Source organism: Jatrophihabitans endophyticus, assembly GCF_900129455.1.
Lineage (GTDB): Bacteria > Actinomycetota > Actinomycetes > Mycobacteriales > Jatrophihabitantaceae > Jatrophihabitans > Jatrophihabitans endophyticus.
In genome coordinates this window covers 1-57671 of sequence record NZ_FQVU01000003.1, presented here as the reverse complement: position 1 = coordinate 57671, position 57671 = coordinate 1, and the positions used below count along the sequence as shown (strand labels likewise).

51 protein-coding genes (1 of these 51 running past the window's edge) are annotated in these 57671 nt (G+C 72.8%); 16 read left to right on the top strand and 35 right to left on the bottom strand.

The genetic code is table 11. The features are described 5' to 3' along the window. From BUE29_RS10355 to BUE29_RS10310, 10 genes are all read right to left on the bottom strand, one after another. Positions 1–1275: the 5' portion of an Nramp family divalent metal transporter gene (locus BUE29_RS10355; protein WP_234971415.1), read on the bottom strand. The gene continues 63 nt to the left of window position 1, outside the view; only the first 1275 of its 1338 coding nucleotides appear in the window; its start codon is at positions 1273–1275; its stop codon lies off the left edge, out of view. Positions 1276–1280: 5 nt separating this feature from the next. After that, positions 1281–2972 (bottom strand): chaperonin GroEL, encoded by a 1692-nt coding sequence (gene groL / locus BUE29_RS10350; protein WP_073389765.1) that lies wholly within the window; start codon positions 2970–2972, stop codon positions 1281–1283. Positions 2973–3014: 42 nt separating this feature from the next. After that, complete coding sequence (locus tag BUE29_RS10345) at positions 3015–4043, bottom strand: NAD(P)-dependent alcohol dehydrogenase (protein WP_073389762.1); 1029 nt, start codon at positions 4041–4043, stop codon at positions 3015–3017. Positions 4044–4046: 3 nt separating this feature from the next. Further along, positions 4047–4769, bottom strand: a complete 723-nt coding sequence (locus tag BUE29_RS10340; RefSeq protein WP_073389759.1) for an iron-sulfur cluster assembly protein — start codon at positions 4767–4769, stop codon at positions 4047–4049. Continuing rightward, complete coding sequence (locus BUE29_RS10335; protein WP_073389756.1) at positions 4766–5821, bottom strand: amidohydrolase family protein; 1056 nt, start codon at positions 5819–5821, stop codon at positions 4766–4768. Before BUE29_RS10335 ends, BUE29_RS10340 begins: the two co-directional genes overlap by 4 nt. Before the next feature lie 37 nt (positions 5822–5858). Continuing rightward, the gene (gene mimD, locus BUE29_RS10330) at positions 5859–6242 is read right to left on the bottom strand and encodes a propane 2-monooxygenase effector subunit MimD (RefSeq protein WP_234971414.1); all 384 of its coding nucleotides are present in this window, start codon (positions 6240–6242) and stop codon (positions 5859–5861) included. Beyond that, positions 6239–7426 (bottom strand): ferritin family protein, encoded by a 1188-nt coding sequence (locus tag BUE29_RS10325; RefSeq protein ID WP_073389753.1) that lies wholly within the window; start codon positions 7424–7426, stop codon positions 6239–6241. Before BUE29_RS10325 ends, mimD begins: the two co-directional genes overlap by 4 nt. A gap of 2 nt (positions 7427–7428) precedes the next feature. Then, complete coding sequence (locus BUE29_RS10320) at positions 7429–8478, bottom strand: NADH:ubiquinone reductase (Na(+)-transporting) subunit F (protein WP_073389750.1); 1050 nt, start codon at positions 8476–8478, stop codon at positions 7429–7431. A 69-nt stretch (positions 8479–8547) separates the two neighbouring features. Then, positions 8548–10200, bottom strand: a complete 1653-nt coding sequence (locus BUE29_RS10315) for a ferritin family protein (protein ID WP_143168119.1) — start codon at positions 10198–10200, stop codon at positions 8548–8550. A gap of 91 nt (positions 10201–10291) precedes the next feature. Continuing rightward, a complete protein-coding gene (locus BUE29_RS10310) occupies positions 10292–10525 on the bottom strand; it encodes a hypothetical protein (RefSeq protein ID WP_073391038.1) in 234 nt (77 codons plus the stop codon). Positions 10526–10696: 171 nt separating this feature from the next. On the opposite strand from BUE29_RS10310, the gene BUE29_RS10305 reads away from it, so the two are divergent. Next, positions 10697–12523 (top strand): sigma-54-dependent Fis family transcriptional regulator, encoded by a 1827-nt coding sequence (locus tag BUE29_RS10305; RefSeq protein ID WP_073389745.1) that lies wholly within the window; start codon positions 10697–10699, stop codon positions 12521–12523. Positions 12524–12529: 6 nt separating this feature from the next. On the opposite strand, the gene BUE29_RS22805 is transcribed toward BUE29_RS10305, so the two are convergent. After that, on the bottom strand, positions 12530–12751 hold the full coding sequence (locus BUE29_RS22805) for a hypothetical protein (protein WP_073389742.1): 222 nt from the start codon (positions 12749–12751) through the stop codon (positions 12530–12532). A 78-nt stretch (positions 12752–12829) separates the two neighbouring features. On the opposite strand from BUE29_RS22805, the gene pip reads away from it, so the two are divergent. Further along, positions 12830–13783 carry a prolyl aminopeptidase gene (pip, locus tag BUE29_RS10295; RefSeq protein ID WP_073389739.1) on the top strand — a complete coding sequence of 318 codons (954 nt, stop codon included), beginning with the start codon at positions 12830–12832 and terminating at the stop codon, positions 13781–13783. A gap of 57 nt (positions 13784–13840) precedes the next feature. On the opposite strand, the gene BUE29_RS10290 is transcribed toward pip, so the two are convergent. Together BUE29_RS10290 and BUE29_RS10285 are read right to left on the bottom strand one after the other, a co-directional pair. After that, entirely contained in the window at positions 13841–15316 is a 1476-nt protein-coding gene (locus BUE29_RS10290; protein WP_200800145.1) for an MFS transporter, read from the bottom strand. A 43-nt stretch (positions 15317–15359) separates the two neighbouring features. After that, the gene (locus tag BUE29_RS10285) at positions 15360–16709 is read right to left on the bottom strand and encodes a L,D-transpeptidase (protein ID WP_159440861.1); all 1350 of its coding nucleotides are present in this window, start codon (positions 16707–16709) and stop codon (positions 15360–15362) included. 216 nt (positions 16710–16925) lie between these two features. Here BUE29_RS10285 and BUE29_RS10280 point away from each other — a divergent pair, with 216 nt between their 5' ends. The 5 genes from BUE29_RS10280 to BUE29_RS10265 all read left to right on the top strand — a co-directional run bounded on the left by BUE29_RS10280 (position 16926) and on the right by BUE29_RS10265 (position 19822). Next, on the top strand, positions 16926–17429 hold the full coding sequence (locus BUE29_RS10280; protein ID WP_073389733.1) for an NADPH-dependent FMN reductase: 504 nt from the start codon (positions 16926–16928) through the stop codon (positions 17427–17429). Then, on the top strand, positions 17426–17899 hold the full coding sequence (locus tag BUE29_RS10275; RefSeq protein ID WP_073389730.1) for a flavin reductase family protein: 474 nt from the start codon (positions 17426–17428) through the stop codon (positions 17897–17899). The genes BUE29_RS10280 and BUE29_RS10275 overlap by 4 nt, the downstream gene beginning before the upstream one ends. After that, a complete protein-coding gene (locus BUE29_RS10270; RefSeq protein WP_073389727.1) occupies positions 17896–18774 on the top strand; it encodes a glutathione S-transferase C-terminal domain-containing protein in 879 nt (292 codons plus the stop codon). Before BUE29_RS10275 ends, BUE29_RS10270 begins: the two co-directional genes overlap by 4 nt. Before the next feature lie 422 nt (positions 18775–19196). After that, positions 19197–19361: a hypothetical protein gene (locus BUE29_RS22480; protein ID WP_159440860.1), complete on the top strand. Its 165-nt coding sequence runs from the start codon at positions 19197–19199 to the stop codon at positions 19359–19361. A gap of 80 nt (positions 19362–19441) precedes the next feature. Further along, the gene (locus tag BUE29_RS10265) at positions 19442–19822 is read left to right on the top strand and encodes a hypothetical protein (RefSeq protein ID WP_073389724.1); all 381 of its coding nucleotides are present in this window, start codon (positions 19442–19444) and stop codon (positions 19820–19822) included. A gap of 28 nt (positions 19823–19850) precedes the next feature. On the opposite strand, the gene BUE29_RS10260 is transcribed toward BUE29_RS10265, so the two are convergent. From BUE29_RS10260 to BUE29_RS10235, 6 genes are all read right to left on the bottom strand, one after another. Beyond that, positions 19851–20285 (bottom strand): DUF5313 family protein, encoded by a 435-nt coding sequence (locus BUE29_RS10260; RefSeq protein ID WP_073389721.1) that lies wholly within the window; start codon positions 20283–20285, stop codon positions 19851–19853. After that, complete coding sequence (gene sppA, locus BUE29_RS10255; RefSeq protein WP_073391033.1) at positions 20282–21934, bottom strand: signal peptide peptidase SppA; 1653 nt, start codon at positions 21932–21934, stop codon at positions 20282–20284. Before sppA ends, BUE29_RS10260 begins: the two co-directional genes overlap by 4 nt. Before the next feature lie 40 nt (positions 21935–21974). Then, complete coding sequence (locus tag BUE29_RS22475) at positions 21975–23801, bottom strand: MinD/ParA family ATP-binding protein (RefSeq protein ID WP_073389718.1); 1827 nt, start codon at positions 23799–23801, stop codon at positions 21975–21977. Between the two features lie 92 nt (positions 23802–23893). Next, entirely contained in the window at positions 23894–25897 is a 2004-nt protein-coding gene (locus tag BUE29_RS10245) for an SDR family oxidoreductase (RefSeq protein WP_073389715.1), read from the bottom strand. A gap of 74 nt (positions 25898–25971) precedes the next feature. After that, positions 25972–27024: a prenyltransferase gene (locus BUE29_RS10240; protein ID WP_073389712.1), complete on the bottom strand. Its 1053-nt coding sequence runs from the start codon at positions 27022–27024 to the stop codon at positions 25972–25974. A gap of 9 nt (positions 27025–27033) precedes the next feature. Then, complete coding sequence (locus BUE29_RS10235; RefSeq protein ID WP_073391030.1) at positions 27034–27516, bottom strand: OsmC family protein; 483 nt, start codon at positions 27514–27516, stop codon at positions 27034–27036. Between the two features lie 45 nt (positions 27517–27561). On the opposite strand from BUE29_RS10235, the gene BUE29_RS10230 reads away from it, so the two are divergent. Then, positions 27562–28473 (top strand): hypothetical protein, encoded by a 912-nt coding sequence (locus BUE29_RS10230; RefSeq protein ID WP_073389709.1) that lies wholly within the window; start codon positions 27562–27564, stop codon positions 28471–28473. Here BUE29_RS10230 and BUE29_RS10225 read toward each other — a convergent pair. Then, entirely contained in the window at positions 28389–29372 is a 984-nt protein-coding gene (locus BUE29_RS10225; protein ID WP_073389706.1) for a sulfotransferase family protein, read from the bottom strand. The genes BUE29_RS10230 and BUE29_RS10225 overlap by 85 nt on opposite strands. Before the next feature lie 35 nt (positions 29373–29407). Continuing rightward, entirely contained in the window at positions 29408–29797 is a 390-nt protein-coding gene (locus tag BUE29_RS10220; protein WP_073389703.1) for a nuclear transport factor 2 family protein, read from the bottom strand. A gap of 89 nt (positions 29798–29886) precedes the next feature. Between BUE29_RS10220 and BUE29_RS10215 the strand changes: the two genes are divergently transcribed. Further along, the gene (locus BUE29_RS10215) at positions 29887–30717 is read left to right on the top strand and encodes a helix-turn-helix domain-containing protein (protein WP_073389700.1); all 831 of its coding nucleotides are present in this window, start codon (positions 29887–29889) and stop codon (positions 30715–30717) included. Here BUE29_RS10215 and BUE29_RS10210 read toward each other — a convergent pair. Continuing rightward, positions 30677–32119: an MFS transporter gene (locus tag BUE29_RS10210; RefSeq protein ID WP_073389697.1), complete on the bottom strand. Its 1443-nt coding sequence runs from the start codon at positions 32117–32119 to the stop codon at positions 30677–30679. The two genes, BUE29_RS10215 and BUE29_RS10210, sit on opposite strands and share 41 nt — an antisense overlap. Before the next feature lie 90 nt (positions 32120–32209). Here BUE29_RS10210 and BUE29_RS10205 point away from each other — a divergent pair, with 90 nt between their 5' ends. Further along, on the top strand, positions 32210–32782 hold the full coding sequence (locus BUE29_RS10205) for a TetR family transcriptional regulator (RefSeq protein ID WP_073389693.1): 573 nt from the start codon (positions 32210–32212) through the stop codon (positions 32780–32782). 42 nt (positions 32783–32824) lie between these two features. Here BUE29_RS10205 and BUE29_RS10200 read toward each other — a convergent pair whose 3' ends face one another. Next, a complete protein-coding gene (locus BUE29_RS10200) occupies positions 32825–33733 on the bottom strand; it encodes a LysR family transcriptional regulator (protein WP_073389691.1) in 909 nt (302 codons plus the stop codon). Between the two features lie 63 nt (positions 33734–33796). Between BUE29_RS10200 and BUE29_RS10195 the strand changes: the two genes are divergently transcribed. Further along, positions 33797–34999, top strand: a complete 1203-nt coding sequence (locus tag BUE29_RS10195; RefSeq protein ID WP_073389689.1) for an MFS transporter — start codon at positions 33797–33799, stop codon at positions 34997–34999. On the opposite strand, the gene BUE29_RS10190 is transcribed toward BUE29_RS10195, so the two are convergent. Then, positions 34987–36249 carry a glutamate-5-semialdehyde dehydrogenase gene (locus BUE29_RS10190; protein WP_073391029.1) on the bottom strand — a complete coding sequence of 421 codons (1263 nt, stop codon included), beginning with the start codon at positions 36247–36249 and terminating at the stop codon, positions 34987–34989. The genes BUE29_RS10195 and BUE29_RS10190 overlap by 13 nt on opposite strands. Positions 36250–36337: 88 nt before the next feature. Here BUE29_RS10190 and BUE29_RS10185 point away from each other — a divergent pair, with 88 nt between their 5' ends. Then, positions 36338–36997 carry a hypothetical protein gene (locus tag BUE29_RS10185; protein ID WP_143168116.1) on the top strand — a complete coding sequence of 220 codons (660 nt, stop codon included), beginning with the start codon at positions 36338–36340 and terminating at the stop codon, positions 36995–36997. A 34-nt stretch (positions 36998–37031) separates the two neighbouring features. Here BUE29_RS10185 and proB read toward each other — a convergent pair whose 3' ends face one another. The 6 genes from proB to BUE29_RS10155 all read right to left on the bottom strand — a co-directional run bounded on the left by proB (position 37032) and on the right by BUE29_RS10155 (position 44477). Beyond that, the gene (gene proB / locus BUE29_RS10180; RefSeq protein ID WP_073389684.1) at positions 37032–38123 is read right to left on the bottom strand and encodes a glutamate 5-kinase; all 1092 of its coding nucleotides are present in this window, start codon (positions 38121–38123) and stop codon (positions 37032–37034) included. Then, positions 38120–39571, bottom strand: coding sequence for a GTPase ObgE (gene obgE / locus BUE29_RS10175; RefSeq protein ID WP_073389681.1), 1452 nt, complete (start codon positions 39569–39571; stop codon positions 38120–38122). The genes proB and obgE overlap by 4 nt, the downstream gene beginning before the upstream one ends. 86 nt (positions 39572–39657) lie before the next feature. Continuing rightward, complete coding sequence (gene rpmA / locus BUE29_RS10170; protein WP_073389679.1) at positions 39658–39909, bottom strand: 50S ribosomal protein L27; 252 nt, start codon at positions 39907–39909, stop codon at positions 39658–39660. Positions 39910–39922: 13 nt separating this feature from the next. Next, a complete protein-coding gene (gene rplU, locus BUE29_RS10165; RefSeq protein WP_073389677.1) occupies positions 39923–40234 on the bottom strand; it encodes a 50S ribosomal protein L21 in 312 nt (103 codons plus the stop codon). Positions 40235–40342: 108 nt separating this feature from the next. Further along, positions 40343–43552, bottom strand: coding sequence for an Rne/Rng family ribonuclease (locus tag BUE29_RS10160; RefSeq protein ID WP_073389675.1), 3210 nt, complete (start codon positions 43550–43552; stop codon positions 40343–40345). Positions 43553–43712: 160 nt separating this feature from the next. After that, positions 43713–44477 carry a TIGR03936 family radical SAM-associated protein gene (locus tag BUE29_RS10155; RefSeq protein ID WP_073389673.1) on the bottom strand — a complete coding sequence of 255 codons (765 nt, stop codon included), beginning with the start codon at positions 44475–44477 and terminating at the stop codon, positions 43713–43715. A gap of 114 nt (positions 44478–44591) precedes the next feature. Here BUE29_RS10155 and BUE29_RS10150 point away from each other — a divergent pair, with 114 nt between their 5' ends. Continuing rightward, entirely contained in the window at positions 44592–45698 is a 1107-nt protein-coding gene (locus BUE29_RS10150) for a GGDEF domain-containing protein (protein ID WP_143168115.1), read from the top strand. On the opposite strand, the gene BUE29_RS10145 is transcribed toward BUE29_RS10150, so the two are convergent. Genes BUE29_RS10145 through BUE29_RS10130 form a run of 4 tightly spaced genes read right to left on the bottom strand, consistent with a single transcriptional unit; the run spans position 45669 to position 51391 of the window. Next, positions 45669–46541, bottom strand: a complete 873-nt coding sequence (locus BUE29_RS10145) for a lysozyme (RefSeq protein WP_084180943.1) — start codon at positions 46539–46541, stop codon at positions 45669–45671. The genes BUE29_RS10150 and BUE29_RS10145 overlap by 30 nt on opposite strands. A 51-nt stretch (positions 46542–46592) precedes the next feature. After that, positions 46593–48506 (bottom strand): TIGR03960 family B12-binding radical SAM protein, encoded by a 1914-nt coding sequence (locus tag BUE29_RS10140; protein ID WP_073389669.1) that lies wholly within the window; start codon positions 48504–48506, stop codon positions 46593–46595. Between the two features lie 18 nt (positions 48507–48524). Further along, entirely contained in the window at positions 48525–49928 is a 1404-nt protein-coding gene (locus BUE29_RS10135; RefSeq protein ID WP_073389667.1) for a M1 family metallopeptidase, read from the bottom strand. Positions 49929–49957: 29 nt separating this feature from the next. Further along, positions 49958–51391, bottom strand: a complete 1434-nt coding sequence (locus BUE29_RS10130) for a M1 family metallopeptidase (RefSeq protein WP_073389665.1) — start codon at positions 51389–51391, stop codon at positions 49958–49960. A gap of 63 nt (positions 51392–51454) precedes the next feature. Here BUE29_RS10130 and BUE29_RS10125 point away from each other — a divergent pair, with 63 nt between their 5' ends. Further along, positions 51455–52351 carry an EamA family transporter gene (locus BUE29_RS10125; RefSeq protein ID WP_073389663.1) on the top strand — a complete coding sequence of 299 codons (897 nt, stop codon included), beginning with the start codon at positions 51455–51457 and terminating at the stop codon, positions 52349–52351. A 2-nt stretch (positions 52352–52353) separates the two neighbouring features. Here the strand turns inward: BUE29_RS10125 and BUE29_RS10120 are convergent, their stop codons facing one another. Then, positions 52354–56097, bottom strand: coding sequence for a putative Ig domain-containing protein (locus tag BUE29_RS10120; protein WP_073389661.1), 3744 nt, complete (start codon positions 56095–56097; stop codon positions 52354–52356). A 148-nt stretch (positions 56098–56245) separates the two neighbouring features. Here BUE29_RS10120 and BUE29_RS10115 point away from each other — a divergent pair, with 148 nt between their 5' ends. Both BUE29_RS10115 and BUE29_RS10110 read left to right on the top strand, forming a co-directional pair. Continuing rightward, positions 56246–56896, top strand: a complete 651-nt coding sequence (locus BUE29_RS10115) for a TetR/AcrR family transcriptional regulator (RefSeq protein WP_159440859.1) — start codon at positions 56246–56248, stop codon at positions 56894–56896. A gap of 71 nt (positions 56897–56967) precedes the next feature. After that, positions 56968–57671, top strand: a 704-nt coding sequence (locus BUE29_RS10110) for a DUF222 domain-containing protein (protein ID WP_143168114.1), incomplete at its 3' end; no start/stop codon positions are given.

Sequence of the window (57671 nt, the reverse complement as noted above, 5' to 3'; positions counted from 1 at the left end):
GACCATGACGGCGGTGGTGCCGGCGCGATTGGCGAACGTGCCCATGACGTCACGCCGCGCGGCCAGCACCGTCAGGGGCACGAGCGCGAACGGGATGCCGAAGGAGAGCAGGACCTGCGACACCACCAGCGTCGTCGTCATCGGCAGCCCGAGCGCGAGGACGCCGAGTGCCGGCAGCATCGTCACGGCGCGGCGCGCGAACAGCGGCACCCGCCGGCGCAGGAAACCCTGCATGACGACCTGCCCGGCGTAGGTGCCGACGCTCGCGGAGGACAGCCCCGACGCAAGCAGGGCGGCGGCGAAGGCCAGGGCCGCCCCTCCCCCGGCCAGGTGGGCCAGTCCGGAGTGCGCCGCCTCGATCGAGTCACCGCTGCCGGGGTTCGTGCGGTGGAAGACCGAGGCCGCGACCACGATCATCGTGACGTTCACGAGGCCGGCCACGCCGAGCGCGAGCACCACGTCGACGCGCTGGAAGCGCAGCAGCTGCCGGCGCTCGGCGTCGTCGCGGCACCCCACCCGTCGCTTCGTCAGCGACGAGTGCAGGTAGACCACGTGCGGCATCACGGTCGCCCCGACGATCCCGGCCGCGAGCGCGACGCTGCCGGTGCCCGCGAAACCGGGCACGAGGCCACCGGCGAGATCGGGCGCGCTCGCGCCGACGGCCACCAGGTCGTAGGCGAAACCGAGCGAGACGATGCCGAGCAGGCCCGCGACCACGAGCTCGAAGCGGCGGTGGCCGCGCTGGTCGAGGGCGAGGATCACGAAGGCCACGACCGCGGTGAGCAGGCCCGCGGGCAGCAGCGGCACGCCGAAGATCAGGTATAGCCCGACGGCCGCCCCGACGAACTCGGCCACGTCCGTCGCCATCGCCACGACCTCGGCCTGCAGCCAGAGGCCGACCGACACGCCGCGCGGGAAGCTGTCACGGCAGAGCTCGGGCAGGTCGCGGCCGGTCGCCACGCCCACCTTCGCGGACTGGTACTGGACGAGCATCGCGACGAGATTCGCCGCGACGACGACCCACACCAGCGTGTAGCCGTAGTGGGCACCGGCCGAGAAGTTGGTCGCGAAGTTGCCCGGATCGATGTAGGCGACGGCGGCCACGAACGCCGGCCCGACGAACCCCAGCATGCCCCGCAACCGGCCCCGGGCACGTAGCGACGCGAACGTGCCGACGTCGCCGGTCGTCGCGGGCCCCGGGCCGCGGCCGGACGCGATGCCGTCCTGCCCGGGCGCAGGCACGTCGTCGCGCCGGGGCGCGGCCGGGGCGAACACGGGTCTCAGCCGATCGAGGGCCCGAGCCCGAGCGACTGCGGCGTGCTGGCGTCCGGCGAGGGCTGGTGCAGCCCCTCGTCGAGCTGGCCGTACTCGGTCATCAGCGCTCGGCTGCCGCCCCACGGCGTCTGCTCCTCGGCGATCAGCGTGTTCGTCGTCAGCAGCAGCCCGGCGACCGACGCGCCGTTCTGCAGCGCCGACCGGCACACCCGCAGCGGGTCGATGATCCCCAGCTCGACCATGTTCCCGAACTCGCCGCGCAACGCGTCGAACCCGTCGTCGACGCCCATCCCGCTCACCCGCTCCACGACCTCGTGGCCGCCGTACCCGGCGTTCGCGGCGATCAGGTAGGCCGGCTCGGTCAACGCGCGCCGCACGATCTCGACACCGATCGCGTAGTCCTTCTCGACGCCGAGCTCGTCGAGCACGGGGGCCGCGTGCACGAGCGCCGCGCCGCCACCGGCGACGATGCCCTCGGCCATCGCGGCGCGGGTGGCCGACAGCGCGTCCTCGACCCGGTGTTGCAGCTCGGTCAGCTCGGCGTTCGTCGGGGCACCGACCCGGATGACCGCGACCTTGCCCGACAGCGCCCCGATCCGCTCGCTGAGGACGTCCTCGTCGATGCCGAAGGTCGCCCGCTCCAGCTCGGCGCGCAGCTGACCGAGCCGGAACTCCACGTCCCCGGGCCGGCCGGCTCCGTCGATGATCGCGGTGCGGTCCGCGGTCACGCGGACCTGCCGGGCACGACCCAGGTGCTCGCGACGGATCGTGTCGAGCCCGACGCTCGAGGTCTTGCTGATCACCGTGCCACCCGTGATGGTCGCGATGTCCTCGAGCTTGCGCAGTCGCCGGTCGCCGAACCCCGGCGCCCTGGTCGCGACGCACCGGAAGATGCCGTTGACGTGGTTGTGCACGAGCATCGACAGCGCCGGGCCCTCGACGTTCTCGGCGATCAGCAGCAGGGGGCGGGGTTCCCGCATGACGTTCTCGAGGATCGGCATGAGCTGCTGCACCTGCGTGATCTTCTCGCTGCACAGCAGGATGTACGGGTCGTCGAGGATCGCTTCGAGGCTCGCCGGTTCGGTGACGAGGTAGGGCGACACGTAGCCGTTGTCGTATTCGAAACCCTCGACGAAGTCGACACTCATGCCGTGCGTCGCCGACTCCTCGACGGTGACGATGCCGGTGTCGCCGACGGTGTGCAGCGCGGTGGCGAGGACGTCGCCGACCGCGTCGTCGTCGTTGGCCGAGACGGCCGCGACCCTGGCGTAGTCGGCGTGGCTGGCGACCGGGTGCGCGACCTCGTGCAGCCGCTCGACGAGCCGCGCCACGGCAAGGTCGACCCCTCGCTTGACGAGGACGGGGTTGGCGCCGGAGTTGATGGCGAGCATGCCCTCGCGGATGATCGCCTGGGCGATCACCGTCGCGGTCGTCGTCCCGTCGCCGACGATGTCGTTGGTCTTGATCGCGGCTTCCTTGACCAGCTGCGCACCCATGTTCTCGAACTGGTCGGGCAGGTGGATCTCCCGCGCGATCGTCACCCCGTCGTTCGTCACGACCGGCGAGCCGGTGATCTTCTCGAGGATGACGTTGCGGCCCTTCGGGCCGAGCGTCGACTTCACGGCGTCGGCGAGCTGGTCGACGCCGGAGAGCAGCAGCGTGCGGGCGTCGCTGCCGAAACGCAGGTCCTTGGCCATGGTTCCTCCTCGGATTCGGGTCGAGCGGGTCGTCGGTGCGGGTCAGGGAACGAGAATCGCCCGGCCGCGGACCTCGCCCGCGTCGAGGTCGTGCAGCGCCTCCTGGGCGGCGTCGAGCGGGTAGGTCTTCGTGTGCAGCGTGACCTTGCCGGCCTGTGCGAGCACCATCAGCTCGGCGAGCTCGTTGTACGTGCCGACGATGTTGCCGACGACGTTGCGCTCGGTGCTGATGACGTCAAGGGTCGGGACGTGCAGCTCGCCGCCGTACCCGATCACGTAGTACGAGCCACCGGGACGCGTCATCGCCCAGCCGTCGCTCTCGGCGCCCTCCTCGGCGACGAAGTCGAACACCACGTCGGCGCCCGCGCCGTCGGTGAGCTCGGTGACGGTGTCGACGTGCCTGCCGTCGGCGACGACGGTCTGGTTCGCCCCCAGCGCCTCGGCCAGCTTCAGCGCGTCGGGGTTGCGGTCGACGACCACGATGTTCGTGGCGGTCAGCGCCGCCAGGCACTGCACGCCGATGTGGCCGAGCCCGCCGGCGCCGATCACGACTGCGGTGGTGCCGGGGTGGAGCAGCGGGACGGCCTTGCGGACGGCGTGGTACGCGGTGATGCCGGCGTCGGCGAGGGCGGCGACGTCCTTGGGCTGCGTCGACGGGTCGAGCTTGATACACGCACGGGCGGAGGTCAGCAGGTACTCGGCCATGCCGCCGTCGGTGCCGTCGAGGCCGGGGAAGGTGCTCGCGACGCAGTGCATGTCCTGCCCGGCGCGGCAGGCGCGGCACAGCCCGCACGTCGGCGTCGGATGCAGGATCACGGTGTCGCCGACGGCCACATTGGTGACGGCCGAGCCGACCTCGTGCACCCAGCCCGCGTTCTCGTGGCCGATCGTGTACGGCAGGGTCGGGCTCATCGCCTCGTCCCACTGCCCGAGGATGATGTGCAGGTCGGTGCGGCAGACCCCGGCGCCGCCGACCCTGACGACGACGTCCATCGGCCCCGTCACCGCGGGCTCGGCCACCTCGTCGATCGTGGGTTGCTGGTGGTAGGCGTGCAGACGGACGGCCTTCATCGCTCACTCCTCCTGGTCGGTGTGGGGCGCCGGGTCGGGCAGGCCGTAGCGGGCGGCGAGCATGCCCCGGCACACGCCGCCGTTGGCCTCGATGTTCACGCGGGTCAGTCGGGCCCGGCCGAGATGCAGGCGCAGGTCGTCACGGGCGACGCGGTCCCCCGTGACCGCGTCGACGAGCAGCGGCGCGGCGTCGTCCGCCGGTAGCCCCACCTCGCGCCGCCGTGCCCGCAACCGTTCGAGGTCCGCCGACGGCGCGACGTCGCCGAGGGTGAGGTCGGCCAGCTCGGCCGGCGTCGTTCCGCGCACCAGCAGGGGACGGCACACCCGGTCCGTCCCCGCGAGCACGGCCTTGCGGACGAAGTCGGCCCGCAGCGAGTCGAGCTCGTCGACGGCCTCGTCCCCGAACGTCGCGACGAAGCCGGCGCGCGCGGCGACGCCGGCGTTGATCTCGGCCGAGGCGAAGTGGTCGTCGAGGACGACCGTGGTGCGCCGGACGCCGGGCACGGCCGCCACCGCGTCGTGGGCGTCGGCCACCATCAGGTAGGCGAAGTTCGGCGCGCAGAAGTACGTCGGCAGCCGCAGGTGGACCTCGGCCGCGCCGTCACCCGTGACCTCGCACGACGCCACGAACCCGAGCGAGGTCACCGGCTCGTCGAGTTCCGGGTCGCGTACGGCGTCCAGCGCCTCGCGGACGTCGTACGCGACCCGGTCGCCGACCGCGGTCACGCCGACGACGACGCGTTCGTCACGAGCTCCGCGTCGTCGCGGGCCCCCGGCGTCGAGTCCGCGATCCGGCACTCGGCCGGGACCTCGATGTCGTACAGCTTCGCCGCGTTGAGCCCGAGGATCTTCTTCTTGGTGTCGACGTTGACCCGCGGGTAGTCGGAGAACTCGTCACTCGGGTAGTCCCAGTCGACGAACCCCTCGACCTGCCACTTCGGCTCCCAGATGCCGTAGTCGCTGCCGAAGGTCATCTTGTCCTCGCCGACCCAGAACAGCAGCTCCCCCATCACCTTGGCGAAGAACTTCGGTCGGGCGTGCATCAGCCCGCCGATGACGACCGACAGCCCCGCGTAGACGTTGGGCTCCTGCGTCGCCATGAAGCAGAAGTCCTCGATGCGCGGTAGGCCGACGTGCTCGACGATGAAGTTGAGCTCGGGGAAGTCGGTGGCGGCGTGGTCGACGTCGGAGACGTCGAACGCGTCCTTGTCCAGCGGCCAGATCGTCGGTCCCTTGTGGACGTGGACGTTCTTGATGCCCAGCTCCTGCGCCTTCTCCAGGTAGCGGTACGCCTCCGGGTCCTTCAGCGTCCAGCCTCGTGAATCACCCTTCCACTCGGCGGTGTAGAGCTTGAGACCCCGGGCCCCCCAGCGCTTGACGTTCTCCTCGAGCTCCGTGAGCCCGGCGTCGCCGTCCCGCGGGTCGAAGCGGGTGTTGACGATGAACCTGTCCGGGTGCTTCTCGGCCAGGGCGCCGTTCTTCTCCGTGGTGTTGAAGCCCTCCGCGTACCACTCCTTGAGGTAGGTCGGCTGGAACACCGCGACGTCGACGTGCCCCTTGTCGAACACGTCGCTCATCAGGTCGTCCTCGGAGTAACCCTCGAAGTGCTCGATCGACCAGTGCGTCTCCGGCGGCCCGAGGGACTGGTACGCGTGGAAGCACTCGATCCAGCCCTTGGCGTACTGCTCGTGGCCCTCGACCCAGTTCTCCGGCGTGGCGTCCCAGAAGTGCATGTGACTGTCCACGACGAAGTACTTCTCGCCATCCTTCTCGTACATCGTGGCTGCTCCTATCTCGCGCCGGGACGCGGGGCGATCAACGGGACTTGAGGTCGAAGCCGAGGTACTCCGCGGCCTCCTCCGGATTCGAGAACATGATCGTGCGGTCGTCCTCGTGCACCATCCGGCCGTAGTGGGTCGACATGTTGTTCTCGAACTCGGCGGCACTGAAGAAGCCCTGCTCCTCGCCGAGCGCGTCGTCCATGTCGTCGTAGACGACGTCGAACCGGCCGACCCCGTCGACGCGGATCATCGACGGCAGCGGGGTGACGGTCACGTTGCCCAGCTGCGCGAGCACCCTGGCCATCACCGCGCCCACCTGGTTGTTCATCAACGTGAAGCCGCACATGTTCGAGAAGGTCTTGTCGGACTTGTACGGGCTCTCGGCGGTCGTGAAGCGCGGCTCGCTCGCGGTGGTCACTGGGTCAGCTCCTTCGGGGTCGACAGCGAGAGGTCGGCGAGGATGCCCGCGAACCGGCTCTTGGCCCGGTCGAGCGCGTCCTCGAAGCGGGGCGGCTTGGCGTCGGGCTGCGACCAGATCGGCTGCAGCGTCCGGGCGGCGGCGAGGCAGCGAGCCGTCCACGTCGCAAGCCAGCCGTCGATGATCCCGATGTTGTGCGCGGCGAACTCCCGGTCGTCGGTCAACAGCTCGAACATCGCCCGCGTGTAGCGCAGGTCCCGCTCGGCGTAGTCCCATTCGCCGGCCCCCACGACGGTGGGCGTGACGAAGTCGCCGTTCTTGGGAGCCGCCTGCTGCACCAGGTTGCTGCGGAACAGCTCGCCGATCAGCGGCTCGAACACCACGTTCGTGGCGAACACCGCCTCGGCCCAGTCGTCGACGCAGGTGAGCTGCTCGCACGTCTCGCGCACGCCCTGCCAGGCGGCGTCCTCGTTCCAGGTCGCGACGTGCGCGGTGCCGTCGAAGGACTCGATCTCCTCCGAGAGGGTGAGGTTGTACAGCGCGAGGTCCTGCGCGAAGCGGATCCGGTGCATGCTGTTCACCGAGATCGCGTTGTTGTGCATGTTGGTCGGCGCCCGCCGGTTGGCGTTGGCGAAGACGTAGAGGCCCAGCCCGTGCTCGACGTGCATCCACGCACCGACGTTGCGCTCCACGAACGTCACCCAGTTCGGGTTCCACTGCTCGAACGCCTTGGTCTGCTTGGCCGTCTCCACGTTCTGGTTGATCTGGCGGACGACGTTGGAGTTGTAGCGGTAGAAGGTGAGCTCCCACTCCTCGTTGGGGTCGCGGAACTCGTGCCAACCGTGCGCCGGCCAGTCGTACCCCTTCCCACCGGACCCCGGGTAGCGCTCGGGCTCGGGACGGTCGCTGCCCCACGCCTTGAGGGCGGTCCAGTCCAGTGGGTAGCCACCACGGCCGTCGGCGAACCCGTACAGCCAGCCCTGGGACAGGTAGTGGCGCGGATCCGGCTGCACCTCGACGGTGACGTCCTCGTAGTGCGACTGCCGGCGCTTCTGCGGGGTGAAGTAGTTGTAGCTGCGCGCGGTGGAGTCCGGGAACTCCTTGGCGCCGGCCTCCGCGTCGGTGAAGACGGGCTTCGGCGCACTGCGCTCCGCTGGCGCGCGCCGTTCCTCGGTCTGGGTCATGGCTACTCTCTCTCGGGGTCGCCGGTCGTCGTGAACTTGTCGTAGTAGATGTGCTTCTCGTCGGCGCCGAGCTTCGTCAGCGCCTCCATCGCGGCCTCCACCATCGGCGGCGGCCCGCAGACGTAGCAGTCCGTCAGCGCCAGGTCGGTCTCGTGCCGGCTCATCACGTCGGTGATCAGCCCGGTCTCGCCGTCCCAGTCGTCCGCGTCGTCCGGCTCCGACAGCGCGGGCACGAAGGTGAAGTTCCCCAGCTGCTCGGCCAGCCCGGTCAGCTCGTCCGTGAAGCAGAGGTCCCGCTTGCCACGCGCGCCGTAGTAGTAGGTCGCCTTGCGGGTGCTGCCGCGCTCGGCGAGGGAGCGCAGCACCGAGAGGATCGGCGCCATGCCGGCGCCACCGCCGACGAAGACCATGTCCGCGTCGCGGCCGTCGCGCAGCGTGAACACCCCGAACGGGCCGGTGATGTCGAGGACGTCGCCGACCGCGAGCTCGTCGGCCAGGTGCGACGAGAACCGGCCGCCGGGATAGATGCGGATCACGAACTCGAGCTCGGTGCCGCCGCCGGCCGGCGTGTTCGCCATCGAGAACGAGCGGGTGTCCTCGCTGCCGGGGATGGTGAAGTCGAAGTACTGGCCGGCGAAGAACGCCACCTTGTCCGGCTCGACGATCTTCAGTCTCAGGTGGCGCATGTCGTGCGTGACGGGGTCGTTGGCGACCACCTCGGCCCTGGCCCGCTGGATCGGATGGCCGGAGCGGATCATCTCCTCGTCGTAGTTCAGCAGCTCGATCGTCACGTCCTCGTAGACGTGCGCCCGGCACAGCAGCGTGAAGCCCTCCTCCTTCTCGAAGTCGGGGAGGGCGAACGTCGAGTACTTCTCGAGGTCGATGTCGTCGCCGTCGAGGACGAAGGACTTGCAGGCCGCACACTGGCCTTCCTTGCACCCGTGCATCAGCATGATGCCCTGCTCGGCCGCGCCGCGCAGGACGGTCTGCTCCTCGTCGACCTCGATCTCGATGCCGACGGGCTCGAAACGCACCGTGTGCTTGTTGTCCATCGATCCGTCCGGTTCCGGAGCGGGCGCGGGGCCCGGCGACGTGCGCCGGGCCCCGAACCCGTTCGTCGGTCAGTTGGCCGCCGGAGCCGGCCTGCCGGCCGGTCCCTGCTTGACGTAGTCGGCGTGGTACGCCTGCTGCTCGGCCGCGCTCATCTCGTTCAGCAGCACGTTCGGGCTCTGCAGCGGCGGGCACCGGCGCAGGTGGTCGAGCGTCCACATCTTCTTCGGGTCGAGGTCCAGATGCGGCTGCGCGACCAGCGTCTTGCCGTCGTCCCGCACGTAACCCATGTCGGAGACGACGTCGGCCCAGTTCCAGCCGTGGTAGAGCGTCTCCCACTCGCGCTTGCCGATGAGCTGGCCCATGTTCGGCGTCTCGCGCCCCTCGTACGTCGGCCGGAAGGCCACCGTGTCGGTCCAGCGGCACGCCTCGTGGCAGTAGGTGCGCATCTGCCCGTCGACCTCGGCCATGACCATGTCCTCGCGGACGAGGCACGGCACCATGCACGTCCAGCACCGGGCCGGGTACACGTAGTCGACGTCCTCGAGCGCGATCGGGTTGTGCCCGTTCGCGACCGAGAGGCGCGCGTAGTTCTCCCACCACGCGCCGTACTTGTCGTACCAGCCCGGGTACTTGTACTCGAACCACTCGAAGTCCTTGTCGGTCATCGGGTCGATCCGCCAGTAGTTGGCGAGCCACCCGGTGGCGAAGAACTGCGCGACCTCGTGGACGTAGCCCTTGTTCCAGATCTGGTTCCAGGACTCCTCGATCAGGTCGTGCGGGATCTCCAGGCCGTACTTCTCGAGGGGCACGAGGTAGCTGCGGTAGTAGTCGTCGTAGATCCAGCGGCGCCACATCTCCGCGTAGCTCTCGCGGTCCCTGCGCCGGTCCTTCGTGCCGTACTCGATGAACGTGCCGATCGCGGCGTCGACGACGCGGTGGTTGTTCCACCACGCGTACCGCAGGTCGCGGGCCAGGAGCTGGTGGTTGCTCTCGTCCGACAGCGCCATCAGCAGCGTCGCGTAGCCGTTGCTGATGTGGCGCGACTCGTCGGACTGCACCGAGTGGAAGACCGTGGGCAGCAGGTAGTCGCCGTTGGCGGCGGCCTCGGCCGGCATCGCGACGAACAGCGTGTTGGTGAACGCCGTCTCGGCGACGATCGTCAGGTAGATGCTCGCGGCGGTGATGGCGTCGCCGGTGATGAAGCCCTCGGCGAACTGCCGCCCGATCGTCCCGCAGTAGTCGTTCTGGAAATTGCGCAGACTCGAGTTGAATCCCGCCGGGTCGATGTAGTTGTTCATGTAGAGCCGCTTGAGGTTCTGCTGGATCGTCGAGTGCCGGACCTCGTCGATCATCTGGATGGCCTGGCCGTTGTGCAGCTCCGGGTTGGGCACGGTGTTGAACAGCAGCGGCATGGCGCGGGCGGCGGAGATCTCGGGCAGCGGGATGATCGACAAGAACAGCTTCTGCCACTCCAGCCAGCGCTCCTGCACCTGCCGGAACATGTTGCCGCGGATCGCGCCGTCGGACGCCCCGTAGACGCGGTGGTCCTTCTCCTCCTGCATCGGGAAGTAGGACCGCAGCACCTGCTTGAGCGGATCCTTCTTCTTCGCCTTCTGGAACGTGTAGTCGGTGCCGTACTGGGAGACCGGCGTGTGGTACAGCGGGTCCCAGGACAGCTCCTGGATCTTCTCGTGGGCTTTCGCCACGCTCTGACGACTCATCGCCACACTCCTCGACTAGGCCGGTGCGTCGTGTCCCATCTGACCCGGCGCGGCGGCCCTCCCAGGTCTCAGAACGAGACAGTCCCCCGCGTCAGCGGTCGGCCTCGAACACGACGTTGCGGATCTCGGCCAGGTGGTCGTGCACCCGGCGCATCACCTCGCGGTTGCCCTCGGCCCGCGGCTCGATGCCCAGCGCGACCAGCAGGGCCGCGGCGGGCGCGGCGGGGTCACCGGTCTCGCCGAGCGCCGGGTGCAACCCCTGCTCGGCGAGATGCGTGAACACGAGATGGACGACCGTCCACGGGTTGTACGACTCCCCGGCCACGTCCGTCGCGTCGTCCACGCACTTCGGTCTAATGCCGTCGTCGCGGTGCCGCGTTCTCAATTTGAGACCGCGGTTCGACCTGGCCGGTGAATGATGACGCGTGATCGGCGTACCGGCAGGCCCGCGCCGAACCGCGGCCTCGACCCTGCCGCGGACGTAGGAGGTAGGGCGATGGCGCCTACTGCGCCCGGCCACCAGCTCGTCCTGCCCGACGGCGTCGACGTGGCGGTGCACCGGCTGCGCTTCCTCACCGCCGAGCGGGCCGACCCCGACCGGGTCCGGCGGACGATCCTCGCGTCGTGGCACCGCTCCAAGGCCGCGCACGTGGCGGCCGACCGGGTGCAGCCGACGTTCCAGCGCGACCCCGACGTCGACTCCGTCCTGTCCCGCAGCGCCGAGCCCATCCTGCGCCGGCTGCACGACGAGCTCGCCGAGCAGCCGGTCAGCATCGTGCTCACCGACCCCTCCGGACTCGTGTTGAGCCGGCGCACCGGCGACGCCGCGCTCGAACGCCGCCTGGATCGCGTGCTGCTCGCTCCCGGTTTCAGCTACGCCGAGGAGTTCGTGGGGACGAACGGCATCGGCACCGCGCTCGAGGTCGGCTGCGCCACCGAGGTGTTCGGGCACGAGCACTACGCCGAGGACCTCGAGACCCTGGCGTGCGCGGGGGCGCCCGTCCACGACCCGATCAACGGCCGGCTGCTGGGCGTCGTCGACCTGACGTGCTGGCGCCGGGACGCCCAGTCGCTGCTGCTGGCGCTGGCCAAGAGCACCGCGGCACAGATCCAGCAGGCCCTGCTCACGGCGTCCGGGTCCACCGAGGTCGAGGTGCTGCAGGCCTACCGGCAGACCTGCCGTCGCACCACCGGCGTCGTCTTCGCGGTCACGAGCGACGCCGTGCTGCTCAACGCGCAGGCCCGCGCGGAGCTGGAGCCGGTCGACCAGAACGCGCTCGTCGGTCACGCCGTCGAGACGGCGGCGCAGCTGCGCCCGGGCCGACGGCGGTCGCTCGCCGTCACGCTGCCGACCGGCGCCGAGGCCCGGATGTTCTGCCAGCAGATCGGCGTGGGCGACGAGTCGGTCGGCATCGTCGTCCACGTCAAGCTCCGCGCCGCGGCGGCCGACGGGTCGGATCGCGCCGGCGGCGACCGGGCGATGCTGCTGCCCGGACTGGTGGGCGGCGCGGCGCTGTGGCAACGCGCCTGCCGCCAGGTCGAGAGCGCCGCGGCGGGTTGGCTCGTCGTCGAGGGGGAGGCCGGCGTCGGCAAGTCGGCGCTGCTGCGCGCCGTGCAGCTACGCGAGCACCCCGCGCGCCGCACGGTCTCGCTCGACGCGCGCGACGCGCGGCGCGACCGACGCTGGCTCGCCGGCGTGCGCAGCGCGACGGTCGACGCCGAACGCCTCGTGCTCGCGCACGTGGACGAGCTCGACGCGCCCGGCACGAGGGCGCTGGCCGCGGTGCTGCAGGACGTCAAGGACGCCCGGCCGGACCTCGTGGTCGCGGCGACCATGCACGTCGGTTCCGGCAGCGGCCGCGCCCTCGGCCAGCTGCTCGCCCTGTTCCCGACGACCGTCCGCGTCCCTGCCCTCCGGCTGCGGCTGGAGGACGTCCCCGCGCTCGTGTCGTTCTTCCTCGGCAAGCTGGGCAAGGGCGCGCGCATCAGCTGCTCCCCCGAGGCCATGCGCGTGCTGCTGCGCTCGACGTGGCCGGGCAACGTCGCCCAGCTGCAGCAGCTGCTGCACGACGTCGTGCAGCGACGCCGGTCCGGCGTGATCACGCTCGACGACCTGCCGCCGGAGATGCACTCCATCACCCGGCGGGTGCTCTCGACCCTCGAGTCGATCGAGCGCGACGCGATCATCGAGAGCCTCGCCGACGCCAAGGGCAACAAGCTGCAGGCCGCGCAGGCGCTGGGGATGTCCCGCGCGACCATCTACCGAAAGATCCGCGAGTTCGGCATCGTCAGCCCGTCCTACCGGCACACCGACCCGCGGTGACCGGCCTCAGCCCGCGGTGGCCGCCACCTGCACGCCGACCGCGGCGGCGGCGAGCACGCCGGCGACCAGCTGCACCCGTCCGGAGTTGACGATCAGCCAGCGCACGCGGCGGCGGGCGTGCGCGGGCACGAGGTGCAGGTCGACATGGGCGGCGGCGCGCACGTAGAGCCACTGCCCGGCGGCGAGCAGGGCCGCCAGCGCGAGCAGGGCGACGGCCGGGCGGGTCATGGGACCACCCTGCGACGCCGGCCGGCCCCCGCCGGTCTCATCGTGAGACCGCGCCCCGTAGGGGTAGCGTCGCCGGCCGTGACCGATCGTCGACACCCACCGATCGAGCCCTACGAGACCGGCAGACTGGACGTCGGCGACGGCCACCTCCTCTACTGGGAGCAGTGCGGCAACCCCGACGGCTTGCCGGCGGTCGTGCTGCACGGCGGCCCCGGCTCGGGCTGCTCGCCGGGCATGCGGCGGCACTTCGACCCGGCTCGCTACCGGGTGGTGCTCTTCGACCAGCGCAACGCCGGCCGCAGCACGCCGTGGGCCGGCGAGCCGACCGTCGACCTGTCGACTAACACCACGCCCCACCTCCTGCGCGACGTGGAGCGACTGCGCGAGCACCTCGGCATCGACCGGTGGCTGGTGTGGGGCGCCTCGTGGGGTGTGACGCTCGGGCTCGCCTACGCCGAGACCCATCCGGATCGCGTCACCGAGTTGGCGCTGGCGGCGATCACGAGCCCCGACCGCTGGCTGCTGCGCTGGATCACCCGGGACATGGGGCGGGTGTTCCCGCGGGAGTGGGAGCGGTTCCGCGACGGCGTGCCCGCCGCCGAACGCGACGGCGATCTCGCGGCGGCCTACAGCCGGCTGCTGCACGACCCCGACCCGGCGGTCCGGGCCGCGGCCGCGCAGCGCTGGTGCGACTGGGAGGACACCCACGTCTCGCTCGCCCCGGACGCCGCGCCGTCGCTGTCGGTGGCCGACCCCGCCTCCCAGCTCGCGTTCGCCCGCGTGGTCACGCACTACTGGGGCCACGGCTGCTTCCTCGAGGACGGTCGGCTGCTGCGCGACGCGCACCGGTTGGCCGACATCCCGGGAGTCATGGTCCACGGGCGCTACGACGTCAGCGGCCCGTTGGACGTCGCCTGGCAGCTGGCGAAGGTCTGGCCGGCGGCCGAGCTCGTGGTCGTCGACGACGCCGGCCACTCCGGCGGGCTCACGTCCGTGCTGGTGGACTACCTGGACCGGATCGCCCACCGCTGACGACGAGCCCGCGCCGCCGGCGGCGTGACCCGGGCCAGCGTCGGGTCGGTGACGCCGTCAGCCGCGTCGCGCCCGACGGACCTCGCCGACGGCGAGCAGCAGGGCGGCCGCGGCCATGACGACGGTCACGAGCAACGCGGCCGCGTAGGCGTGCCCGTAGTGCGCGGCCCGGGTGCGCTCCCCCGTCGCCTCGGTGCCGGCGAGCTGGCCGTAGAAGACCGCGGTGAGGACGGCCGCGCCGACGGCGGCCCCCACCCGTTGCGCGGTCTGCAGCATCCCGCCCGCGGTGGAGCCGCCGGAGACGTCGATCTCGGCGAGCGACAGCGACTGGTTGGGCGTGATGACGCCCCCGCCGCCCAGGCCGGCGAGGAAGAGCGTCGGCGCCATGAGCAGCGCGACCTCGGCGTTGCCCAGGTGGCCCGCCGCGGCGCGCGTCGTGAGCAGCGTCCCGACAATGCCGGCGAGGAAGAGCACGAGCGCGACCACCAGCACGCTACGGCCCCGGCCGGCGACGAGGCGGCCGGCGATCGGCGCGCCGACGGCGAGCCCGGCCGCGAACGCCGACGCGGTGAGGCCGGCCTGGAGGGCGGAGAAGCCGAGGCCGTCCTGCAGGAAGAGCGACAGGACGAGCGACGTCCCGAAGAAGCCGGCGAAGTACAGCAGCGCCAGTCCGAGGCCACCGGCGTAGGACCGCACCCGGAACAGCGACGTGTCGATCAGCGGGTGCCCGCGGCGGCGCCCCGGCCCCCGCTCCCACCACACGAAGGCCCCCACCACGACGAGCGCGGGCGCCAGCAGCGCCAGCCGGGCGGCGTTGCGGTCGGCGTCGTACTCGACCACCGGGTAGAGCACGCCGCCGAGGCCGAGTGCGAGCAGGGCCGCCCCCGGCAGGTCGAGCCGGCGTGGCTGCTCCGACACCCGGTCGCGCGGCAGCAGCCGCCACGCGAGCACGAAGGCCAGGACGCCGACCGGGACGTTGACGAGGAACGTCAGCCGCCAGCCGAACTCCACGCCACCGACGGCGATGATGAGCCCCCCGAGCACCGGCCCGACGGCCTGCGCCAGGCCGACGTTCAGACCCAGCAGCCCGAAGGCCCGGCCGCGCTCGGGCACGGGGAACATCTGCTGCACCAGGCCGGACACCTGGGGGTTGACCAGCCCGCCGGCCAGGCCCTGCAGGATGCGAGCCACGAGCAGGATCTGCGGGGTGGGCGCCAGGCCGGCCAGCAGGCTGGTCAGCACGAACCCGCCGATGCCGAGCAGCAGCATGCGGCGCCGGCCGCGGTCGTCTCCGAGCCGGCCGGCGATGATCGGCACCATGCCGAAGGCGAGCGCGTAGCCGGACACGACCCACTGCAGCTCGGCGGCGTCGGCCGAGAGCGACTGCCCGATCGACGGCAGCGCGACGTTGACGATCGTCGCGTCCAGCAGCGTCATGAACAGCGCCGAGATGCAGACGCCGAGCACGAACCAGCGGCGTGGATCGAGATCGGCCGGCGCGCCCGGGTCGGCGGAGGTCGGGGCGCGGCTCACTCCATCCAGTGTGCCGCGCCGGCCGACCGACCCGCGGGGCGGATCAGGTCAGCGCGCTGCCCTTGGCCCACGTCGACCACGGCACGGACCACTGGCCGCCCTGGTCGAAGCTGATCTCGGGGTTGCCCAGCCCCTTGGTCACCTTGACGACGTCGCCGACCCGCGAGTGGCTGTAGAACCACTTCGCGTCGGCGGTGCGCAGGTTGAGGCAGCCGTGGGAGACGTTCTGGTGGCCCTGCGCCCAGATCGTGGTGTTGAGCTCGTGCAGGTAGATGCCGTCGGTGCTGATCTTGGTGGAGTAGTAGATCTTCTCCGGCGGGTAGTAGTTCGGCGAGCTCTTCGGCACGCCGTAGCTGCCCGAGGTCATGATCGCCGGGTTCTCGTGGGTGATGACGGTGTAGGTGCCGTGCATCGTCCAGTAGTTGATCGCCGAGTTCGACGGCTCGTAGCCGCCCTTGCCCATCGACGTGAGCATCGTGCGCTCGAGCTTGCCGTCGAAGTAGACCTTGACGTTGTGCTTGGTCGGACTCGCGACCGACACCCGCTTCTGACCGATCGTGAAGTCGGTGGCGCGGTCGGCCTGGCCGTAGAGGCCCTCGCCGAGCTTCTTGCCGTAGACCTTCGCGGCGATCGAGACCTTGGTGCCGGTCGGGTAGTAGTGCTTCGGACGCCAGTAGACGTTCTGGTCGTCGTTCCAGTACCAACCGCCGGTGACCTTCGGCGTCGTCGAGACGCTCAGGGTCTTCTCGGCCGCCTTGCGGTTCACCGCCTCGTCGAAGTGGACCCGGGCGACCATGCCCACGCCGTACGTGGCGCCGCCGGAGATCCCGGTGCCGTAGATGTCGGTGATGCTCGGCATCGTGTAGTTGTCGGGGGCGACCGTGGCGATCGACGACTTCTTGGTGACCGCGACGCCGTCGGCGTTCTTGCCGGTCGCGGTGAGCTTGTAGGTCTTGTCGTAGCCCAGCACCTCGGCGCTGCGCCACGACGTGCGGTCGGCGGCGAGCTTGCCCTTGACCTGCTTGCCGGCCGGGTTCAGCAGCGAGACCTTGCTGAGCTCGCCGTGCGCGATCGAGACCGTGACCGGCTCGGCCGGGCTGATCGCGTTCTCGGCCGAGACCGGCGAGGCGGTGATGACCGCCGCTGCGGCGGCGGCGCTGGTGGCGGCGGAGCTGGACGGGGCGGCGGAGGTGGCACCGGGGGTGCCGGAGTCGCCGGTGGCCCGCGAGGGCCCGGCGTCGCCGGACGAGGCGGATCCGGACGTGCACGCGGCCAGCAACGTCGCCGCGAGCGCCGCGGCCAGGGTGGCGGCCAGCGCGACGGGCCGCCGTCCGCGGGCCGGGCGCCCCAGGGGTCGCTGTGCCGGTCGTCGCGCCGAAGCCGTTCGCTGCACCTGTGTCCTCCACCGATCGCGTCCGTTTAACACGGTCCCATGCCCTACGACGTAATGACGGTTGAAAGGGCCGTTCCGTTGCCAAGCCGCGCAAACCGTGACTGTTGCGTTATCCGGCACACCGCCCACCTGCGGCGTCCGCCGCGCCCGTCCGCCGCCGGGCGTGGCAGACTTACTAAATCTCCACAGGCATAGTAGAGAAAGCACGGTGGACGAATGGGCGTCACGGTCCTGGTCGGCAACCCGAAACCGCATTCGCGCACGTGGCAGGCGGCGCACCTCGTGGCCCGGGAGCTCACCGGCCGGCCGGCCGACGTCGACCTCGATCTCGCGTCCTTCGGCCCGGCCCTGCTGGACTGGGGCTCCGAGGCGGTCGCCGACGCCGTCGCCCGGGTCCAGGACAGCTCGCTGCTCGTGGTGGCCAGCCCGACGTACAAGGCCACGTACACCGGGTTGCTCAAGCTGTTCTGCGACCGCATCGGCGGCGGCGCCCTCGGCGGCCTCCCGGCGGTGCCGCTCATGCTGGGCGGGCACTGGAAGCACGCGCTCGCCGCCGAGGTCCATCTCAAGCCGCTGCTGGCCGAGCTCGGCGCCGCGACCCCGACGGCCGCGCTCTACCTGCTCGACTCGGAGTGGGACTCGGGCGACACGCTCGCGGCGTGGCTGCCCACCGCGCGCCGCGCCCTCGGCCTGGCCGGCCCCGCGCAGGACGCCTCGTGACCGCGACCGAGCTCGACCTGCGCCGCGTCTTCGGCGCCTACCCGACCGGCGTCGCGGCGCTGGCCGGGGTCGTCGACGGGGCCCCGGTGGGCATGGCGGCCAGCTCGTTCACCACCGTCTCGCTCGACCCGGCCCTGGTGTCGGTGTGCGTCGCCCACTCGTCGGCCACCTGGCCGGTGCTGCGGCGATCCGCCCGGCTCGGCATCAACGTGCTCGGCTCGGACCAGGAGTGGGTCAGCCGGCAGTTCGCGGCGAAGGGCGTCGATCGCTTCGCCGGCATCGGCCGGCGCGAGACCGACGACGGCTGCGTGCTGCTCGCCGGCGCGGCGGCCTGGTTCGACTGCTCGATCGCCCAGGAGGTCCGGGCCGGCGACCACGACATCGTGGTGTTCGCCGTCCACGACCTCGACATCGCCGAGGGCGTGCCGCCGCTGGTGTTCCACGCGAGCACCTATCGGAGCCTCGCGTGACCGCCACCCCGACCCGGCCCGCTGCGTCGGAGGCGGCCTCGGGGTCGCACCGCTTCGCCTCCCCCGTCGACGCCGCCCGCTGGGGTGAGTACCGCCGCCCGGCGGCACCGGCCCACGCGTTCGCGGGCCGCGTCACCGACGCCGTCCCCGGCCGCTACCACGTGTACGGCGGCTGGTCGTGCCCCGCGTCGCACCGGCTCGCCGTCATCCGAGCGTGGGCCGGTCTCGAGGACGTCGTCTCGATGTCCTACATCGACGAGCTGCGCGACGCCCGGGGCTGGGCGTTCCGCGAGGCGACCGGCCCCGATCCGGTCAACGGATTCACCCTGCTGCGCGAGGTCTACCTCGCCGCCGACCCCGGGTACGCGGGGATCGTCTCGGTGCCGGTCCTGTGGGACCGGGTGGAGGCGACGGTCCGCAGCACCTCGCCGGTGGGCATCGGCATCGATCTCGCGACGGCCTTCGCGGGCCTCGGCCGCACCGACCGCCCCTCGTTGCGCCCGGCCGCGCTCGTCCCGGCGATCGACGCGATGTCGCGCCGGGTCGCCACCGAGATCGAGCGGCAGGTGGGGTGCGCGGTCTACCGGCGCCAGGTCGCGGCGGACCTGCGGACGGCCCTCGCCGGCTTCGACCGACTGCTCGCCGACCGTCCCCATCTCGTCGGCGAGCACGTCACCGACGCCGACGTGCGGCTGTGGGTGCAGCTGGTGCGCTACGACGCCGGGCCCAACGCCCACAAGGCCGTCGGGCCACGACTCGACGCCTTCCCGCACCTGTGGGCGTGGGCGCGACGGCTCTACGCCCTCGCCCCGTTCCGGACCACCACCGATTTCACCCGGTTCAGCGCGCCGCTCGCCGATCTGCCCCCGTGGTGACGGCGACCGGGGCCGGAGTCGCCGGGACCGGTCCGGGTGTGGCGCCGATCACGGCCGGTGTCGTCGCAGGAAGGCCGGACCTTCGGCCTTGATCACCGGGCGTGCCCGGGTTCGGCCGGCATGCCCCGCGCGATCTCGTTCACACGGCACGCGATGTCCGACCGCCCGAAACCCGCCATACCCGGGCGAACGCCGCGCCAGCCGGGTCGGAAGATCCGCTTTTCGCGCCGTAAAACGAGGGGAACCCACGAAATCCGGCAAACTCGTCAGCTTGTCGCCGGGCGCGTGTCGGACGTGAAAATCTGGTTTGATAGGGGTACCAGCACCACACAGCGCGTCCCCACCGCGCTGCCGCATCATCCGCACACCTGCCAGGACGCTCCCCACCGCCCCGGCAGGCCGTCTCACCCCCGGAGACACCAATGTCCAAGCGCGACCGAGCCCTCGAACAGCTCACCTCGGAGTTCCCCGGCATCTCCGCCCGCGTCATCGTCGCCATGTTCCTCGGCTACCTGCAGCGCACCGACACCCTGGCCGACGCCGTCGCCGCCACCCGCGAGCGCATCCTGGACGCCTGCCTCGTCTGAGCGCGTCCGCCCCGACCCCGCCCGCGAGCCGGGCATCGCGGTCCTGGCCGGTGTCGGACCGCCTTCGTAGACTCGACGGGGTGAGACCGCAGGGGTTCGAGAACGTCGCCACGGTGCTGGTCGACCCCGCCGTGCTCGCCGACTTCGAGCTGGACCTCATGTCGCGGGACCTGCGGGTCTGGCTGGTGCACACCGCGCCCACCTTCCCCGATCCGCGCCGGCTGGCCTTCCAGATCCGGCGCACGCTGCTCGACCACAAGAACGGCGCCTGGGCCGTCGCCGAGGACTGGACCGTCGTCTGGGTCACCTTCGGCGAGAGCTGGCTCGACGGCGACGAGCCCCTTCCCTGGCCCGCCCACGCGGCCCTCTGGGACAAGCTGGCCGAATACGGCGGCCGGGTCCGGTACAACCTCGGACTCGGCGGCGTGCCGCGGCTGTCGGTGCCCCGCGGGCTCGACTGACCGTCCGGCGGCCGGCCGCGGCGCGGTGTCATCGACCGCGGCGGCGCTGCTGACGCTCCCACCGCCGCACCCGCGCGTTGAACTCGTCGACCTCGGCCCGTTCGGCGCGCACCCGCTCCCCCGTGCCCCACGGGTAGCCGGCCTGCAGCAGGCGGTGGTCGGTGGCCTCGTTGATGTACATGGTCACGAACAGCGCCGCACACGCCCCGGCGACGAACGCGGTGAGCGCGCGGATCCCACCGTTCGCGGGCAGGAACACCGCCACCAGGGTCACCGGGACGGCGACCGCCACCAGCGTGCGGGCGATGTGGCGCAGCACCCAGGTCGAGCAGGTGGCGTCGTGGAGCACCCAGCGCCGGTACCGCTCGGGCAGCGGGACCCAGAACGCGTACAGCAGCCAGCGCAGCGGCCCCGGCCGGGGCCGCGGCGAGCCGTGCCCGGGGTCCGCGCCGCGATCGGTCACCGCAATCTGATGCCCGGCATGCGCAACGGGCCACCACCAGGCAGGCCGAGCTCCGCCGCCAGGGCGGCGAGATCACCCCACGGCGACAGCGTCACGCGCGCGAGCGCGCGCGGGTCCTCGCTCGAACGGGCGCGGCCCAGCCGGGCCAGCGGGGGGACGTGCAGCGCCGGGCGCAGCGGCGCGTCGGCGGGCAGGCCGGCCCGCTCCCGGGCCAGTCGCGCCGCGTCCCGCATGCCACCGAGGACGTCCACCAGGCCGTTGCCCGCGGCGTCGGCGCCCGACCAGACCCGGCCACGGGCGACCGCGTCCGCGGCGTCGCGGGTGAGCCCCCGGCCGTCGGCGACCTTCTGCACGAAGTCGGCGTAGATGCGGTCGAGCATCGCCGCCAACCGCTGCTGCTCGTCGTCGGTGAAACCACGGCGGGAGGAGAACATCCGGGCGGCGCCGCCGTGCTCGACCGCACCCGTGCCGAGCCCCAACCGGTCGAGCAGCCCGGTCACGACGATCTTGCCGCCGAGCACGCCGATCGACCCGGTGATGGTGGCCGGTTGCGCCACGATGACGTCGGCGGGGCACGCGATGTAATAGCCGCCGGACCCGGCCACGGCGCCCATCGACACGATCACCGGTTTGCCGGCGTCGCGGACGAGCGTCACCTCGCGCCAGATCGTGTCGGACGCCACCGCCGACCCACCCGGCGAGTCGACGCGGAACAGCACCGCCTTCGCGTGCTCGTCGTCGCGCGCCGCTCGCAGGGCTGCCGACACCGTGTCGCTGCCCAGCTGCCGGCCACGCGGGCCCTGCCGGGTACGACCGGGGACGATCTCGCCGTGACCGTCCACGACGGCGACGAAGTCACGCTGGCGGGCGAGCAGCGTGCCGACACTGCGCCGGGGAGTCCACTGGTCGGCGTACAGCAGCTGCGCATCGTCGCCGACCTGTTTGCGCATCTCCGCGTAAACCTCGTCGCGGTAGCCGATGCGGTCGACGAGACCGGCGTCGCGCGCCTCGGCCGCCGAGAGCGGCGCGCGTTCGGCGACGGAGCGGACGTCGTCGACGGACAACCCCCGCGCCGCCGCCACGGTCGTCACCGCACCCTCCCACGCCGACGCGGCCAACCGGTCGACCGCCTCGCGGTGCTCGGGGGTGAACTCGGTGCGCATGATGCGGTCGGCGGCGTTCTTGTACTCGTGACGCTTGTCGAGCTGCGGTTCGACCCCGAGCTTGTCGAGGGCACCGCGCAGGAACGTCGTCTCGGACGCGACGCCGACGAGCGCGAGCTCGGCCGACGGCTGCAGCCACACCTGCCCGCACGCGGTGGCGAGGACGTAGTCGGCGGTGCCGCTGCCCCCTTCCCCGAGCGTCTCGGCCCATGCCGTCGACGGCTTGCCGCTGCGGGCGAACGCGACGAGGCCCGATCGGATCTCCTGCACCGTCGCCCACGGCAACGCGCTCCCGCCCACCTTGACCAGCAGCCCGCGCACCGACGGGTCGTCGCCGGCCTCGTGCAGCGCGCGGAGCAGTGCCGTGAGGCGCGGACGGTGCCGGCTGCGCAACCGGCCGACGACGTCCTCGGGCTCGACCTCGATCGGGACGGTCGTGAGATCGAGCTCGAGCAGACGGCCACGACGGCGGGGCAGCGAGGGCATGTCGCCCACGCTACTGACCCGGCGGTTGCCGCGGTCGGCGTCAGGTACGCCGCTCCCGCAGCGTCCGCTCGTCCTGCTCGCCGAGGGCGTCGGCGATCTTGGCTCCGGCCTCGACCCAGGCCGTCCGGGTCGCCGGGGCCAGCTTCAGCCACCCGATCGGGCCGCCGTGCGCGAGCTCGGGGTCGTAGGGGATCTCGACGACGGCCCGCGTGCGGCGCGTGAAGTGTTCGAGCAGCTCGCCGCGCACCTGCTTGTCCGACGTGGGGTCGGCCGCGGTGAGGACGGTGACCGCGTTGCGGGCGAGCTCCTCGCGGCCGGTCTGCGCCAGGTGGTCGAGCACCCAGGAGGCGCTGAACCCGACGTCGCGCTGGTAGGTCGACACGACGACGACCAGGTCGGCGCTGTTGACGGCCGCCTGCCAGTTGGGCGAGCGCACGTTGTTGCCGGTGTCGACGACGATCATGCGGTAGAAGCGCTGCAGCACCTGGTGCAGCCGGCTGAACTCGTCGTCGCCGATCTGGGCCATGTTGCCCGGGTTGTCGTCGCTGACCAGGGCGTCGAAGTGCGCGTCGGGCTGGGCCCGCACGTAGAAGCTGAGATCGCCGACCCGGGCGTCGAAGCGCTCGAACGCCGGCAGGTCACTGAGCAGGTCCCACACCGTCGCCTGCTGGTTGTCGGGATTGCGCACCCGCACCGAGAGCGTGCCGCGCGTCTCGTTGTCGTCCCAGCCGACCACGTACCCGCCACGGTTGGCGCCGAACGCCGCCGAGAGGCAGATGGTGGTCGGCGTCTTGCCCGCCCCGCCCTTGGGCTGCACGACGACCACGGTCATCGGCCGGGAGAAGCTGCGCTGGATGCGCACGATCGCCTGCCGCGCGGCGACCTCGTCGGGGGCCGCCTTGGGCTTGAGCAGGCCGCCCGAGGCGCGGTTGACCCGACCGCGCCATCCCCAGCTGGCCGGGGTCGCCGCGACGTCGGACCGGTTCGGGACGAGCAGGTCCTCCGGTCGCGGCGCGGGGGTCGGCGCGGCGGGCGCGCCACCGTACCCGGCCGGCGCCCCGCCGGCGCCGTACGGCGTCGGCTGCGGGCCGCCACCGTGCTGCTGGTGCTGCGGCTGCGGCGGGGGTTGCGGCTGGTGTTGCGGCTGCGGCGGGAGGTCGCGCAGCGCCCCCGAGTGCTGGCCGGGCTGCGCGGCGAAGTGCGGGGGCTGCTCGCGATCCGCGGCGTGGTCGTCGCCGCGACCGTCCCCACCGCCCTGCGCGGCCCGCGCCTCGTCGTACGCCGCCGGCTCGACGTAGGACGGCGGGCGGGGGTAGGGGTGCGCGTCCCCGTACCCGGCATCGCCGGCGGGGCCGGGCTGCGGACGGTCGTCGGCGCCCCCGGCCGGGCTCGAGTCCTGGTGCGGCGGCCACTCCTGCGGGTACGCGGACGGTTCGCTGTAGGCCGGTGGCTGCTGGTACGCGGGCGGCTCGCTGTACGCCGGCGGCTCGCTGTACGCCGGCGGCTCGCTGTACGCCGGCGGCTCGCTGTACGCCGGCGGCTCGCTGTACGCCGGCGGCTCGCTGTACGCAGGAGGCTGTGACCAGGCCGGCGGCTCGGACCACGACGGCGACCCGGTCTGCGCGCCGGGCGAGGGGCGGGTCTCGTAGTCGGCCGGCGCGGCGTAGGTGGCGTCGCTGACCCCGCCGCCGTCTCCGGCGTCCCCCGCAGCACCGTCACCGGCCGCGGCACCCGCCGGGTCGGGGCCGGCGCCGTCCTCGTGCGCGTGCCTCGGCGGTCGCTCGTCGGACGCGTTCGGGCCGCTGCCGTCACCGTCGTCGTCGCGGCCGAAGATCGGGTGATCGTCGCGGGCCGGGTCGTAGGTCAACGCCAGCTCCCTCCGGGTTCTGCCTCACCGGCTCTGCGTGCCGGCTCCGCCTCGTTGACGTACCGATCACTGTGCCCGACGGCGGTGGGCCGCTACCAGTGCACCCCCCGCAGGATGTGCGCGAACGCGACGCTCTCGGTGCTGGGCTGGTCGTCCTTCTTCGCGCCGCCCCGCGCGGCGTGGGAGTCGGGGAACAGCTTGTAGCCGGCGTTCAGGACGACGTCGACGCCCTTCGGCGCCACCTGGTAGGCCAGCGCGCCGGCGTTGCCCATCGCCGTCCCCACCTTCTTCGGCTTGCGGATCATCGCCTTGCAGATGAGGTCCGCCGCCTCGGGCGGGGTCATGGTCGGGAACCGGTCGTACATCTTCGTCGGCGCGATCATCGGCGTGCGCACGAGCGGCATGTGGATCGTCGTGAGGTGCACGCCGTCGTCGATGACCTCGGACGCGATGCACCGGGAGAACGCGTCCAGCGCGGCCTTGGACGCCACGTAGGCCGAGAAGCGCGGAATGTTGGTCTGCACGCCGATGGAGCTGACGTTGATGATGTGCCCGCCCTTGCGTCCGTCCGGTGACGTCTGCCGCATGACCGGCAGCAACGAGAGCACGAGGCGCACCGGGCCGAAGTAGTTCAGCTGCATGGTGCGCTCGTAGTCGTGCATCCGGTCGTAGCTCAGCGCGATGGACCGGCGGATCGACCGGCCCGCGTTGTTGACCAGCACGTCGACGCGGCCGTGCTCCTGCAGGACCTCCTTGGCCATCCGCTCGATGTCGCTGAGGTCGGCGAGGTCGCAGCGGTGGACGAACGCGGTGCCGCCGAGGTCCTCGATCTCGATGCGGGTCTGCTCGAGCTTCTCGACACCGCGGGCGACGAGCACCACCCGAGCACCCGCGGCCCCGACCCGCAGCGCCGTCGCCCGACCGATGCCCGACGAGGCACCGGTGATCATCACCGTCTTGCCCTTGATGGCGCGGGCGAGCTGCTTGTCCTTGCGCCGGTCGGGGCTGTACGTGCGCTCCCAGTACTCCCAGAGATGCTGCGCGTACAGCGCGAACGGCGGGCACTCGATGCCGGCCTCGGCGAGCAGGTCACGGGTCTTGGTCGAGTCGAAGTGCGTCGGGTAGGTGAGGTAGGCGAACGACTCGCGCGGGATGCCGAGCTCGGCCAGCGCGAGATCGGTGAGCTGTCGGGCCCCGGGGAGCCGGGTGAGCGAGGACGTGAGGCGCGCCGGCAGCGCGTCGAGTGCGCGGGCGTCGATGTTGACCGACGGCTGCGGCGCCTTCGCCGCCTTGGTGAGCGCCTTGAGCAGCCCTCCGACGGTCATCGGCTCCGGGTCGGTGAGGTGGAAGGTCCGGCCGTCGAGGTCGGCGACGTGCGCGAGGTGGTCCATGGCCTTGGCGACGAAGTCGACCGGCACGAGGTTGATCTCGCCCCCCTCCAGCCCCACGCCGCGCAGCCAGGACGGCGTCAGCGACCGGACCCGCTGGATCGTCTTGAAGAAGTAGTAGGGGCCGTCGACCTTGTCGATCTCGCCGGTCTCGGAGTGACCGACGACGGCGCCGGGCCGGTACACCCGCCACGGCACCCGGGTCTCCCTGCGCACGACGGCCTCGGCCTCGTGCTTGGTGAGGTAGTAGGGGTTGTGCGCGACGTCCTGCGCCTCCTCGAACATGTCCTCGGTGAAGACGCCGCGGTAGAGCCCGGCCACCGCGATCGAGCTCGTCTGGTGGAAGTGCGCCGCCTCGACCGCCGCCGCGAGGTCGAGCGCGTGCCGGGTGCCCTCGACGTTCGCGACGCGCTGGGTGTCGGCGTCGGCGGTGATGTCGTAGATCGCGGCGAGGTGGAAGAAGTGCTCGACGTCGCCGGTCAGCTTCTCGATGTCCTCGGCCGTGACACCGAGCCGCTCGCGGGTGAGGTCGCCGACGACGGGCACGATCCGGTCGTGCTCGTCGCCGAGGCGGCTCTTGAGCTCGTCGATGCGATCGAGCGAGCCGGCGCGGCACAGGCAGTAGATCGGGCCCTCGCGGTGGTCGAGCAGCTCGGCGAGCAGGAACCGTCCGATGAAGCCGGTCGCGCCGGTGACGAAGTACCCCATGCTGCGAATCCTGGCTTACCGGGTGCCGATAAGCCACCCGGACGTCGTGGGGCGGGCGATGCGCGCGGGGCGGGTCAGCCGATCCGGACGTCCGGGAAGAACGCGCCGGCCGCCAGGCCGAGCACGAACAGCCAGCCGAAGGCACGGTTGTGGACGAGACAGACCCGGTGGTACCAGAGCGGCCAGCCGACGTAGCCCGCGGGCGGCTCGGCCGGTGCGGGGTCGTTCATGACCCGCAGCGCGCGCAGTGCCCGGGGCAGCGCCACCACGCTCACGAGCGCGAACGGGGTCAACGAGCCGAGCAGGATCGCCAGCACCGTCACCACGTACATCGCCGCGACCGACACCTGGTCGAACCGCCGGGCGACGGTGTCGCCGAGGATGAGCGGCAGCGTGCGCTGGTTGTGCACGGTGTCGAACTCGCGCTGGTCGATGTGCTTGCCGACCAGGATCGACATCACGCCGAGCCCCGGTGGCACCGAGGCCACGAACGCGGCGCCGGACCAGTGGCCGGTGACGACGTAGTAGCCGCCGCCGATCATCAACGGGCCCCACACCGCGAAGGCGGCGACCTCCCCGAGCCCGAGCTCCTTGAGGGCACGCGGCGCGGCGTCGTAGGCGTAGAGCAGGACCGCGCCGACGACGGCGAGCCAGCCGGCCGGCCAGCCGCGCAGCGCGACGAAGTAGGCGGCGATGGCGATCGCCACGACGCCGAGGACGACGAGCCCGGTGGCGAGCAGCCGCGGCGTCACCGCGCCGCTGGCGATCGGGTGCAGCGTGTAGCGTCGCCGCGGCGAGTCGTCGGTGTCGTGTCCCCGGCGGTACCCGAAGTAGTCGTTGGACAGGTTGCTGATCGCGTGCAGCACCAGGTAGCCGACGAAGACCAGGGCGAAGGGCAGCCAGGCCAAACGACGATCGGTGGCGGCCAGCAGACCGGCCATGAGGGCCGACTGCGCCGAGATCACCAGGATCACGCTGCGGGCGGCGTAGAGGAACCGGGTGACCGGGTCGAGGTGCGAGAACTCCGACGCCTGCGCGGGGTAGAAGCCGGTGAAGGCGCCGACCCACGCGAACGGCCCCCGCTGCCGTGCCGGGGGCTTGCCCAGGGCGGGCGCGGTACTACTCATGTGCTCAGGTTACGTCGCGGGCCGCGTCGTCCCGGCCTCGCGGACCGTGACCTCGACGACGACCTCGCTGCGCAGCGAGTTGGCGATGAAGCACTGTTCGTGGCCCCGGTGCGCGGCACGCTCGACCGCCTCGTGATTGGTCCCGGCCGCCACCGTGATCACCGGGCGCAGCTCGATGCGCGTGATGGCCATCGGGCCCCGCGTGACGGGCATGACCGCCGCCGCGTCGTCGGCGTAGTCGACGACCTCGATCCCGGCGCGCGCCGCCTCGGCGAGGAAGGACAGCAGCTGGCACGAGCTCGCCGCGGCGAGGACGAGCTGCTCGGGGTTGGCGTGGGTCTCGTCGCCGAGGAAGGCGGGAGCCGCGCTGACCTGCAGGGCTTGCGCCGCGGGCGGCGTCGTCACCGTGTGCGTGCGCTCGTACCCGCGATAACCGGCCGCCGTCGACCCGCTCCAGCGCAACCGTGAGGCGAAGTGGTGTTCCCGGGCCATGCCGTCACCGTAGGCCGGCGACGCGAGCCCATTAGGCTCGGCGCCGTGACCGACCCGTCCCACCTGCTCGAGCTCGTCGCCGATCCCGCCGCCACCACCGTGATCGAACCGCCCGGCGACGGCGTGGGTTTCTGGGCCGGCGGCCCGTCGGCGGTGTGGCAGGACGGCAGCTTCTACCTCGCCTACCGACTGCGTCGGCCGGTCACCGAGGGGCGCGGGTACGCCAACGTGGTCGCGAGGTCCGCCGACGGCGAGACGTTCGAGACCGTCGCGACGGTCACCAGCGAGCAGTTCGACTCCGCGTCGCTGGAGCGGCCCGCCCTCGTCCCGCTGGCCGACGGCGGGTGGCGCCTCTACGTCTCGTGCTCCACCGAGAACTCGAAGCACTGGTGGGTCGAGGCCATCGAGTCCGACGAGCTCGCGACGCTCGCCGACGGCAAGCGCACCGTCGTCCTGCCCGGCGACGACGCGACGGCCTGGAAGGACGTCGTCGTGCGCCGCAGCGGCCCGGAGTGGCAGATGTGGGCGTGCCGTCACCCGCTCGACGGCGGTGACGACCACGCCGACCGCATGACGAGCGTGTACCTCACGAGCGACGACGGGCTCCAGTGGCAGGAACGCGGCACGGCGCTCGGCCCCACCCCCGACACCTGGGACGCGCGCGGCACCCGCATCACGAGCGTCGTGCGCACCGGCGACGGCTGGCTCGCGTTCTACGACGGCCGGGCCTCGGCGGCCGAGAACTGGTTCGAGCGCACCGGGGTCGCGCTCGGCACCGGGCCGGACGCGTTCGCGACGAGTGCGGGGCCGACGCCGCACGGCCGGACCGTGCGCTACGTCAGCCTCGCCGAGTCCCCGCTGGGGACCCGGTTCTACTGGGAGGCGTCACGCTCGGACGGCGCCAACGACCTGCGCACCGCGTACGTGCCGCGGCCCGAGTCGCCCAGCCAGTCCTGATAGGAGTTGCCGAGCAGCTCCTCCAGCAGCGCGATGTCGTCGGCGAACCGGCCGACGAGCTCGCGCCGCACCGCGACGTCCAGCGACGGTCGCGCGCCCGGTCCGCGGTGCAACGCGGCGAGCAGCGGTCGCGAGGCCTGCCGCCACACGGCCGGCGGGGCGAGCGAGCCGAGCGCCGCGCCGGCGCGGACCGCTCGGCGCAGCCCCGCGTTCACGACGCCGTCCGCGGCCCAGCTCGACACGTTCGAGCCGGGGATGGCGGTGACCACCCCCCGGTCGACGCCGAGGAAGCCGGTCAACCGGTCCAGGGTCTCGGCCGGTGAGTCGATGAGTTCGCGGTACCGGACGACCGCGACCTGCTCGCGCGGGAAGTGCTCGAACAGGTGCGCCAGCTGCTCGCCGTAGCGGCCGAGGCCCTGGTACCGCCAGAACGGCGCCCAACCCCGCTCGGCCCGCTGGGCCTCCAGGTCGCACGCCCGCAGGAAGTCGGCCTCGGGCTCGAGACCGTCGGCGCGCAGGTGCGTCCAGTTCGAGTAGGCGCGGTCGACGGGATCGCGGATCACCGCGATGAGCCTGGCCGCCGGGACGAGCCGCGCCATGCGCCGGTGCGACTCGGCGTCCCAGAGGTAGAAGGGCGTGCTCTCGCCCGCCAGCGTCCCGGGTGGCGCCCCGGCGAACAACGCCTCGTAGCGGTCGCGCCGCCACACCCACTCCTGCGCGCTGTGCGCGTCGCCCGGTCCCCGCTGCTCGCTCCGCCGCGGCCGGCGCCCGTCGGTCAGGAAGAACTTGGGTTCCTTCGGGTCGGAGAGGTAGAGCTGCGGGTGCCCGACGAGCGCGGCGTGCAGCGCCGTCGACCCCGCCTTGGGGGCCCCGACGAGGAGGAAGTCCGGCAGCGCCATGCCGGCACTTTACCCATCGATTCGGTAGAGAAGACTCAGCCGGGTACCCGGTCGAGGAACCCCAGCACCTGCCGAATGCGCCCGGCCCCGTCGGTGACGAGGACGTCGAAGCCCTCGACCACCGCGTCGGCGCCCGCCGGGCCGAGCGCCCAGCGGAACCGCACCAGGCGCTGGTGGCCGTCGGCCTCGCCGAGCGCAGTGAAGACGAAGCCGGGGAACTGCGCCTGGACGGCGGCGATCGTCGCGTCGAGCTCGTCGGTTCCGGTGGCGGTGGCGAGCGGGTCGACGTAGGACGCGTCGGGAGCCCAGTGCCGTGCCAGCAGGGCGCGGCGCCCGGCCGGCTCGGTCGCGTTCCACGTGTCGAGGTAGGCGGCGCGCAGGTCGTGAGCGGTGCTGTCGGTGGTGTCGTTCGCTGTGGTGGTCATGGCGTCGAGCCTCGGGCCCGGACGTGCCCCGCGTCGATTCCCTCGCAGGTAATCGCGTGGCCGCACGGTGGTCGCTAGCGTCGGCGGCCATGACCTCCACGGTGGGACGACCGGTCGGCGTGCTGTTGCGCGAATGGCGCGAGCGGCGCCGGCTCAGCCAGCTGGAGCTCTCCTCGCGGGCCGAGGTCTCGACCCGCCACCTGAGCTTCGTCGAGACCGGCCGGTCGCGGCCGACCCCGGAACTGATCCTGCGCCTGACCGAGCAGCTCGACGTCCCGCTCCGCGAACGCAACCAGGTGCTGCTCGCCGGCGGGTACGCACCCGCCTACCCGCAACACGGCCTCGACGCCCCGGCGCTGGCCGGCGTGCGTGCCGCGCTGCGCCGCGTCCTCGACGGTCACCAGCCCTACCCCGCACTGGTCCTGAACCGCTGGTGGGAGGTGCAGGACGCGAACGCCGCCCTGGGGGTGATGACCGCGGGGTGCGCCGCGAGGCTGCTGGCGCCGCCGGTCAACGCGTTGCGACTCAGCCTGCACCCCGACGGCCTCGCGCCGCGGATCGCCAACCTGGCACAGTGGCGCGGCCGGCTGCTCGCGCAGCTGCAGCATCGCGTGGAACGCACCGGCGACCCGCGGCTGCGCGCCCTGCATGCGGAGCTGCTCGGTTACGCCGGCGACGACGTCCAGGCGCCGCCGCCGACCGCGCGGGCCGACGACGTCGTCGTCCCGCTGCGGCTGCGCGACGGCGCCGCGGAGCTGTCGTTGTTCTCGATCTCGGCGGCGGTCGAGACCGCCGCCGACGTCACCGTCGACGAGCTCGTGATCGAGTGCTTCTACCCGGCCGACGACGACACCGCGGCCCGGCTGCGCGCCCTGGCCGTCAGTCCCGGTGCGGCACCCGCGGGACCAGCAGCGCGATGACGGCACCGAGCAGCGCCGCGCCCGCGCAGAGGGCGAACAGGATGCGGTAGCCGGTGAGCGACGGCAGGGTGGCCGGCCCCAGCGTGATGACCTGCGCGGCGAGGATCGTGCCGCCGACGGCGCTCGCCAGCGAGCTGCCGAGGCTGCGGCACAGGGCGTTGAGGCTGTTCGCGGCGGCGAGGGCGGCCCGCGGCGTCGCCAGGTTGATCAACCCCGGCATGGCGGCGTAGGCGATACCGGTTCCGGCCCCGGCGATGCTCGTGCCCACGATGACCTCCCACAGCGCTCCCGTGCACACCATCCGCACCACGAAGCCGGCGGCGACGATCGCCGCCCCGAGCGCGAGCGTGATCTTGGGGCCGAAGCGGTCGGAGATGCGCGCCGACACCGGCGAGAGCAGCAGCATCGCCAGGCCGCTGGGCAGCAGGCACAGCCCCGCGACCAGGATCGACGAGCCGAACCCGTACCCGGACGCCTCGGGCGCCTGCACGTAGGACGCGGTGCCGATCAGGCTCGCGAACAGGGCGAAGCCGACGCAGATCGAGGCGATGTTGGTGAGCAGGATCGGCGCCTTGGCCGCACTGCGGACGTCCACCAGCGGCGAGCGCCGCCACAGCTCGAGCGAGACGAACGCGACGAACAGCACGGCGGCGGCGGCGAAGAGCGCCAGCGTGCGGGCGGAGCCCCACCCCCAGCTGCCGCCCTGGCTCAACGGCAGCAGCAGGCTGACGAGCGCGGCCGCGAGCAGCAGCGAGCCCGGGTAGTCCATCCGGCCGTGCTCGGCCCGGTCCGTCTCCGGCAGCGAGACGAGCGTGCCGGCGAAGGCCAGCGCCCCACCGACGACGCAGATCCAGAACAGCACGTGGTAGTCGGAGTGCTCGGCCACCAGGCCGGCCAACGGCAGGCCGAGCGCTCCACCGATGCCCAGCGTGGCACTCACGAGCGCGATGCCCGAGGACGCGAGGTGGCGCGGCAGGACGGTGCCGATGAGGCTGATGCCGACGGGGATGGCCACCGTCGAGACGCCGACGATCGCCCGGCCGACCAGCATCGGCGCCAGTGACGTGCTCAGCGCGGAGACCAGCGAGCCGACCGTGAGCGCGACCGAGGAGACGAGGAGCATCCGCTTCTTGCCGTACAGGTCGGCGAGCCGGCCGACGACGGGCACCGCCACCGCCGCGACGAGCAGCGTGGAGGTCAGCAGCCACTGGGTCGCGGTGGCCGAGCTGCCGAGATCGGCCTCGATCGTGGGCAGCACCGGCACCAGCAGGGACTGCGTCAGCGAGACGAGCAGGCCGCCCACGCCGACGACGGCGAGCGCTGCGATGCGTTGGGCCGTCCAGCCGTCGTGATCGTGCTCGGCGGGGGTGGTGCGAGCGGACCTATCGGTCGAGACCGTCATGCGGACATCCTTTAGTGAGAAAGTGGCACGCTGCGCCACGAGGCACAGCGTGCCACTTTGTTACGCTGGACCGCAACCGAGGAGGCGCACGTGACCGGACTGCGGGAGCGCAAGCGGACGGCGAGCCGCAGCGGCACGGTCGACGCCGCGTTCCGGCTCTTCTTGCGCGACGGCTACGACGACGTCACCGTGGCGCAGATCTGCGACGAGGCGGGCATCGGCCGGCGCACCTTCTTCCGCTACTTCGCGGCCAAGGAGGACGTCCTGCTCGAACCGATGCGCGAGATCGCGGCCAGCGTCGACCTCGCGATCGCCGCGGCGCCGGCCGAGCTCCCGGACGCCGAGGCGCTGCGGCACGCGCTGTCGGCCCTGGCCGACGACTCGCTGCACCGCCGGCGGCGGCTCGTGGAGATGCGCACGGTGCTGCGCGACAGCCGGCCCGAGCACGTGTCGGCCGCGACCGTGCTCTCCGACCACGAATGGCGCATCGCCGGCCTGCTCGCCGCCCGGCACGGCCACGACGAGCCCGACTGGCGCACCCGGCTGATGGTCGCACGCACCATCGCCGGGTTCCGGGTGTGGCTCGACGACGTCGTCACGGGCGCGGTCGCCGATCCCCGCGCGCACCTGCAGACGATCCTCGACGCCCCGCTCGCCGCGTGACCGGTCCGACGCGGCCAGGTCGACGCGGCTAGGCCGACGCGGCTAGGCCGACGCCAGGGCCGGCGGGCCGTGGGCGAGGAGGTGCCGCCGGAGCGCCGTGACCGGCGCGGTCGACGTTCGCCTCGCCGACCAGGCCAGCGAGATCACCCGCGCCGGCCCCGGCGCGCTCAACGCGATCTCGACGGCGCCCGAACCGCTCGCCGCGCCGCGCGGCAGCACCGCCACCCCGAGCCCGGCGGCCACGAGGCCCGCGACCGTCGTCATCTCGTCGCTCTCGAAGGCGTACGTCAGGGGCAGTCCCGCACGCCGCAGCAGCGCGTCGGTGAGCGAGCGAACGCCGTACCCCGGGCGCAACGTGATCACGGGCTCGCCGGCGAGATCGGCCGGCCGCACGCGACTGCGCGCCGCGAGCCGGTGCTTCGCCGGCACCACCGCCACCAACGGCTGCCGGGCAAGGGCCCGCCGGCGCAACTCCGGCCGGTCCGGGACCGGCGAAGCGAGGGCGAGGTCGATGCGTCCGGCGAGCACGCCGTCGAGCACGACGTCACTCGCCTCCTGCACCAACCCGATCGAGACTCCGGGATGCGCGTCGCGGAAGCCGCGCAGCAGCGACGGCACCGCCCGCGGCCCCATGCTGTGCAGGAAGCCGAGGACGACGTGGCCGGCATCGGCGTCGGCGTCCGCGCGCACGGTCGCCACGCCGGCACGCACCTCACGCAGGGCACGGGTCGCATGCTCGGCGAGCTGCTCTCCCTGCCGAGTCAACCGAACGCCCCGACCGTCGCGGACGACGAGCTCGGTGCCGAGCTCGCGCCCGAGCCGGGCGATCGCACGGCTCAGCGTCGGCTGCGGCGTGCCGAGGCGCACCGCGGCGGCGGTGATGCTGCCCGCCTCGACCACGGCGACCAGTTGCTCCAGGCCCGGCGCGAGGCCGGCCGTCTCATACGCCATTGCATGATTCTAGAGTCGACTTCGTCATGGATGCATGAGTGGCGACAGACGTAGCGTGGCTCGGTGAGCATCACCTGCGCCGTCCCGCCCCGCATCGAGGCCGGCAGTCGCGAGCTGCGCCGATTGAACCTGGCCATGCTCGCGGCCGGTCTGTCCGCGTTCGCGCTGCTGTACGCGACGCAGGCCCTGCTGCCCGAGATCGGCGTCGAGTTCGGCGTCGGGGCGACGACGGCCAGCCTCACCGTGTCGGTGACGACCGGCGTGCTGGCGCTGACCGTCCTGCCGATGTCCGCGATGGCCGAACGCCTCGGCCGGACGCGGGTCATGACCGCCGGTCTCGCCGTGGCGGCGGTGTCGGTCGTGGCCGGCGCCGCCGCCCCGGGCTTCGGGTCGTTCCTCGCGTTGCGCGCGCTGGACGGACTCGCGCTCGCCGCCGTCGTCGCGGTGGCGGTGGGGCACATCGGCGACGAGGTCGAGACCGGTGCGAGCGGAGCGGCGATCGGCGTCTACGTCTCGGGGACGACCGTCGGCGGTCTGCTCGGCCGGCTGGTGCCGGCCGGGGTGAGCGAGGTCGCGTCCTACCGGTGGTCGATGGCGGCGCTGGGGCTCGTCGGCGCCGTCGGCGCGGCGGTGTTCACCCTGCTCGCGGCACCGGCGCGCCACCGTCCGTCCCCTGACGGCGGCCGCGCCGCGATCGGTCGTCAGCTGGCCGACCCCGGCATCCGCCGGCTGTGTGGTGCCGCCGTGCTGCTCATGGGCGGCTTTGTGGGCACCTACAACTTCCTGACCTTCCGGCTGGGCCGTGCCCCGTTCGACTGGTCACCGGCGGTGGTGGGGCTCGTCTTCCTGGCCTATCTGGCCGGCACGGTGACCTCGACGGTCGCCGCGCGCCGCGCCGCCCGGCACGGCCCCCGCGCCGTCGTCCTGGCCGGCGCGGTGCTGGCCACGGCGGGCCTGGCCCTCACCGTCCCGGACACCCCGCTGACCGTGCTGCCGGGGCTGGTCGTGTTCACCGCCGGGTTCTTCGCCGCGCACTCGGTCGCGAGCGGCTGGGCTGCCACGCGCGCCGTCGACCATCGCTCGCAGGCCGCCGCGCTCTACCTCATGGCCTACTACGTGGGCTCGTGCGTCGGCGGCACCGCTCTCGGCCTCGCCTGGTCCGCGGGCGGCTGGCCGGCCACCGTCCTCGTCGTCGGCTGCTGCTACCTGGCCGCGGCCGTCCTCGTCACCGACGTGCCGGGCGGCCGCCGCGATCAGCGGGTGTGACCGTCGCCGGTGACGACCCACTTCGTCGAGGTGAGCTCGGTCAACCCCATCGGCCCGCGCGCGTGCAGCTTCTGGGTCGAGATCCCGATCTCGGCGCCGAAGCCGAACTCGCCGCCGTCGGTGAAGCGGGTCGACGCGTTGACCATCACCGCCGCGGAGTCCACCCGCGCGACGAAGTGGCGCGACGCGGCGAGGTCACCGGTGACGATCGCCTCGGTGTGCCCGGACGACCAGCGCCGGATGTGCGCGAGCGCCTCGTCGATGTCGTCGACGACGCGCGCCGCGATGTCGAGCGACAGGTACTCGCGCCCCCAGTCGTCGTCGCCCGCGGGCAGTACGCCGGCACACGCAGCGAAGGCGTCGTCGCCGTGCACCACGACGTCGGCGGCCTGCAGCGCCGCGACGATCCGCGGCACGAACGCGTCGGCGACCGCGCGGTGCACGAGCAGGGTCTCGGCGGCGTTGCACACGCTCACCCGCGACGCCTTGGCGTTGACGACGATCCGTTCGGCCACGTCGAGATCGGCCGCGGCGTCGACGTAGACGTGGACGTTGCCGACCCCGGTCTCGATCACCGGCACCGTGGCGTTCTGGACGACGTGGTCGATGAGCCCCGCTCCCCCGCGCGGGATAACGAGGTCGACCAGCCCCCGCGCCCGCAGCAGGTGCAGCACCGACGAGCGGTCGGTGCCCGGGACGAGCTGCACGGCGTCGCGCGGCAGGCCCGCCTTCTCGGCGGCGCGCGAGAGGACGTCGACGAGCGCGGTGTTCGACTCGCGGGCCGAGGCCGAGCCGCGCAGCAGCGCCGCGTTGCCGCTCTTGATCGCGAGGCCCGCGGCGTCGACGGTGACGTTGGGGCGGGCCTCGTAGATCATGGCGACGACGCCGAACGGCACCCGCACCTGCCGGATCTCGAGGCCGTTCGGCTGCGAATACCCGCGGACGACCTCACCCACCGGATCGGCTAATTGCGCGACGTCGCGCAAACCCTGCGCCATGGCGGCGACCCGGTCGACGGTGAGCGTGAGGCGGTCGAGCAGTCCGTCGCCCAGGCCGGCCTCGCGGCCGCGGGCGACGTCGCGCGCGTTCGCGGCGAGCACGTCGTCCGTGGCGCCGTCGAGGGCGTCGGCCATGGCCCGCAGTGCGGCGTCCTTCGCCGCGCGTGAGAGCGGGGCCAGCTCGGCCGCCGCGTCGCGGCCGCGGGCCGCGCACGCCCGGACGTCGGTCTCGGAGGCCGTCTGCTCGCTCACCACGCCAGGGTAGTGGCCGAACCGCCCCGCGGTGCCGGGCGACCGCGCATCGGGTGCGGCCGGGCCCCCCGTGCGGAACACTCGGGCCGTGCGCCGCCCTCTCGTTGCCTGCCTGCTCGCCGTGGTCGCGACCGGGAGTGCCTGCTCGCGCAGTGTCGACGGCGACGGGGCGCTCGCCGCCTCGACGTCGCGGACGACGTCGAGCGGCACCGCGGGCGCACAGACGACTGGCGCGGCGCCCCGAACCCACGCCACGACGGGCGAGACGACCGCGGCCGCACTGCGCTGCCCCGCCGGCGCGATCACCGCATCGGGTGCGCCGTTCTGCTACCGGCTGCCGAGCGGGTTCACCGACTTCTCCACCATCACCGGGTACGGCGAGGAGTGGAGGTACCGCACCCTCGTCTCGGTCGGTCGCCACGACCTCGTCGAGGTGCTGGCCTCGCCCATAGCCGACACCTCGACCCTCTCGCAGCGTGAGCTGCGCGCGCGCTTCGAGGACACCCTGGCGCTGCGGGTCGGCACGTACGGCTTCGTCCGCGTGGGCGCGGTCACCACGACGACGGTCGCCGGCGCCCGCGCCTTCCGGCAACCCGGGCGCTACCGCACGGGGGTGCGCACCGACAACACGACGATCTATCTCGGCCGGACCGTTGCCACCGTCGCGTGCCAGAGCCAGGACAGCCCGGCAACCGTGCGGATCGGCTGCGCGGAGGTCAAGGCCTCGCTGCAGCTCGTCGGGGGCTGACCCGCCGCGCCGACCGCGGTCGACGCGGTCGCCGTCAGAGCAGCACGAGGTCGTCGCGGTGGACGAGCTCGCGACGGAACTCGTCGGGCAGCTCGCTGGTGCGGCGGCCCAGCAGCGGCGGCAGGTCCGCGGCGTCGTAGCCGACGAGCCCGCGCGCGACCGCGTGGCCGGAGGCGTCGACGAGGTCGACGGGCTCGCCGGAGTAGAACTCGCCCGACACCCCCACCACCCCCGCCGGCAGCAGCGAGGTGCGGCGGTCGACCACGGCCGAGACGGCACCGTCGTCGAGCGTCAGCCGGCCGCGCGGGGTGGTGGCGTGCCGCAGCCAGAACAGCCGCGACGCGCTGCGGTCGCCGGCGGCGTGGAAGACGGTGCCGGTCGCGCCGACCAGGGCCGCGTCGATGCTCGCGGCGGCGGCGAGGACGACCGGGATGCCCTCGCTCGTCGCGATCGCGGCGGCGTCGATCTTGGTGACCATGCCGCCCGAGCCGACGTGGCTGCCGGCGCGTGACACGTCGACGTCGGCCAGCTCGGCCATCGAGACCACCTCGGGGATGAAGGTCGAGCCCGGCCGGCCGGGCTTGCCCGTGTAGAGGCCGTCCACGTCGCTGAGCAGGACGAGCGCGTCGGCGCGGACCACGTGCGCGACCAGCGCGGCCAGCCGGTCGTTGTCGCCGAAGCGGATCTCGTGCGTGGCGACCGTGTCGTTCTCGTTGACGACCGGCACGACGCCCAGACCGAGCAGGCGTTCCAGCGTCCGCTCGGCGTTGCGGTAGTGGCCGCGCCGGTGCAGGTCGTCGGCGGTCAGCAGCACCTGCCCCACCTGCAGCCCGTGCCGGGCGAACGATTGGGCGTACCGCTCGGCGAGCAACAGCTGGCCGACGCTCGCGGCGGCCTGCTGCGTCGCAAGGTCGCGGGGCCGCGAGGCGAGGCCGAGCGGCGCGATACCGGCGGCGATCGCCCCCGACGAGACGAGCACGACCTGCTGTCCCGCGCCGACGCGCCGCGCGATGGCGTCGACGATCGCGGCCAGGCGCGGCGGGTCGAGCCGGCCGTGCTCGGTGAGCGAGGAGGAGCCGACCTTGACCACCGTGCGCGCGGCGGCGGCGACGGCGGCGCGGGTCACTCGTCGTCCTGCCGGCCGCTGCCGTCGCGGCGCGCCCGCTTCTGCGCCAGCCGATCGTTCGCGCGCACCCGCGCGTCGGACTCGAGCCGGGCGTCGGTACCGCGCAACCCGGCGACGAAGTCGTCCGCGTCGTCGCCGTCGATGCCGGCGGTCGGTTCCCAGTCGAACTGGACGTCGCCGATCGTCACCGGCGCACCGCGCTGCGCCCCGAGCGCGGCGAGCTTCTTCTCCACGCCGAGGCGCGCGAGCCGGTCGGCCAGGTAACCCACCGCCTCGTCGTTGTCGAACGCGGTCTGCTTGATCCAGCGCTCGGGCTTGACCCCGCGCACGACGAACCCGCCGGGCTCGTGCGGATCGGGCACGACGGTGAAGTCCTGCTCGTCGACGGCGCGCGGCGTGATGACGATGCGGGTGGTGTCGGGCACGGCTCGCTGCGCGCGGTCGGCCTCGACGGTGGCGGCGAGGGCGAACGTCAGCTCGCGCAGCCCGGTATGGGCGACGGCGGAGATCTCGAAGACGGTGAGGCCACGGGCCTCGAGGTCGGGGCGGACGAGCTCGGCCAGCTCGCGGGCCTCGGGAACGTCGACCTTGTTCAGCGCGACGAGGCGCGGCTTGGCCAGCAGCTCACCGAAGGTGCCCTCGTAGCGGCCGAGCTCGGCCTCGAGGGCGTCGAGGTCGCTGAGCGGGTCACGGCCGGGTTCGAGGGTGGCGCAGTCGAGCACGTGCAGCAGCACCGCACAGCGCTCGATGTGCCGCAGGAAGTCCAGGCCCAGTCCCCTGCCCTCGGCCGCCCCCGGGATCAGGCCGGGAACGTCGGCGACGGTGAAGGTGGTGTCGCCGGAGTCGACGACGCCGAGGTTCGGTACGAGGGTGGTGAACGGGTAGTCGGCGATCTTGGGCCGCGCCGCCGACAGCGCCGCGATCAACGAGGACTTGCCCGCACTCGGGTAGCCGACGAGCCCGACGTCGGCCACGCTCTTGAGCTCCAGCACGAGGTCGTGGGTCTCCCCCGGCTCGCCGAGCAGGGCGAAACCGGGCGCCTTGCGTCGGGCGGTGGCGAGCGCCGCGTTGCCCAGCCCGCCGCGACCGCCGCGGGCGGCCACGAACGAGCTGCCGACGCCGGCCAGGTCGGCCAGCACCTCGCCGTCCGGGTCGAGGACGACGGTGCCCTCGGGCACCCGCAACGTGAGGTCGGTGCCGTTGGCGCCGGCTCGGTGCCCACCCGCCCCCTGCGCACCGTTGCCGGCCTTCTGGTGGGGGTGGTGGTGGAAGTCGAGCAGGGTGTGGACGTTGTTGTCGACGACGAGCACGACGTCACCGCCGTGCCCGCCGTTCCCGCCGTCCGGGCCGCCGAGCGGCTTGAACTTCTCGCGGTGGATGGAGGCCACGCCGTGCGCGCCGTTGCCCGCGGTGACGTGCAGCGTCACGCGATCGACGAACTTGGCCATGGCGCTATCCCGCCTCTCCGAACTCTGCTGCTCTCGTCACGTTCCAGCAGAGACGTCCGGTCCGCGGTTGCTGGTAACTCCCAGCGTCAGGCTGGGGTTACGTTCACCGTCTTGCGGCCGCGCGAGGTGCCGAACTGCACGCTGCCGGGGGCGAGGGCGAACAGCGTGTCGTCCTTGCCGCGGCCGACGCCGGCGCCCGGGTGGAACTTGGTGCCGCGCTGCCGGACGATGATCTCGCCGACCTTCACGGTCTGGCCGCCGAAGCGCTTGACCCCGAGGTACTGCGGGTTCGAGTCCCGGCCGTTGCGCGAGCTGGACGCGCCCTTCTTGTGAGCCATGGCGGTGTCTCCTCTACTTCGCGCTGACGCCGGTGATGCGCAGCTGGGTCAGCTTCTGACGGTGACCCTGCCGCTTGTGGTAGCCGGTCTTGTTCTTGAACTTGTGGATGCGGATCTTCGGGCCCAGGTTCAGCCCGAGCACCTCGGCGGTGATCTTGGCGCTCGAGAGCGCGGCCGCCTCGTGGGTGACGGTCTCGCCGTCGACGAGCAGGATCGCTGCCAGCGAGACCTCGGCGCCGTTCTCGGCGTCCAGCTTCTCGACCTCGATCACATCGCCCTCGGCGACCTTGTACTGCTTGCCGCCGGTCTTGACGATGGCGTACATCGCGGATCCACTCCTCGTTTCACATGCACACTGGCAAAGCACGGGCCCACCGCACGATGGGCCGTCGTTCAGATTACGGCACGGCCGTCGACCGAGGCAAAACGCCTGTCAGGACGGTCCGCCGGGCGGCCCGGCCGGGCGGCTCGCGGCCCGGCGACGCCGCCGACCGCTGCCCGCCGGCGCGGCGGCCGGCTGCTCGTCGACGACCGGCTGCCCGTCGACGACCGGCTGCTCGTCGGGGACGGGCCGCGCCGGGGCCGACCCGTTCGACGTAGGTGGGGTCGAGGCGGCCGGCTCGATGCGCATGACGGCCTGCACCAGCCCGGACGCCAGCTCGGCGACCTCGCCGCCGCTGCCCGCGTCGTCCGCGTCCGCGGCGTCGTCCTCGCTGCCCGCGGCACGGTGGATCGCGGCGATGGCGGCAGACGCGGCCTTGCGCTGCTCGTCGGAGGCCGCGGGCGGCAGCTCGACGGTGTCGGGGGCGGCGCCGTTGCCCGCGCCCGCCGAGCCGCCCGAGCCGCCCGAGCCACGCCCGCGTCGCCGCTTGCCCTTGGGGCGGTCGTCGTCCGCGGTGGACGACGCGGCGCCCCCGGCCGGCTCGTCGACCGGCTCGGCGTGGACGATCACGCCGCGGCCGCGGCAGTGCTCGCACGGTTCGCTGAAGGCTTCGAGCAGGCCCTCACCCACGCGCTTGCGGGTCATCTGGACGAGCCCCAGCGACGTGACCTCGGCGACCTGGTGCTTGGTGCGGTCCCGACCGAGGCACTCGGTGAGCCGACGCAGCACCAGCTCGCGGTTCGACTCGAGCACCATGTCGATGAAGTCGATGACGACGATGCCGCCGACGTCGCGCAGCCGCAGCTGGCGCACGATCTCCTCGGCCGCCTCCAGGTTGTTGCGGGTGACGGTCTGCTCGAGGTTGCCGCCGGAGCCGACGAACTTGCCGGTGTTGACGTCCACGACCGTCATCGCCTCGGTGCGGTCGATGACCAGCGAGCCGCCTGACGGCAGCCAGACCTTGCGGTCGAGGGCCTTCATCAGCTGCTCGTCGACGCGCAGGTCGTGGAACAGATCGGTGTCCTTGGTGTGGCGCGAGACGCGCTCGGCCAGGTCGGGGGCGACGCCGCCGACGTACTCCGACACCGTCTGCCAGGCCTCGTCGCCCTCGACCACCAGCGACTGGAAGTCCTCGTTGAAGACGTCGCGGACCACGCGGATCGCGAGGTCCGGTTCGCCGTGGACGAGCACCGGGGCCGACTTCCGCTGCTCCGACTTGCTCCGGATGGCCTCCCACTGCGCCTGCAGCCGCTCGACGTCGCGGGTGAGGTCGTCCTCGCTCGCGCCCTCCGCGGCCGTGCGGACGATCACCCCGGCGTCCTCGGGGACGATCTTCTTGAGGATGGCCTTGAGCCGGTGCCGCTCGGTGTCGGGCAGCCGGCGGCTGATGCCGGTCATCCCGCCGCCGGGGACGTACACGAGGAACCGCCCGGGCAGCGAGATCTGGCTGGTCAGCCGCGCGCCCTTGTGCCCGATGGGGTCCTTGGTGACCTGGACGAGCACGCTGTCGCCGGACTTGAGGGCCTGCTCGATCGCGCGCGACTTGCCCTCGAGCCCGGCGGCGTCCCAGTTGACCTCGCCGGCGTAGAGCACGCCGTTGCGGCCCTTGCCGATGTCGATGAAGGCGGCCTCCATCGAGGGCAGCACGTTCTGCACGCGCCCCAGGTAGACGTTGCCGACATAGGAGGTGGCGCTCGCCCGGGTGACGTAGTGCTCGACGAGGACGTCGTCCTCGAGCACGGCGATCTGGGTGCGGTCCCCGAGCTGGCGCACGGCCATCACGCGGTCGACGGCCTCGCGGCGAGCGAGGAACTCCGACTCGGTCAGGATGGGCGCGCGGCGGCGGCTGGTGTCGCGGCCGTCGCGACGCCGCTGCCGCTTGGCCTCGAGCCGGGTCGAGCCCTTGACGCCCCGGACGCCGTCGTCGCCGTCGTCCTTCTTCTTGCCCTCGCGCGTGTCGCGGACATGAGTGACGGTGTTCGGCGGGTCGTCCGAGCCGTCGTCGTCGCTCGACCCGGAACGCCGCCGCCGGCGTCGGCGCCGGCTCGAGCTGGTCTCGCCCGTCGCGGCGTCGGCGTCGGTGTCCGCGGTGTCGGCGTCGGTGTCGCCGGTGTCGGCGTCGGCGGCCGAGCCCTCGGCCGAGCCTTCGCCCGAGTCCTCGGCGCCGGCCGACCCCTCGGGACGGTCGTCCCCGTCGTCGGTGGTCGCCCGGCCGCCACGACCGCGGCGACCGCGGCGACGGCGGCGACGCGCACCGCTGGCCTGCTCGCTGGCGACCTCACGGACGTCCTCGGGCTCGGTGCCCTCGTCGTCGTCCTCGTCGTCGGGCACGCCGACGGCCTCGCCGGAGTCGACGGTGTCGGCGGTGGCGGCGGTGGGCTGCGGTTCGTCGCCGGCCGCGGGGACGGGGGCCTCGGCGGCAGTCCCGGTCGCCGTGTCGGTGTCGGTGTCGGTGTCGGTGTCGGCGGGCGCCTCGGCCGCGGTCTTCTTCGCGGCCGAGCGGCCCGTCTTACGGGCGGCGCGGCGCCGGGGCGCCGGGGCGGCGGGCTCCTCGGCGTCGGGCGCGAGGAACAGCACACCGGGGGCGGACGTCGCCGCGCCGGACTCGTCGCCGGCCGGCACGGTGGCATCCGACGCGCCGGCGGGGTCGACAGCGGGATCGGCGTCGACCGAGCCGGGCTCGGTCTCGCCGGCGGGCGGCAGCGCCTTCTTCGCCGCGCGCTTGCGCGGCGCCTTCTTGGCCGGTGCCGGTGCGTCGGCGGGCCGATCCGGCTCGCCGGCGGCGTCGGCGACCGGCGCGGCGGCGGCGTCGGCAATCGGCGCGGCGGCGGCGTCGGCGGTGGTGTCGGCCGACGGCTGTGCCTTGGCGGTGCGGCGGGCCCGCTTCGCCGGAGCCTTCTTCGCCGGAGCGGCCGGGGCGTCGATGTCTCCGCCGTCGGTCTCGACCTGAGGTGCAGCTTTCTTCGCCGCGGCTGTCCGGGCACCACGCTTGCGCGGCGGCGGGGTCGGCTCCACGTCGGCGGCGTCGGGAGCTGCGGCGCCGGGGGTGATCCCGGCCGAGGCGTGCGATCCGTCCCCGGTCGCGGGCGTGCCGGGCTCCGTAGGTTCGGCGGGCTCGGCGACGGGGGGCGGCCCCGCCTTGGCGGCGGCCTTGCGCGGAGCCCGCTTGCGGGGGGCGCGGGCCGGCGGCGTCGCGTCGGGCGCGTCGGCCGGGCTGCTGTCGGTGGGGCGGTCGGTGGTGCTGTCGTCGGATTCGAGCATGTGCTCGCGTCACTCCGTTTCGGCCTCCGGGCGCGCCCACGGTGGGATCGTGGACCGCGACCGCGCAGAGGCGGTTGTGGCGACCCGGCCGAACGAGCTGGCCGTGCCGCGAAGTCTGCGTCGGCCGACAAGGTGTCGACCGGTCGGTGGTGCGATGGTGCTACGGCGGTGTCGTGGCCTGGTTCCGGTCGGCGGCCAGCGGGTCGCCGACCGCACCGTCGTCGTCGAGCGGTCCCTGCGCCAGACGGACCGCCACGGGCGGACCGGTCGGGGCGAGACCGGCGACGTCGCGCAGTGCGGCTACGACATCGTCGGGTCGGACGGTAGGGGTCACCTGTCGTACGACCAGACCCAGTATCGCACGTGACTCCCCGGACGGCGCTTCGGCCGCGCCGAGCACCGCGGCCGAGACCACGGGCGAGCGGACGTCGAGGGTGCGGCGACCGCTCTTGGTGAGGCGTTCCACGCCCACCTCGTCGCGGTCGAGGAATCGCGCGAGCGCGGCCCGCGCGGTCACCTCGTCCACTCCCGGCAGCTCGATGCGCCAGCTCGAGGCCACCATGCGCTCGGCGAGTGATCCCGGCCCGGCCAGGACCGCCTCGTCGACGTCCAGGCCCGGGGGCAGCACCCGATCGAGCTCGGCGCGCAGGACGGCCGGGTCGACCGCGCGGGCGAGCCCGATCTCGAGGTATTCGGCCTCGCTCGCGACGCCGGTCGGCGCGGCGCCGACATAGCTGATCTTGGGGTGCGGCGAGAAGCCGGCGGAGTACGCCATGGGCACCTCGGCGCGCCGCAGCGCCCGCTCGAACGCGCGCGCGAAGTCGCGGTGCGAGGAGAACCGCAGCCGGCCGCGCTTGGCGTAGCGCAGCCGGATCCGCTGCACCACGGGCGGCGGCGGGGGGCCCTCGGGGACGCGACGTGCCATGACGCGAGTCTGCCGCACCGATGCGCGAACCGGTCGAGGCCGCACCCGGGCGACCGTGGCGAACGCCGGAGCGGAACCGCTCAACTCCGGGCGACTCCTGCCGATCACCACCACGTGGCCCCTGTCAGCGTGCCGGTCGACCCCACGCCCGCCGGCCCCGCTGCCCGCGGGACGGCGGTCCCGCACCACGGCCGCCTGTTCGTCACGCGGCTGTCGTCGCTCGCCGACGCCACGGGCGATCCGGCCGCGGTCGGTCGGCTGCTGCTCGTCGCGGCCGGGCTCGCCGTGGCCGTCGGCGCGCCGCTGCTACGCCCGAGCTCGCACACCTGGCTCGTCCTCGCGGTGGTCAGCGTCGTCATGGCGGCCACGCTCGTCGTGAGCGCGCGCATCGACTGGACGCGGCTGCCTCGGCAGGCCACGCTCGTCCACCCCGCGATGGTCGCCCTCGCCCTGACCGTCCTCGGGCTGGCCGCGCCGACGGTCTTCGGCCCGCTGGTCGGGGTGCTCGTCCTGTGCTTCGCCTATATCGGCCTGACGCAGCGCCCGGGCACCTCGGTCTTCGCGCTGCTGCCGGCCTCGGGGGCATACCTGGTCGTGTACGACGAGCTCACCGCGGCCGTCCTGGTCCGCCTGGCGATCGCGTTGCTCATCTGGCTGCTGCTCGCCGAGCTCCTCGCCCACATGTCGGCCCGCCAGGCGGCACTGACCCGCGCGCTGCGCGCCGCGGCGCACTCCGACGCGCTGACCGGCGTGGCGAACCGCCGTGACTGGCAGGCCCGCATCGCCGCCGCGGCCCCCGGCGACGCCCTCGTGCTGTGCGACATCGACCACTTCAAGGCGATCAACGACACCCACGGACACGCCGTCGGCGACCAGGTGCTGGCCGACTTCGGGGAGCTGCTCCTGGGGGCGCTGCGCGAGGGCGACTACTGCGCACGCTACGGCGGCGAGGAGTTCGCCCTCCTGCTGCCGCACACGTCCATCGAGAACGTCACCGCCGTGCTGGCCCGCCTGCACCGGCGCTGGCAGCGCATCCGCCCGGACGTCACGTTCTCCGCGGGCGTGGCCGTCTGCCGGGCCGGGCGGACCCACGACGAGACGTTCGACGCGGCCGACGAGGCGCTCTACGCGGCCAAGCGCGGCGGCCGCGACACCGACCGCATCGAGCCGGCACCCGGCCCGGCCGCCGCCTCACCCGTCGGCCAACGCCTTCACGCGTGACAGCGAGCCGTTGAACCGGTCCTGGTCGCCCGGGAACGTCCCCGAGTCCGCGTACTGCCAGATGGTCTGGTAGCTCCAGCCGTGGGGCATCGTCCCCGCCGACGAGCAGTAGCAGGCGAGGACGAGCGGGTTGGTCGAGGAGAAGTCACCGGCCGTGCCGACGCACTGGCTCCACCAGCCGTTCGCGGTGTAGATCATCGGCCACCGCTTCGTGACCGAGTGGTAGGTGTCGCTGAAGTCCTTGATCCAGGACGTCATCGCCGACTTGCTCTTGCCGTAGCACGTGCTCCCGTACGGGTTCCATTCGATGTCGAGCATGCCGGGAAAGGTCTTGCCGTCCTTCGACCACCCACCGCCGTGCTTGGCGAAGTACGTCGCCTGCGCGGCGCCGCTCGACGTGTCGGGCGTGGCGAAGTGGTACGCGCCGTGCACCAGACCGGCGTCGTAGGCGCCGGTGTACTGCTGGCTGAAGTACGGGTTCTGGTAGTCGGTGCTCTCGGTGGCCTTGACGATGGCGAACTTCGCGCCCTTCTTGGCCACTGCCGCCCAGCCGACGTTGCCCTGCCAGCTGCTGACGTCCAGTCCTGGGACGGCCGCCACCGCCGCGGCCGGGGTGACGGCGGCCTGCCGGTCGGCACCGCCGAAGTGCTTCGCCGCCTGCGAACCGAGCCAGTCGCGCTCGGGATGCCGGGTGACGGTCGGCGGGGCGGGGGCGGCGCCCGCGGCGGCGAGTGACTCGGCGCCGGCGAGGGCGAGCACCGCGACGGCGGTGAGGACGGCCGCCCGGCGCAGGACGCGCCGGGGGTCGCAGCGGACGGGGGTTCCGGTGCGGCTGATGATCACCGCGGCAGTATGTCCGAGTCAGGGGTGTTTGTCCTGACGGGGCGCCCGCGCCTACGGCTTGGTGGCCAACGGCAGCAGCGAGCGGCCGGTCGGGCCCACCTGGATGTCGGTGCCGAGGTTGGGACAGACCCCGCAGTCGAAGCACGGCGTCCACCGGCAGTCGTCCTGCTCGAACTCCTCGAGCGCGTCCTGCCAGTCGTCCCAGAGCCACTGCTTGTCGAGCCCCGAGTCGAGGTGGTCCCAGGGCAGCACCTCCTCGCCGTCGCGCTCACGGGTGGTGTACCACTCGATGTCGACGTCGACGGTGTCGCAGGCGGCGAGCCAGCGCTGGTAGCTGAAGTGCTCGGACCAGCCGTCGAAGCGGCCGCCGTCGCGCCACACCTGCTCGATCACGGCGCCGACGCGGCGATCACCGCGCGAGAGCAGGCCCTCGACCATCGACGGTTCGCCGTCGTGGTAGCGCATCCCGACGGCGCGGCCGAGCGACTTGTTCGCGTTGATCGCGGCCCGCAGCTTGCGCAGCCGCTCGTCGACGACCCCGGGCGAGGCCTGCGCCGCCCATTGGAACGGCGTGTGCGGCTTGGGCACGAAGCCGCCGATCGACACCGTGCAGCGGATGTCCTTGTGCCCGGCCGACTCCCGGCCGGCGCGGATGACGTCGTGCGCCATCTCGGCGATCTCGAGGACGTCGTCGTCGGTCTCGGTGGGCAGACCGCACATGAAGTACAGCTTGACCTGCCGCCAGCCGTTGCCGTACGCGGTCGAGACGGTGTCGATCAGGTCGTCCTTGCTGACCATCTTGTTGATGACGCGACGCAGCCGTTCCGAGCCGCCCTCAGGCGCGAACGTCAGCCCGGAGCGGCGGCCGTTGCGGCTGATCTCGTTGGCCAGGTCGATGTTGAAGGCGTCGACGCGGGTCGAGGGCAGCGACAGGCCGACCTTCTCGTCGGCGTACCGATCGGCGAGCTGCTTGGTCAGCGGCGCGATCTCGGAGTGGTCGGCGCTCGACAGCGACAGCAGGCCGACCTCCTCGAACCCGGTGGCCGCCAGGCCGCGGGCGACCATCTCGCCGATGCCGTCGATGGATCGTTCGCGCACCGGGCGCGTGATCATGCCGGCCTGGCAGAACCGGCAGCCCCGCGTGCAGCCGCGGAAGATCTCGACCGACATCCGCTCGTGCACCGACTCGGCGAGCGGCACGAGCGGGGTCTTGGGGTAGGGCCATTCGTCGAGGTCCATCACAGTGTGCTTGCTGACGCGCTCGGGCACCCCCTCGCGGTTGGGCGTCACTGCGGCGATGCGGCCGTCGGGCAGGTAGGTCACGTCGTAGAAGCGCGGCACGTAGACCCCGCCGGTCGCGGCCAGGCGCAGCAGCAGCTCGTCGCGACCACCGGGGCGACCGTCGGCCTTCCAGGTCTTCACGACCTCGGTGATCACGCCGACGGCCTGCTCGCCGTCACCGAGCACCGCGACGTCGACGAAGTCCGCGATCGGCTCGGGGTTGAAGGCGGCGTGACCGCCGGCGACCACGACGGGGTGGTCGACGGTGCGCTCGGCCGCGTGCAGCGGGATGCCGGCAAGGTCGAGGGCGGTGAGCAGGTTGGTGTAGCCGAGCTCGGTCGAGAACGAGACGCCCAGCAGGTCGAAGGCCGCGACCGGACGGTGCGCATCGACGGTGAACTGCCCGATGCCGTGTTCGCGCAGCAGTGCTTCGAGATCGGGCCAGACGGCGTACGTGCGCTCGGCCAGCGCGTCGTCGCGCTCGTTGAGCACCTCGTACAGGATCTGGACGCCCTGGTTGGGCAGGCCGACCTCGTAGGCGTCGGGGTACATCAGCGCCCAGCGGACCGCCGCGGCGTCCCAGTCCTTCGTCTGCGCGTTCAACTCACCGCCGACGTACTGGATCGGCTTGCTCACCAGCGGCAGCAGCGGTTCCAGGCGGGGGAAGAGCGACTCGACAGGCACGCCGTCCGAGTGTACGGACTACGAGAACGCGGGCTTGCCGTCGTGGTAGAGCCACGTCTGGAAAAACGCGGTGAGGTCGGTGTGCGCGACCCGCCCCGCGTAGGCCGTGAACTGCCCGACGGCGGCGTTTCCGTAGTAGTGCTGTCGCAGCCAGCCCCGCATGATCCGGAAGAAGACGTGGTCGCCGACCTCGGCGCGCAGCGCGGCGAGCGTCGCGGCCCCGCGGTCGTACACCGACCCGGCGAAGATGTCCGCGCCCGAGCCCGGGTTGCCCGGCGGCGGCGACCAGACGTCGTCGTCGGCGGGCAGCGCCTCGAGGTCGGCGAGCTGCTGCGCCGTCGTCTTCCCCCCGGTGTGCTCGGTGTAGAGCCAGGTGGAGAACTCGGCGAAGCCCTCGTTGAGCCAGATGTCGCGCCACTGGCGCAGCGTCACGGTGTCGCCGTACCACTGGTGGGCGAGTTCGTGGGCGAGCGTTCCGACCGACGGGGCGCGGTCGAAGACGGGCCGGGTCGCGGTCTCCAGCGCGTAGCCGACGTTCGGGGCGTCGTCCACGATCGCGCCGGTCTCGCCGAACGGGTAGCGACCGTAGGTCCGGGCGAGCCAGTCGACGATCGAGGGCAGCTTCGCCAGCACCGGGTTCGCCTTGGCCGCCTGGGTCGGGTCGACGGCGACGAAGTACGGGACGCCGGCGGGGGTCCGGCCGCGGGTGACGTCGAACTTCCCGAGTGTGGCGGTGACCAGGTAGCTCGACACCGGACGGTCGAGGCGCCACGACCACGTGGTCGCCGCCCCGTGCGTGCGATGGGCGACGAACCGACCGTTCGACACCGCGGTCAACCCCTTCGGCACGGTGACCGACACCGCGTAGCGGGCCTTGTCGCGGGGGGTGTCGTTGACCGGGAACCACGTCGGCGAGCCCTGCGGTTCGCTCGCCACGAACGCGCCGTCGCTCGTCGGGATGAAGCCGTCGAGCGAGCCGTCGGGGTCGGTGGTCGGCGTCGCGGTGCCCGCGTAGCGCACCTCCACCGAGAACCGGTGCCCGGCGCGAAGGGCGTGCCGCGGCGTGACGACGAGCTCCTGCACCTGGGCGGCGGGCTGGCTGAACGCCGCGCGCCGGCCGTCCACCCGCACCGAGGAGACGGTGAGCGTGCGGCGCAGGTCGAGGTCGAAGCGCGACAGGGACTGCGTCGCCCGGGCGGTGATGCGGGCGTGACCGGTCAGCCGCTTGCTGCTCGGCGTGTAGCCGATGGCCAGCCGGTAGGACGAGACGTCGTAACCGCCGTTGCCCTGCCGCGGGAAGTACGGGTCGCCGCCCCCGGCCGCACCGGGCGTAGGCCGGTGCGGTGCCGCGAGGGCGGCGGGCGCGAGGCTCAGGGCGGTGAGGGCTGCCGCCGCGACGGTCAGCACGCGATTCGTCCGCATCCGCCAGATACTGCCACCGATCGGGCGGGTCAGCGGCGGCCGGCCCGCGGCTTGCCGCGGTGATAGAGCCATTCGTGCAGCATCGGTCGCACGTTGCGGTGCGACACCCGCACCGCGTAGTCGACGAACTGCGCCACCCTCGCGTTGCCGTACCGGTGCGTGTCGACCCAGCCGCGCAGGATGCGGAAGAAGACCTTGCTGCCGACGCGCTCCCGCAACGCCTGCAACGCACCGGCGCCGCGGTCGTAGACCGACCCCGCGAACAGCGTCCGCGGCGACCCCGGGTCGGCCGGGGGCGGGTTCCACGTCCCGCGGCTCGACGCCGGGACCGACAGCAGGGTGCGCAGGTGGGCGTGCGCGCTGGTCGCTCCCCGGTGCTCGTCCCACAGCCAGGACGCGAACTGGGCGAAGCCTTCGTTGACCCAGATGTCGCGCCAGCGCTTGAGCGTCACGGTGTCGCCGAACCACTGGTGGGCGAGCTCGTGCGACAGGGTCTGGATCGAGGGCGTGCGGTCGTACACCGGTCGCGACGCGGTCTCCAGCGCGTAGCCGAGGAACGAGGCGTTCTCGACGATGCCGCCGGTGGCGCCGAAGGGGTAGCGGCCGAACTTGGTCGCGAAGTACTCGACGACCCGCGGGGTCTTCGCCAGCATCGACACCGAACCGCGCTGCGAGGGGTCGGCGGCGTTGAAGTACGGGATGCCCGACTTCGTGCGCCCCGTGCGCACCGTGAACTTCCCGACGGCCAAGGTCGCGAGGTAGCTCGACACCCGCTGGGCCTGGTACCAGCGCCACGTGGTGACGCCGCCGTGCCGGGTGCGGCCGCGGTACGCGCCGTTCGAGACCGCCACGAGCCGTGTCGGCGCGGTGATCGAGACGCGGTAGCGGGCCTTGTCCCGGGGCGTGTCGTTCACGGGGAACCACGTCGGCGCACCCTGCGGCTCGGCGACCACGACGATCCCGTCCGACGTCGACACCGTGCCGTCGAGCGAGCCGTTCGCGTCACGCAGCGCCGCCACCTCACCGCCGTAACGCACCACCACGGTGAAGCGGTGCCCGGCCGCCAGCTGCGTGCGCGGCGTGACCAGCAGCTTCTGGACCAGCCTCGTCGGCCGGCTGACGCGGGCGGCCGCACCGTCGACGGTGACGGCCGAGACCCGCATGGTGCGCCGGAGGTCGAGCGAGAACCGCGACAGGTGCTGGGTCGCCGTGGCGCGGATCGTCGCGCTGCCGCTCAGCCGCTTGGGCGAGGTGCGGTAGCGCAACACGAGGTCGTAGGACGAGACGTCGTAACCGCCGTTGCCCTGCCGCGGGAAGAACGGGTCGCGGGCACTCGTCGCGCCGGGACGCGCGGCCGCGCGGGCACTCGCCGGAGCGGCGGCCGGGCCGAGCGGGGTCAGCACCGCGGCGGTGAGGAGCGCGACGCCGGTGACGCCGCGGAGCGCGGGACGGGGGGTTCGCATGGACCGGGATGCTCCCACGCACCGCCCGGGCGCGCACCGTCGTCGGACTATCATCCGCGAGCGATGCCCGCTGCCCGTTCCGCCCCCGCACGCTCGGCCCGGGCCGACGCCGCCCCACCCCAGCTGCTGCTGCTCGGCGCGGTCGGCTCGGTGCAGTTCGGCTCGGCATTCGCCGACAAGATCTTCGGCTCGGTCGGGCCGGGCGGGGTCGCGTTCCTGCGCGTGCTGTTCACCGCCGTGGTGCTGCTCGTCGTCGTCCGGCCGCGGCTGACGGGTCGCACCCCGGCGCAGCTGCGCCTCGTCGCCGCCTACGGGCTCGCGCTCGCGGGGATGAACTGGAGCTTCTACGAGGCGCTGGACCACCTGCCGCTCGGGGTGGCCGTCACCGTGGAGTTCACCGGCCCGCTCGCCGTCGCGGTGGCCGGCTCGCGGCGGCTCCTGGACGGGGTGTGGGTGCTGCTCGCCGGCGGCGGGGTCGCGCTGCTCGCCTCGCGCGGCGGCGAGGACGGCGTCGAACCCATCGGCATCGCCCTCGTGTTGATCGCCGCGAGCTGCTGGGCGCTCTACATCCTGCTGGCCAAGCGCGTGGGCGCGTCCTACGGCGCGCTCGAGGCGCTCGCGCTCGGCATGGCGGTCGGGACGGTCCTCGTCGCCCCGGCCGGGGTGGCGCAGGGCGGGACGGCCCTGCTGCACCCCGGCGTCCTCGCCGGCTGCCTGGGGGTCGCGGTGCTGTCCTCCCTCATCCCCTACTCGCTCGAGCTCGTCGCGTTGCGCCGACTGTCGACGGCCGTGTTCGGACTGCTCATGAGCCTCGAACCGGCGATGGCCGCGCTGGCCGGCGTGCTGGTCCTGGGCGAGGACGTGTCGGTGGCACTGGCCGTCGCCGTGGTCCTGGTGGCGACGGCCAGCGTCGGGTCCAGCCTGACGTCGAGGCGTCCGGCGTCCCCGCTCGACGGGTGAGGTCAGCCGATCACCCTGAGCTTCAGCACGTGCACCGTCCCGCCGCTACGCACCCCGACGTTCCAATACCGGTGCGATCGCAGCCGGGGCTCCATCGTCACGCCGAGCGTCCAGCGGTGGAGCCCGCCGGCCCGGCCGGCCCTGACGAACCAGGCGTCGTCGCCGTGGGGTCGCCGCGGCGCGGGCGCGGCGTTGACGTAGCGAGGTCGACTCCTGCCCGTGGTGTAGACGGCGAACGTGTACGTGCGCCCGCGCGTCACCGTGTACACGCCGTCGTCGAACCGGGCGCCGATGATCGTCACGTAGCGCACGGTGACCCGCGCCGAAGCGTGCCGCACGTTGCCGGCCCGATCGGTCGCCGTCGCGACGTAGGTGACGGTGCGCCCGCTGCGGCTGCTGCTCGATCCGACGCGGCGCACCGTGCACGAGGCGATGCCGGAGAGGCCGTCGCGGCCGGTGCAGCGCGCCGTGGGCGCGGTACCGGCGTAGGTGGCGCCGTCGCGGACACCTGCGATGCGGACGGTCGGGCGGGTGCGGTCGATGGCGATGCGGGGAACGACGACCGTGGCGGTGCCGCCGTCGGCGGACGTGATCGTCCGGGTCACCGACTGGCCGGCGCCGTCGCGTCGCAGTGTGACCGGTGCCGGGCACGGCCGGCTCAGCGGCGACCCGTGCGTGGTGCACCGGAAGCTCACCGTCACCGGCGAGCGGTACCAACCGGCGCGGGTCTTGGCGTGTGCGCTGCTCACCCGTGCCGTCATGGTCGGATCGTGCGGCTCGACCGGGGTGGTGCCGCCGGCGGAGATCGCCAGGGACGAGCCGGTGACGTTGACGTCCCCCGCGTACTGCGCGGTGACCACGTGGGACCCGCGCGGCAGCGTGTACGGCAGTGTGGCGACACCCTCTCGCAGCCCCGCGGTGCCCGCCTGCACGCCGTCGACCAGGAAGGTGACCGTGCCGGTCGGGACGCCCGACCCGGGCGCCGCCACCGCTATCCGCGCCGACAGCGAACGTGCGTCCGTGCTCACGGCCGTCGTGGTCGCGGCGCGGCCGATCTCGACGATGGTCGCCGTGTAGCCGTCCGCGTAGGTCACGCCATCGGTCGGGTCGTAGTCCGCGCTCATCAGGTACATGCCCGCTGGCACCGCGCCGTGCAGCAGGAACGACCGCGAGGTGGCCACGCCGTCGACCACGGGAACGGCCGGACCCATGTCGACGCCGCTCGCCACGAAGTGCACCGTGCCCGATGCCGTCCCCGTCGCCGGGGTGACCGTCGCCGTGAAGGTGAACGGCTGGCCGTAGACCGGGGCGGACGACGACGCGCGCAGCCGCACCGTCGCCGGCACCCTGCTCACCGTGATCGTCTGCTGCACCTGCGGTGCCGGCGAGTAGTCGCTCCGCTCGCCGGTCTGATCGAAGTCGACGACACAGCTGCCGGCCGCCGTGAACGAGACCGTGCCGGCGGCCAGCGTGCAGGCCGGACTGTCGGTGCCGTAACCGGTGGTCGTCGCGTCGATCGTCGTCGCGACGTCGCCGCCGGGCGCGCTGGCGGCGGGCGTGTAGCCGCCACCCACGTAGGCCGGTGCCGGCGGTTCCGAGGTGACCGTGATGGCCTGCGACTGCGTCGGCACCACGATGGTGACGGGCGCGGCCAGCGTGCCGTTCGCGGCGTTGTGCGTCTCGGCGGTGAACGTGTACGAACCCGCGGTGGTCGGCGTCCCGGACAGCACGCCCGTCGCGGGGTCGAGCGTCAACCCCGGCGGCAGCGCACCGGACCACACGCGGAACCGCGCCGCCGGCTGGCCCGCCGGAGTCGTCGCGGCGTAGGTGTAGGCGTACGCCTCACCCTGCGGCGCGGACGTCGGCGGTGACGCCGCCGTGAACGTCGGCGCCGGCGCCGACACGGCGATGCCGACAGGCATCACGAACCCGCTGCCCACGTCCCGTCCGGTCTCCGCCGCGGCGGCGACCGGTAGCCGCATCACCCGGTTGCCGACCGTCACGACGAGGTTTCCGGCCGCGTCCAGCGCCGTCGCACGGGGTGCATCGACGGTGCGGAAGGTCGACTGCGGACCGCCGCCGGCCGGGATCATCACCACCTGATCGTTCTGGCCGTCTCCGACGTAGACGTTGCCGAGCGCGTCCACCGTCACGTTGTCCGGTTGGTAGACGTCGCTGGTGATCACGTGCGCTGCGCCGCCCGGTGCCACCTCGAGCACTCGGTTCGTGGGCATCTCCGCGACGAACACGTCTCCGGCGGCGTCGACGGCCACTCCCAGCGGCTGTTTCAGCCCGTCGACGACCACGGTCTGTTCGCCGCCGTCGACCGGCACTTCGACGATCCTGCCGTGGCCGGAGTCGGCCACGAACACGTTCCCGGCGCTGTCCACCGCCACGCCGTACGGCCGCAACAGGTCCCGACCGATCGGCGTGGTCGCGCCGCCGTCCGCCGGCACCTTCATCACCTGGTTGTCTGCGTAGTTGCTGTAGTAGACGTCCCCGGTCGGGCTGACCGCGATCCCGGCCGGGCGGCGCACCCCGTCGATCGCATGCTGCGTGCCGTCGGTCTCGAGGACGACCACCTGATTCTTCTGGTTTTCGGCGACGTAGACGGCACCGGGCGCGGCGACGGCGATGGTCGTCGGCGCGGCGAGTGTGCCGGTGGCGGCGTTGCGCGTCTGGACCGTGAAGGTGTACGTCCCGCCCGTCGTCGGGGTGCCGGCGAGCACGCCTGTCGACGGGTCGAGCGTCAACCCCGGCGGCAGCTCGCCGGACGCGACCTGGAACCGGGCGGCCGATTGCCCGTCCGGCGTCGACGCGGCATAGGTGTAGCTGTACGACGTGCCGACTGCCGCGAGCGTGCCCGGAGTCGATGCCGTGAAGGTGAGCACGCCGACGGGGACGGCGACCGCGAGTGGTTGTCCCGGCAGGCCGCTTGCGACCACCCTGGGAATGCCGTCCGCGATCCGAAGCACCCGCCCGGAGCCGGCGTCGGCGACGTAGAGGTTGCCGTCCGCGTCCAGGGCGACGTCGACGGCCCGCAGCGACGTCCACTCCGCCAACATGGCCGGTATCTGCCGACCCGTGACCGGGTCGATCTTGACCAGACAGTCCTCACCGCACGCCACGAACACGTTCTGGTCGACATCGACCGCCACCCCGGTCGGATCGCCGAGCCCCGCGGCGACCACCTCGGCCTTGCCGCCGCCGACGGGCACCCGCAGCACGCGTCCTGCTCCGCGCTCGGCGACGTACACGTCCCCCGCCACGTCGACAGCCACGCCACTGGGTTTGTCCAGACCGTCCGCGAGGACCCTCGGCGTCCCGCCCCCCGCGGCCCGCTCGATCAGCGAACCCGCGTCCACGTCGACGGTGTAGACGTTGCCGGCGGGGTCCACCGCCACCTTGTACGGACGGTCCGGCCCCGACGCCACGGTCTGTTGTTCGCCGGTCTTCGCCACCACGCGGTACACCTTCGCCGCGGACTGATCGGCGATATACAGATCCCCGTCGGCCCCGACGGCCACCCCCGTCGGACGTACCAGTCCCGCACCCGCGTCCTGGACGGCGTGCGCCGAGAGGGCGGAGACGCGACCTGCCTGCGGAATGGCGACGTAGGCGAGGGTCGCGTCGGGATCGGGCGACTCGGCCGAGGCTGCCGCGCCGGTCACGACGACGGCTCCCCCGAGTGCCATCGCCGCCACGCCGAGCCCGGCCACGGTGCGCCGGACGTGATTGATCCGCATGCTGCCCCCAGCGTCCCGCCGGCGTCACCCACGCCGGTCGTGCCGATCGGATCGGCAGCCCCCCGCAGCGGCACGATCCGATCGGCCGGGCAATCTTGACATTGCGTCAGACGTAGCGTCAAAGGACCAAGGGCCTCAGTATTGGGGCGTGCCCACCGATCGATCGGCGCGGATGGAGCGACGTGATCTCGCGCGACGAAGCCTGATCGCGGCGACCCACCGGCTGCTCGAGTCCCGCCCCTGGCCCGAGATCACCATCGACGACATCACCCACGACGCCGGCATGTCACGCACCGCGTTCTACCAGCACTTCACCGACCGGCAGGACCTGCTGCTCACCCTGTTCGCGACCCTGGCCGACAACCTGGCGCGTGTCGCGGACGCGTGGATGACCGGCGGTGACGACCCGGCCGCGGAGCACCGTCGCAGCCTGGCCGGCCTCACCGAGCTGTACCTGACCCACGGCCGCCTGCTCCAGGCCGTCTTCGACGCCGCGGTCAGTGAGCCGGACGTCGCCCACGCCTACGAACACCTGGCCGCCGGCATCGTCGCCGCCACCGCCGACGGCATCCGCCGCGACATGGCCAACGGCCACACCGAGGTCGACGACCCGGACGAGATGTCACGCGCGCTCAGCGCCCTGATGGAGCGGTACCTGCTGCGTTCCTTCGGCCGCGAGCCGTTCCCCGACCCCGCCGCGGTGACCGACACGCTGGCCACGATCTGGACCCGCACGCTCTACCCGCACCCTCCCGAAGCGGGCGCGGCGGCATGGTCGGAGGCCGCACGGACGAGGTAGCCCGACGTGGGTTGCCCACAGGCTGCGATTGACGATTGTCGGGTGTCGGTCCCGACAGTAGAATCGAACACGTGAGCAGCGTTGTCGACGACCTGGTGCCGGTCGATCTGGCGCGCTGCGACGACGACGTCCTGCTGGAGTCGTGGCGGGAGCTGGAGCGCACGCGCAACCGGCTCGCCGCCATGGAGCACCGATTGATCGCCGAGGCCGAGCGGCGGGGGTTGCCGTTCACCTGCGGCGCGAAGAACACCGCCGCGTTCGTGCGCGGCCTGCTGCGAGTCCATCCGCGCGAGGCGGTCGCCCGGGTGCGCGCCGCCGATGCGGCCGCGGGTCGGACGACGCTGACCGGTGAGACGGTGCCGGCGCCGTTCCCGCGGGTCGCGGCCGCACAGACCGAGGGCACGATCTCACCCCGGCACGCGCAGGTGATCGTCGCCGCGGTGGAGCGGCTGCCGGACGTGGTGCAGGTCGAGGACGGCGCCCGGGTCGAGGCCGACCTGGTGGAGTACGCGACGCAGTTCGATCCGCACCAACTCGGCACGCTGGCGCTGCGGGTGACGACGCTGCTGGATCAGGACGGCACCTTGGCCGACGTCGCCTACCGCGACCGGCACCGCGACCTGACCATCCGGCAGCGCCCGGACGGGTCCGCCAGCATCACCGGTGAGGCAACCGCCGAACTGGCCGAACGACTGCTGACCGTCCTAGACGCGCTGGCCGCGCCCAAGCTTTCTATCGACGGCACGAAGGACCCGCGCACCGCCGGTCAACGCCG

Excerpts from the sequence above, each read along its gene's own strand:
- BUE29_RS10335 (WP_073389756.1), bottom strand. The coding sequence starts at position 5,821 with ATGTACGAGAAGGATGGCGAGAAGTACTTCGTCGTGGACAGTCACATG.
- BUE29_RS10220 (WP_073389703.1), bottom strand. The coding sequence starts at position 29,797 with ATGACCACCACAGCGAACGACACCACCGACAGCACCGCTCACGACCTG.
- BUE29_RS10240 (WP_073389712.1), bottom strand. The coding sequence starts at position 27,024 with ATGAGTAGTACCGCGCCCGCCCTGGGCAAGCCCCCGGCACGGCAGCGG.
- BUE29_RS10320 (WP_073389750.1), bottom strand. The coding sequence starts at position 8,478 with ATGGACAACAAGCACACGGTGCGTTTCGAGCCCGTCGGCATCGAGATC.
- BUE29_RS10215 (WP_073389700.1), top strand. The coding sequence starts at position 29,887 with ATGACCTCCACGGTGGGACGACCGGTCGGCGTGCTGTTGCGCGAATGG.
- BUE29_RS10120 (WP_073389661.1), bottom strand. The coding sequence starts at position 56,097 with ATGCGGATCAATCACGTCCGGCGCACCGTGGCCGGGCTCGGCGTGGCG.
- BUE29_RS10345 (WP_073389762.1), bottom strand. The coding sequence starts at position 4,043 with ATGAAGGCCGTCCGTCTGCACGCCTACCACCAGCAACCCACGATCGAC.
- rplU (WP_073389677.1), bottom strand. The coding sequence starts at position 40,234 with ATGTACGCCATCGTCAAGACCGGCGGCAAGCAGTACAAGGTCGCCGAG.
- BUE29_RS10210 (WP_073389697.1), bottom strand. The coding sequence starts at position 32,119 with ATGACGGTCTCGACCGATAGGTCCGCTCGCACCACCCCCGCCGAGCAC.
- rpmA (WP_073389679.1), bottom strand. The coding sequence starts at position 39,909 with ATGGCTCACAAGAAGGGCGCGTCCAGCTCGCGCAACGGCCGGGACTCG.
- BUE29_RS10315 (WP_143168119.1), bottom strand. The coding sequence starts at position 10,200 with ATGAGTCGTCAGAGCGTGGCGAAAGCCCACGAGAAGATCCAGGAGCTG.
- BUE29_RS22480 (WP_159440860.1), top strand. The coding sequence starts at position 19,197 with ATGTCCAAGCGCGACCGAGCCCTCGAACAGCTCACCTCGGAGTTCCCC.
- sppA (WP_073391033.1), bottom strand. The coding sequence starts at position 21,934 with ATGCCCTCGCTGCCCCGCCGTCGTGGCCGTCTGCTCGAGCTCGATCTC.
- BUE29_RS10225 (WP_073389706.1), bottom strand. The coding sequence starts at position 29,372 with ATGGCGCTGCCGGACTTCCTCCTCGTCGGGGCCCCCAAGGCGGGGTCG.
- BUE29_RS10280 (WP_073389733.1), top strand. The coding sequence starts at position 16,926 with ATGGGCGTCACGGTCCTGGTCGGCAACCCGAAACCGCATTCGCGCACG.
- BUE29_RS10235 (WP_073391030.1), bottom strand. The coding sequence starts at position 27,516 with ATGGCCCGGGAACACCACTTCGCCTCACGGTTGCGCTGGAGCGGGTCG.
- BUE29_RS10160 (WP_073389675.1), bottom strand. The coding sequence starts at position 43,552 with ATGCTCGAATCCGACGACAGCACCACCGACCGCCCCACCGACAGCAGC.
- BUE29_RS10135 (WP_073389667.1), bottom strand. The coding sequence starts at position 49,928 with ATGCGGACGAATCGCGTGCTGACCGTCGCGGCGGCAGCCCTCACCGCC.
- BUE29_RS10155 (WP_073389673.1), bottom strand. The coding sequence starts at position 44,477 with ATGGCACGTCGCGTCCCCGAGGGCCCCCCGCCGCCGCCCGTGGTGCAG.
- BUE29_RS10200 (WP_073389691.1), bottom strand. The coding sequence starts at position 33,733 with ATGGCGTATGAGACGGCCGGCCTCGCGCCGGGCCTGGAGCAACTGGTC.
- BUE29_RS10245 (WP_073389715.1), bottom strand. The coding sequence starts at position 25,897 with ATGGGGTACTTCGTCACCGGCGCGACCGGCTTCATCGGACGGTTCCTG.
- groL (WP_073389765.1), bottom strand. The coding sequence starts at position 2,972 with ATGGCCAAGGACCTGCGTTTCGGCAGCGACGCCCGCACGCTGCTGCTC.
- obgE (WP_073389681.1), bottom strand. The coding sequence starts at position 39,571 with ATGGCCAAGTTCGTCGATCGCGTGACGCTGCACGTCACCGCGGGCAAC.
- BUE29_RS22805 (WP_073389742.1), bottom strand. The coding sequence starts at position 12,751 with ATGACCCGCCCGGCCGTCGCCCTGCTCGCGCTGGCGGCCCTGCTCGCC.
- BUE29_RS10125 (WP_073389663.1), top strand. The coding sequence starts at position 51,455 with ATGCCCGCTGCCCGTTCCGCCCCCGCACGCTCGGCCCGGGCCGACGCC.
- BUE29_RS10130 (WP_073389665.1), bottom strand. The coding sequence starts at position 51,391 with ATGCGAACCCCCCGTCCCGCGCTCCGCGGCGTCACCGGCGTCGCGCTC.
- BUE29_RS10305 (WP_073389745.1), top strand. The coding sequence starts at position 10,697 with ATGGCGCCTACTGCGCCCGGCCACCAGCTCGTCCTGCCCGACGGCGTC.
- BUE29_RS10325 (WP_073389753.1), bottom strand. The coding sequence starts at position 7,426 with ATGACCCAGACCGAGGAACGGCGCGCGCCAGCGGAGCGCAGTGCGCCG.